This is a genomic window from Nocardiopsis alborubida (genome assembly GCF_012396365.1).
GTDB lineage: Bacteria > Actinomycetota > Actinomycetes > Streptosporangiales > Streptosporangiaceae > Nocardiopsis > Nocardiopsis alborubida.
This window is the reverse complement of sequence record NZ_JAAXPG010000028.1, coordinates 56,182-97,667: the sequence shown is the minus strand read 5'-3', so window position 1 is coordinate 97,667 and position 41,486 is coordinate 56,182. Positions and strand designations below refer to the sequence as shown.

Here is a 41,486-nt window from a genome sequence, read left to right as displayed (position 1 = left end):
GTCGGAGTAGGCGACCATCACCACCGGGGCGTCGACGGGTCCCATCGCGTGCGGGTCGGCCGGGTCCCTGCGGGCGATCTCCTCTCCGGCGGCCCGCATCTCATCGCTGACCGTGTCGGCGGCGGTCCCGCCCGGGGAGCCCGCGGCGCCGGGTTCCTCTGCGTTCACGAAGAGGGCCGCGAGCAGCAACAGCGCACAGGCCGCCCCTGCGAGCAGAAGGGCCGGGGCGGCGTTCCGTCGGGGTTGTCGCTCGGACATGGTCGGGGACCTCGCACACTGTGGTTTCCGTCGGCGGTTTCTATGGTCGATAGTTTAAATTCTATCAAGCATAGAAATAGCATCCGGCCACGGGATGGGCCCGCGCGGGCGCACCCGACCCCCGACGCCAGCCCTGGACGCGGACTCCCGTCGCCCACGGAGAGGGGTCGGTTTCTATCTGTGGTAGTAAAAATTCTATGCCTTATAGAAGAAGCGTGTCGGGTGGTGCCGCCGACGCCTCCCCGGAACCGCCGGTCCGCGCCACGGACCTCCGGGGCGCCCCGGCCCCGTCGGTGGGCCTCGCGGAGCACACGGGTCCGACGAGGGCGGACGGCGGCGCACGGCGGGACGTCGGCCCCCGAGAGCGCGACGCCCACCTGGACAACGCCAAGTTCCTGCTCATCGCACTGGTCGTGGTGGGGCACGCCGTCGAACCGCTGCGCGACCAGGGGACCGCCCAGACCCTGTACTACTGGATCTACTTCTTCCACATGCCCGCGTTCATCCTCATCAGCGGGTACCTGGCGCGGTCCTTCGACGGTTCGCCCGGGCGCGTCGAGAAGCTGGTCCTGACCGCCGCCGTGCCCTATCTGGTCTTCTGGACCATCCATCAGGGGATCTACGCGATCGAGCGCGGCGGCCTGGCCGAGTCGCTCTCACCGCTGCGACCGACCTGGACCCTGTGGTTCCTGGTCGCGTTCTTCCTGTGGCGGTTGAGCGTACCGGTGTGGAAGCGGCTCCGGCATCCTGTGCTCGTCGCCACGGCGATCTCGGTGTTCGCCGCAACGGCGCAGCTGGGGACGACGCTCTCCCTGGGCAGGGTGCTCAGCTTCCTCCCCTTCTTCGTCCTGGGCCTGTTCCTGCGGCGGGAGCACTTCGCGTACCTGGGACGCACGTGGGTGCGCGTCGCCTCACTGGTGTTCCTGGCCGCGACCGCCCTCCTGGCCGTCCCGATCTCCGAGCGGCTGAGCCGGGAGTGGCTGTTGTGGACCGACAGCCTGACCGACCGCGACATCGACCCCCTGATCCTGGGCATCGGCGTCCGCCTGGGCTTCATGGGACTGGCCCTGCTCATGTCGGCGGCGTTCCTGGCGCTGGTCCCGAGGCGTCGCACACGGTTCACCGCGGCGGGCCGCCACACGATGTACGTGTTTCTGTGGCACTCGGTCGTGCTCATCCTGCTCAAGGCCTCGCCCTGGTACGACGCCGTCGACGGCACCGGAGGGCTGGTCGCGACCGTCCTCATGGCGTTGGCCCTGGTAACGCTGTTGTCGTCTTCCTGGTTCCGGCGCTGCACGCGCTGGGCCGTGGAACCGGGAGCGAACCGGCTCCTGCGCGGACACGCGTCCCGGGACGCCCCGGCAGACCGCTCCTGAGAGGCCGCCGGAGGCGCGGGACGCCCCGGTCAGGCTGTGAGCAGATGGGGAGCCAGCAGCGCCGTCCCGGCCACTGCGGCGGCCACCGTCAGCACCACTCCGGCGAACCCCCTGCGCAGCGGCTTCGCTGGGATCTTGTTCGCGATGCGGCCGGCGGCAAGGGAGGCGGCCATGGCCGCGGCGGCGAAGACCGCGATGACGGTGTAGTCCAGGTCGGCTGCGGCTCCGGCGTGAGCGGCCAGGCCCGAGGCCGCGTTGATGGCGACGATGACCAGGGAGGTGGCGACGGCCTCGGTGGTGGTCAACCCCAGCAGCAAGGCGAGGGCGGGAACGATGACGAATCCACCGCCGACACCGAACAGCCCGGTGAGGAACCCCACGGCCGCACCGGCCGCGAGCGCCTTGGGCAGACAACTGCGCCAGTTGATCCCGCCTGCTCGGGTGCGACACGCACCCCCCTGCTCGGTTTGGCTGCGGAGCATGCGCACGGCGACGACGACCATGAGCACGGCGAAACCGAGCATGAGCCAGCGCTCGGGCAAGAGTCGGCCGACCGCGGTTCCGGCGAAGGCGGCGGGCAACCCTGCGGCGCCGAAGACCAGGGCGACGGGCCAGCGAATCACCTGCTGGCGCAGTCGTGGAATCAGGCCGGCCAGGGCGGAGGCGCCGACCACGACGAGGGAGGCGGGGATGGCCTCGTGCAACCCCATCCCCACACCGAAGACCAGCGCTGGCACGGCGAGGATGGATCCGCCCGCTCCGAGCAGGCCGAGCAGTAGCCCGATGATCAGGCCGAACAGTATCGCCATGGTCATGGTGGGAAGTCCTTCGCGTCGGATGGGCGTCACGGTTCAGGCACGCGGAACGCGTCGCCGACAGTGCGTGTTGGTGTTCGTACGGGTCGGGAGGCGGGTGCGCGCGGCGGCGTCCCGGTGGCAGAGCGCGTGTCTGGGCGTGGTCGCTGCTGGTGCGCGGCGCCGCCGGGCGTTCACGCGGACCGGTTGCCGGTGAACGCCCGAACGGTTCTGTGTCCTTGGAAAAGCCGGACGGTTATGCGGGAGTGGTGAGGGGGACGCCCTTGTCGGCCGCGGTGTCGAAGGCGTCGTCGATGACCACCACGTGGCGGCCGGCGCGGGCCAGCAGCGAGGCCGCGGCGGTGGCGCGGTAGCCGCTGCCGCAGTGGACCCACACCGCTCCCTCGGGAACCTCGTCGAGGCGGTGGGGCAGCTCGGGCAGCGGGAGGTGCACGGCGCCGACGATATGGGAGGTGTTCCACTCGTTGCCCATCCGCACATCCAGCACGACCTCGGGCGCGGGCAGGCCGTCGGGGGCTTGCCCCTCCAGCGCTGCGGACAGTGCGGCGAAGTCGGCGGTGGCCATGGTGTGGACCTGGTCGGGTTCGGCGGCGAGCTCCTCGGGCGTGCCGGTGGCCGCGGCGGCGACGCGGTCGATGCCGATGCGTACCAGCTCGCGCTGGGCCTGCGCGACCTGTTCGGTGGTCTCACCGAGCAGGGTGAGAGGGGCTCCCCAGTCGATCATCCAGCCCAGCCAGGTGGCCATCGGCCCGTCCAGGGCCAGGCTGACGGTGCCGGCCAGGTGCGCCCTCACATAGGCCTTGCGGTTGCGCAGGTCCACGACCCACTCGCCCGCCTCCAGGCGCCGGCGCAGCTGTAGCGGGTCCGCGGTGGTGGGGGCGCGCAGGTCCACCGGTTCGGGTCCGGCGAGGTTGGTCACCCCCATGTGGGCGTAGTAGGCGGGGTAGGCGTCCAGACCCGACAGGGTCTGGGTGACGAACTCCTCGGCGGCCAGGCGCAGCGCCGGGTTGAGCTCCTTCTCCCGTCCCACGGTGGAGGCGTCCCCTTCGGCCTGGGTGGCCGAGCAGAAGCTGCCAAAACCGTGGGTGGGCCATACCTGTGCCCCTTCGGGCAGCAGGTCGGCGAGTTTGTGCGCGGAGGCGTGCTGGTGGCGGGCCAGCGTTTCGGCGTGCTCGTGGCCCAGCAGGTCGGTGCGCCCGGTGGTGCCGAACAGCAGCGAACCGCCGGTGAACACCCCTTCGGCTCCCTGGGGGCCTTCCAGCGCGTAGGAGAGGTGGTGGAAGGTGTGTCCGGGGGTGGCGATGGCCCGCACCCGCATACGCGGGGAGACCTCCACCAGGTCGCCGTCGGCCAGCGGCATCCGCTGGAAAGGGACCTCGTCGGCGGCCGCCATCGCGTAGGTCGCGCCGGTCAGCCGGGACAGTTCCAGCCCACCGGAGACGTAGTCGTTGTGGACGTGGGTCTCCAGCACGTGGGTGATGCGCACTCCCAGGCGTCCTGCCAGTGCCATGATGCGGTCGATGTCGCGCTGGGGGTCGACCACCAGCGCCACCTCGCCGTCGGTGGCCAGGTAGCTGCGGTCGCCCAGTGAGGACGTCTCGATCACCTGGACGTCGATTCCGGCAGTCATCGTGATCACTCTCCTTGCTTCCCACGCGTATCCATACTTTGAGTGACTTGCCAATGCTTTCTGTAGTACACCCGGGGGGGTATAAGGCAGGTAAACGTATGCGCGGCAAGCCGACTTGCCGCGCGTTCCGATCAGGCCAAAGACAGGAAGAGCTTCTCCAGCTCCTGTTCGGTCATCGGTGGTTCCTCTCCCCGCTCGCGTGCGGCCTGGCAGTGCCGCATCCCGCTGGCCACGATCTTGAAGCCCGCCCGGTCCAGCGCACGGGAGACCGCCGCGAGTTGGGTGAGCACCGCCGCGCAGTCCTCGCCCTCCTCGATCATCGAGATCACACCGATCAGCTGACCCTGGGCACGGCGCAGTCGGGTGAGGGCATCGCCCACCAACTCCGGGGACACGTCCATGTTCCACCGCCTTTCACCGCTTCCAACGTACCCCCTCCCGTATGTGTTCCCTGCCGTGGAACCGGCCTTCGGCCCGGGTCCACTGGTGCAGGCGGCGGCCCGACGATGTGATGCGGCCCAGGCACACACCGGGCACGAAGAAGGTGGGGCAATCGCGGCAGGGCCCAGACCAGGGCCGCGGACCCACGACGGTCGCATGCTCCCGGAGTACACGACCGGGCCCCAGGGTCCGCGCCACGGCCTCGAACGTCAGGGCGGTCAGGGCTTCAACGAGTCCAGAGCGGCCTGGATGCGGACATCGGCCTCCTCGGCGATGGGTCGCAGTTCATCGCGTTCGGGCACACGTACCATCACCTGCGGGTCCAACGCTTGGACGAGAGTGCCGCGCTCCTGAGCGCGCACTACCACGTTGCAGGGCAGCAGCAGCCCGATCTCCCGATCGACCTCCAGGGCCCGGTGCGCGAGATCGGGGTTGCAGGCGCCCAGGATCGTGTAGGGCTCCATCTCCAGGTCCAGCTTCTCCTTCAACGTCGCCTGCACGTCGATCTCGGTCAACGTGCCGAACCCCTGGGCCTTGAAGGCCTCCTTCACCCTTGGCACGGCTTCCTGATAGGGCACGTCCAGGGTGATCGTACGGGCATAGTCCACGGCTCATTCCTTCCTCAGCTGGTCCGTCTCGTTCCAGGATTGTTGTCGCGCCGGTCATAGCGGCGGCTTCCGTGGCGGGCAGCCAGTCCGGTGAGGGCCAAGGTCCCGGTGCTACCAGGCCGATCGATCCTCGCCTCGGAGGACCTGCGGACGTAAGAACGCGCACCCCGGCCTGTGGCGGTAACGCCGTCCCACATTCGCGACCGGTGTATCGGCCCGAAAACACGGGACTCCTGGGTGCGCCCTCTCCCTCTCCGATCCACATCAAGCGCGGAGACCGCTACCCGGCGGCCAAGGACGCAAACACCAGCCTCCTGCCAACGAAGCAAGCGGGCCTGGCGCGGCCGGAGCACTCCCCGCGTGGCATCCTCCACTCGTTGGCCCGGGCCTGTCCCCGGTGAACCGTGCGGGCAGAAGGAACATCTGGAGGGATAGCGCCCCTGCACGTGCCGAGCGAGCCCACGGTCGGGAATAGGTACGCCGGGGGGTATGTTGTGGCGGAGCGAGGCGATGACGAGTGGAAACGTCGGCCTCACGTGAGCGTTAAGGCTGTGGCCTGGGTCCTGCAGGCGCAGAGTCAACTGGACGATGACGGCTCGATGGCCGCGCAGCTGGGAAAACCTTCCCGCACACTCGAATGACCCACTCGAAAGGCTCCCCGCCCCGATTCCGGGGCGCAGGGGACTCTGTTTTCGCCGTACACGCCGGGGTATCTAGACTCTCTGGGTACCCCCGGGGGTGTCCTAGACAAGGAGCGAACCGTGATCTTCACCCAGTACTACCTCGACTGCCTCTCCCAGGCCTCCTACCTGGTCGCCGACGAGAGCACCGGCAAGGCCGTGATCATCGACCCGCGCATCGACGTCGACGAGTACCTCGACGACGTGCGCGACCGGGGCCTGACGGTCGAGGGGGTCATCAACACCCACCTGCACGCCGACTTCATCTCCGGGCACTTCGAGATCGCCGAGCGCACCGGCGCCTGGATCGGCTACGGCGACACGGCCGAGACCCAGTTCCCCATCCGCCGTCTGGCCGAGGGAGAACGCATCAGCCTGGGCGAGGTCACCCTGGAGATCATGCACACCCCCGGCCACACCCCGGAGTCCATCAGTGTGCTCGTCTACGAAAAGCCCGACCACACGGTCCCCTACGGTGTCCTGACCGGCGACGCGCTCTTCATCGGTGACGTGGGCCGCCCCGACCTGGCCGCCTCCTTCGGGCACACCCCGGACAAGCTCGCCCCGATGCTCTACGACTCGGTGCACAACAAGCTCATGGCCCTGCCCGACCCCACCCGCCTCTTCCCGGGCCACGGTGCGGGGTCGGCCTGCGGCAAGAACATCTCGACCGAGACGCAGTCCACCATCGGTGAGCAGCGCCGCGACAACTACGCGTGCCAGCCGATGAGCGAGGAGGCCTTCGTCGAACTGGTCCGTGAGGGCCAGGAGGCCATCCCGAACTACTTCTCCTACGACGCGGCCCGTAACAGGCAACAGCGCGACCCCGTCGACATCGACGCCCTGGTCCGGCCGCTGGAACTGGACACGTTCATGGTCCTGCGCGCCCAGGGCGCGGTCGTGGTCGACGCCCGTGACCAGCAGGCCTTCAGCGCCGGACACCTGCGCGGCGCCCTCAACATCGGCACCGAGGGCCGCTTCGCCGAGACCGCCGGAATGATGGTCGAACCCGGCAGCTCGATCCTGGTCGTCACCGACCCCGGCAGGGAACGTGAGACGGTCACCCGTCTGGCCCGGGTGGGACTGGACGACATCGCCGGCTTCCTGCCCCGGCCCGAGTCGGCCATGGCCCAGGTTCCCCAGGAGACCGTCCGGGCCCCGCGCGTCAGCGTCGGCGAGCTGAACAACGCCCTGCGGGACGACCGGGCGGCCCCGGTCGTGGTGGACGTACGGGGCAGCGCCGAACGCGAAGGCGGCGCCATCAAGGGAGCGGTGCACATCCCGCTGGCCAACCTGCCCGAGCGGATGGAGGAACTGGCCACCGACCGTCCCGTGGTCGTGCACTGCGCCGGTGGTTACCGTTCCAGTGTCGCGGCGAGCTACCTGCGCGCCCGCGGCTTCCAGGAGGTGTCCGACCTGGTCGGCGGCTACAACGCCTACCAGCTCGCCTCCGCTTAACCTGAAGGGTTCCTTCCCCCCTCCCGCAAGGCCCTGTCCACAGGGTTTCCCTGGGGGTGCCAGCCCGGCAGCAGGCTGGCACCCCCGCACCCACCAGACCCACGAGGAGTCACCCATGCCGCCGAAGGCCATCGATGCCGCCGCTGTCCGTGCTCTGATCGAGACCAACCCCGACACTCTGCTCGTGGATGTGCGTACACCCGCTGAGTATGAGAGCTCGCACATCGACGGAGCGATCAACCTGCCCCTGGGACAGGTGGACCGCCACCTGGAGCGCATCACCCAGGACGCCGGAGGGCAGATGGTGCTCATCTGCCAGTCCGGCAACCGCGCCGAACAGTGCCAGGGCAAGCTCACCAGGGCCGGACTGGAGGACACCGCGGTGATGACAGGCGGCATGAACGCCTGGACCACCGCCGGCGCACCAGTGATCACAGGCCCCGAGCGCTGGGCTCTGGAGCGACAGGTACGCCTGGTCGCCGGAAGCATCGTCCTGTTGTCGGTGATCGCGAGCATCTGGTGGCCGCCCGCGGTGTGGATCGCCGGATTCATCGGCGCCGGACTGACCTTCGCCGCGATCACCAACACCTGCGCCATGGGCATGGCCCTGACCAAGCTGCCCTACAACCAGCCCCGGAACAAGGTGGACGTCGAGGCCTCCCTGGACAGGATCAGCCGCAACGCCAACCAGCGGTGAGCGCCAGGGCCGGGTGTCCCGGAACGGGATACCCGTGCCAGGGGTGAGCCGAGGGTGCCGGTGTGCTCCCGTCACCGGATGGGAGCACACCGGCCGCCGCCCGAACGAAGCCGCAGGCTCCTACACTCACACGGCTCTGGCCGCCGAACACCACATCCAACACAGACCCATGCTCCAGACCCTGAGCACCGGCGCCGCCACCGAAGCATCGCTGGCCCACCTGCCCCAGCCCTACCACGGTTGACTCCCGGAAGCCGCGATGTCCCTTTCCCTGACCAGGCCGGTAGATAGAACGGCACGGTCTCCGATCACCGACCGAGCCCCAGGGCGAATACCGCAGCCTGCCAACACTGCACCTGCCTGGGCCGTACCGGCCCCACGCGGCCGTGAACGGTCTCACGCGCACGATCCGCAGACGTACTTTGGAAATATTCGATTGCCCGCCCGTAGGGAAATTCCATTGGCGTCGAATGAGGACCACTCGCGTGATCAATTGAACATTGATCGCATTTGCCTCAGCTCCAACCGAAGCAGCTGACGGGGATTCCCATTCGTGTTGCAACTGCACACACAGGGGCAGAGGCACCCCGATTTCCGGCATCAGTGGAATTGATTCGAGGGAAGTTCTTGACCAGTAGCGGACCATCTATCCCGGCGCGGCCATGACCAGAGTCCGCCAATCTACCTGTTTTTTTTCGCCGACCGGCCCGGACCCGACTCGTCTCAGCCAGGAAGAAACGGAGCTGGCGTTGGTGGAGAAGACGTCCGGTCGGGGATGGCCGATCCGCCGCCCGACTTCGAGAAGGAAGTCACGCTGATCCGGTCGTGGACGGTGGGTCGTGCGCGTGGTGAACGGTCGGCTGGTCGCCTGCACCCAGTACTGGGAACAGATCATCTCGGTCAGCGCCACGATCTCGGGAAAGCGAAGCGTGAGGGATGGATCCCGCACCACCCAGCCCCAGGCGTTCTCGCGCCGCTGCCAGATTCGTTGGACGACGTCCGAGCGGTGCGGATGCGCCCCGTAGCGGTACTGCTCCCAGAGTCGGTAAGCGGCGAAAGCCGCCTTGTCCGCACGCTCGGCGTCCTTGCGCCTTAGGCGCAGGAATCGGTGCGCCGCCGCCTTCAGAGCGGGATACTCATCCAGCTTGAGCGGACGGTCTTGAGGTTGGTCCGCCAGCCAGAACCCATGGCGCGAACACACCAGCCGCCCCGGTGCGAGGACGATCTGCGGGCGTGTGGTGAGCCCGCGGGCCGCGGAACACCTCGGGCAGGCGGCCACCACATTCCAGGGAGGGGTCAGCGCCCTCTTCAGGAGGTGGCCCTGCGCGATGGGCACGTCCCGGCGATGCTTGGAGTGCACCCACAGATCCCGAAACGACAGAGTCCGATGGAGCGTGTCGAGCAGGTAGCCGCTGACCGCGGCCAGACGCTGGGCGGCCAGGGGGTTGAGTGCGAAGTCGTAGTGGTGCCACCCGTTGGTACGGATGGATTCATACGTGCCGCACAGGGCGATGTGGGTCAGGGCCAGGTACTTGTCCATGCCGTTCATCTCGGCCAGCCGGCCGATGTAGGAGGAGGTGGTCTCGGCGGCGACCGGGGGTGTGGTGAAGGGGTAGGTCACCGTCGCAGGGACCTCCCACATGGCCCTCACGGTCGGCTCTCCGCACGGGCGGAGGTTCCTCGCAGGGCAGGCCGGGTGTGCTCTTGGTGTTCGGCGGCGTGGTCCAGCCGCACCCGCCCCAGTGAGGCCTTGGTGATGGTCTCGGTGCCGTCCAGGATCGCTTCGACCGCGGCCTCGCGGATCAGGTGCGCGAGACTGCCGATCATCCCGCCGCTGCGTTGATGCAGGTAGTCAGCGTGGCGCAGGAGTCTTCCCTCCGGGAGGCGGTGCAGGCACAGCGCTTGTTCGAGCGTGGCCACCAGCGCACCCCACTCCTGGCGTTGGATGGTGGTGCCGTTGGCGAAGGGACGTGTCTCGATGCTCGCGAAGCGCCCGGCGATCTGGCGCCCGCGGGTCCCGGAGAACAACCCCTTGGCCTCGACGTCGATCCCGGCGTAGACGAAGGTCGCCGAGATCCGCTCGGCCAGGTACTTGAGCTGGTCGGAGGCGTCAGCGCCCGCGCGGGTCTCCAGGGAGATGTTGTGGATCTCGTCCACCAGGACCAGGTCGGTGCCCAGCCGGTCGAGCACGTCGCACAGGCTGTTGGTGATGTCGACCTGGCTGGCCCGGTTCTTGATGGGCAGGCCCACGAATCGGGCCAGCTCCCCGGCGAGGGTCTTGGGCGTCGCCGCCGGCGGGACGGTGATGTAGACCACGGGCAGGTAGGGGCCCTGCACGGCCCCCCGCCGTCGCCGTGAGCGGATCTCGTGGTGCTTGCCCAACTGGGTGATCGCGGTAGACTTGCCGGTGCCGGCCTGGCCGGAGACGACCAGTCCGCGGCGGGCCGAGAACTGGTCGCGGTTGAGCAGGACCAGGCGCCGCCCCAGGCGGCTGATCTCGTTGACCAGGGGCGTGGCGACCGTGACCAGGCGTGCGTGATGGCGCAGCCGCAGCTCGTCGTAGTCCTCTCTGGCCGCCTCGGAGAGCTGCCGCCACTGCTGTGGGGGCAGCAGGTCGGGAGGGGTCGGGGTGTCGGCGACGAACCGCGCCCAGTTCGACTTGACCGTCAACGACCCGGCCATCTCGCGGGCCGGGTCGGAAACCGTGCTCACCGGTAGGGCTCCTCCGCGGTGGGGTCGAACACTCCGAACGGGATGATCTGAGCGAGTTCCTGCTCCTCATCGGGGCCAGACTCCGACGGCTCGGGCGCGGCAGTGTGCGGCAGGTGGGAGGGGGCCGAGTGGGTCCGGGCCGCGGTGCGGCGCTGGCGGGCGGGGCCTTCGCCGGCGCGGGTCAGGAGTCGCTCCAGCGCGGCGGCGATGGCCGCCTGGTCGGTGTCGTCGCCGCCGCGTTGGGCCACGATCTGCCGGGCCGCGCGCCAGGTGAAGTCGGCGAAGGGCTGGCGGGCCAGGTGGTGCAAGGTCCAGGGGACGGTGATCCAGCCGCCCGCGCGGGTGTCGCGGACCCAAACCCGGGACAGGTCGTAGGGGTCGTAGTGCACGGCCCAGCGGCCGTCCTTGGCCGTGATACCGGAGTCCTGGCGGCGCAGGGGGTTGAGGTCGGAGCAGTCGTAGGTGCGGTGGTCCAGGTGGATGCCGTCGGCGTTGATCCGCCGCCACTGCACGGGCAGCAGCTCCAGGTAGTCCTCGCCCACCAGCGGGATCGGAACGTACCCGGCTGCGGTGATCAGGGCCGCGTACATCTCGTTGGGGGACAGGACCGTGGCGGGCAGGTGGGGATCGCGCAGTCCCTCGTGCGGGCGAACCTGCCATCCGGCCAGCACCCACTCGTCGAACAGCTCCTGCATCTGCTCCACCGTCCATGCGGTGCGCGCCTGCACATCCTGGCCCCGGTGGGTGGTCGAGGGGCCGGTGTACCCGGCTACGTGTTGGCAGAACAGGGTGTTGATGGATCCGAAGGTGCGCTCCACGATCGCCTTGTCGGTCGGGGTGCGCGGATGGGCGGGCAGCACCGAGATCCCCAATCGGTCGCACGCCCGCACGAACGTCTCGGAGATGAACACCCGGCCGCGGTCGATCACTACCGCCTCCGGGGCGATGACCGGCCGGGCCGCCGCCTGCTCCAAGCGCGCGTCCAGCTCCAGCAGCCGGGGGTGGGGGATACGGGAATGGGCCATCGACAGTGCCTGCGACCAGCCCGGACGCATCGGCTCGGGGACCAGCATCCGCGCCAGGAGCAGGGAAGCGTCCACCGCCTTGGTGGCCCGCGGGCGCACGATGGCCGCGCAGATCGTGCGGGTGGCCACGTCCAAGGCGATGGTCAGCTCCACCCGCCCGGTCACACCGCCATCGAACACCGCCAGCACGTCCAACGGGGTCGTGTCGATCTGCACCAGCTCGCCCGGCCGGTTCGCCACCGTGCGGGTGAAGGCCCCTTCCGGGCGCTGGGCCAGGGAGCGCCGCGTGGTCGCCGACCCGAAGATGTGCTGCCCGGTGGAGAGCGCATCGACCAGCCGATCGAACGTGCGCGCAGACGGCAGCGGAACCGCCCCCTCGCCGAACCGGGCGATCACCGCCTCCTGGACCTGGCGTCGTAGCCGTGACTTCGTCCCCGTCGACTGCACGGCCTGCGCGGCGATCGCTTCGCGGGCGGCTTGTACGACACGTTCGTCCACCCGCCCATAGGGGCTGGAGGGCCGGGTGTGCCGGTGGTCGACCAGACCCCACAGCCCCTGGGTGCGGTAGCGCAGTCGGCGCCGTTTGACCGTGACCGCGCTCGTCCGCCTGCCCGCGGCCGTGAGCTCGGCGGCCTTGGCCTCCTCGCGCTGCTCCAGCGTTGTGCTCTGGGGGTCGAAGCCCGCACGCGGCTGCTGGGCCCCGGGTAGCAGGCCCGTCTGGACCTCCAGGACGTGCCGCTCCCATGCCCGGGCCTCCTCGACCACCGCGGTGGGCAAGGCCTCCAGCAACCCGGCCGGCTCCAACCGGGGCGCCACCGGGGTCGGCGCGCCTGAGAGCAGCTCAAAGCCCGTAGACGACAGCAGATACGACAACAGGACCACCTGCGAGGTACCCGTCCCATCGACCAGACGCACCGCCTCACCCACCGCCGTCACGGTCCACTCCGCGTCATCGAAAAGAATCCGGTCACCCGGCCGCAGGACGCGCCCTGCCATGGCCGCCTCCTTCCGGGGCCGCCCGTACTGAGCCCTGGGCGCCGTGTGCCGTGCTAGCTACCACATTTCGGGCTGCGACCAGCGAGTTCTCCGTCAACGGCACGGACAGGTTCGTCTCCAGCTCTGTGTGCCAGAGCAGGTGGAACACGACAGGCAGGGTGCCCAGCGGATCACCCAAGGTTGCCGCCAGCTCCCACACCGGCACAGGATCGGCGGCGAGCCCTACAGCGGTCCGGGCAAGATCCCCACGCCCGCACCGGGGGTGCCGGTAGCCGGACAACCAGCGCAGATTCGCCGTGCGCACAGGGTCGGGAGCGTGGAGAACCTCGAAGCGCCAGCCCAACCAGGAGCACGCGCGAGCGGCCATGGCGAACACCGCCTCATCGCGTGCTCCGATCCGGTCGGCCGGGCGGCAGTCGATGACCGAACCGGTTCCGCATCCGTGGCGGAGAAAGAAGTCGGGCGCGTGGCGGCGTTCTCGTCCGTCCTCGTGCCACAGCAGCCAAAAGGGCTGGGAGGCGATGCCCGTGACGGTCGGGTCGAAGTCGAAGCCGATCAGCAGGTCCCGTTCCAGCCATGACTCGAACCCCACGTGGGAGCCGGTCGTCGCGGTCCACCACCAGCCCGTGTTGTTGCGCTGGCCTCGGAACGACGGGAAGGAACGGACCGGTGGCACGCGCTCGAAGGGGTATCGGGCCGCTTGCTCCAGAGGCAGACGTTCCTTGGTGCCGTCAGGGGCGAGGAAGACGACCTCGAACCTCACCGGCGCCCCGGTCTCCTGCACCCCATGCCCAGGCTGCATCCATACCGCTTTCAAACGCTCACTGTCAGTGTGGAGCAACCCTACTGGCGCAAGCCCGGCCTGGGGAGCAAAACGACTGACGCAGCAGATCAACTGCCTGCCGACGGATCAAGTCCACTGACGCTGGACATCCGTCGCCGTTCCGGCGTGGGCGGTCCATCCCCGCGTGCGCGGGGCTCACCCGCCTCTCCCATCTGGGAGGGGCGGGGCGTTCGGTCCATCCCCGCGTGCGCGGGGCTCACTGGGGCGTGTTTTCCCAGCTGACGGGGAAGTCCGGTCCATCCCCGCGTGCGCGGGGCTCACGTTGAGTTCGGCTGTGAGTTTGCGCTGCTGTTCGGTCCATCCCCGCGTGCGCGGGGCTCACTCCACAGCCCGCCGCCTGAAGTCCCCGTACCGCGGTCCATCCCCGCGTGCGCGGGGCTCACGCTTAATGACCTGCAACAACGCGGGGCGTTATCTCCGCGAGACCTACTGGCCAGTTCAGAAATGGCCGATCTCGGCCATCCCCTCAAAAACCCCGCGAAAAGTCCTGCCCCGGCGCTAACTTCACGTCACACCATGCTCTCATGACCGCTGGAGCACACCAGGATGACCGCTGATCCCCCCGACCTTCCCGATCCTGCCGAGAACTCGACCCACATCGACCTCTGCCTCTGGGCCAAAGAACGCCACCTCCGCGGTCACCGGTATCCCTACGTCCTCCACGCCCTCGACGCCACCGCGGCCGCCCTCGTCCTGTGGGACATCGTGCTCTCCAGCGGGTTGCAGCACCGAATTGCTGCGGGCCTGGGCACGGACGAACACCACGCCCGCGCGCTGGTCGCTTTCTGGGCCGGCTGCCACGACATCGGCAAGCTCGTCCGCGAGTTCCAGGAACAGGCCCCCCTCGACCTGTCGGCCTACCCCGATGACCCTCATCCCGGGGACAAAGCCGGCCACTCCTTCGTCACCCACCAGTGGCTCGTCACCGCGCTCGGCTCCCTCGGCTACAGCGACGAGGACGGGTACACCGCGCACCTGGTGGCCCAACTCCTCGGAGGCCACCACGGGGTCTATCCAGAGCCCCTCGACGAGTACACGACACCGCGGTTCCAGGACGGCCCCTGGCAGGAACAGCGCGAACGTTCGACCCGGCTCGTCCACGAGGCGGCTGGCTTTCCCGAGCCTCCCGCCCGGTTCAAGGCCGCGGTCGCCCACCTGATCTGCGGACTGGTCATCCTCGCCGACTGGCTGGTCAGCCAGGAGCACTTCCTGCTCAACCAGCTCAGGACCCCTCCAGCCGACGGCGGCCGCACGGCGCTCCTTGCGCACTTCCAGGCCTCGGCTCCCAGGATCATCGCCCTGGTACAGGAGGCCGGTCTGCGCCGCCTCACCACCAACCCCGCCTCGTTCGCCGAGTCCTTCCCCGAGTTCACCCCCAACGGGCTCCAGGACTCGCTCGCCCGCCACCTCCCCGGCCTGTGCGCGGAAGGCGGTCTGGTGCTGGTCACCGCGCCGCCCGGCGAAGGCAAGACCGAGGCCGCCCTGCACGCCGCGGACCTCCTGGGTAACGCCACCGGCCACGACGGGCGTTTCCTCGCCCTGCCGACCATGGCGACGGCGGACCAGATGTACGGCCGGTTGAAGAAGTACGCGCAGCACCGTTCCGAGGTCGGATCCCCCCTGACCCTGCTTCACTCCATGGCCTGGCTGAACCCCGAGTACGCACCCACGGACCAGGAGCTGACCCGCAGCGACGACCTCGCACCCACGAGCTGGCTCATGAAGGCCAAACGGGGCCTGCTCGCCTCCTGGTCGACCGGCACCATCGACCAGGCACTCATGGCCGTCCTGCCCTCCCGGCACAACGCCGTGCGCATGTTCGGTCTGGCCGGAAAGGTCGTGGTCGTGGACGAAGTGCACGCGGTCGACCCTTATATGCAGATCCTCCTGGAGCGCCTCCTGCACTGGCTCGGCGTCTACCGGGTCCCGGTCGTGCTGTTGTCCGCGACCCTGCACCACTCAGTGGCGAACTCGCTGGTGAAGGCCTACGTCACCGGCTCCAAGGGCAAGGTGAAGCGGTCCGCGCCGCCGTTCGTGGAGAAGATCTCCTACCCCGGCTGGTTGCACGTTCATCCCGGCAGCGGCGAGGTCACCGCCAACCCCGAACCGTTCGGCACCACGAAGCGGGACCCGTTGAAGGTCGACCTGGTCCCCATACCACTCAAGGACAAGCGCCCCAACCGGGAACAGGCCCTGCGCGACCTGTTGTCACCCTTGGTCGCCGAAAGCGGGTGCGCGGCCGTCATCTGCACCACCGTCGCCGAGGCCCAGCAGACCCGGAACCTGCTGGCCTCGTGGTTCGCCACTCTGGAGGACCCTCCGGAGCTGTTCCTGCTGCACGCGCGCTTCCCCCAGGACCAGAGGACCCGCATCACCGCAGAACTCACCCGGAGGTTGGGCAAGGAGGGCGCCGGGAACGGCGACCGCCCCACACGGGCCGTCATCGTGGCCACCCAGGTGGTCGAACAGTCCCTGGACCTCGACCTGGACCTGCTCGTCACCGACCTGGCCCCCGTCGGCCTGCTGCTGCAACGCGCGGGCCGCTGCTGGCGACACGAGCACCTGGGAGTCGTCACACGCCCCACCTGGGCGTCAGAGCCGCGGATGGCGGTGCTGGTCCCGCAGGAGGAACAGAGCAGAGGACATGTGCCCCGTTCCTGGCAGTACGTCTACACCCCCTCCCTACTGATGCGCACCCACACGCTGCTGGCCCGCAGGGCCGGCGCGCACGTGAGAATCCCGGAGGACATTCAGGAGTTGGTGGACGACCTCTACGACGACCCGACCCTCATCGAGGACGTCACCGCGGACATCAAGCGGATGGGCGAGGAGTTGGCCCTGCGCACCCACGGGCGCAACACGGTCATCCCCACCAGCCGGGAGGTCTACGGAGACCTGGCCCCGCTCACCAAGGCCGACTTCGAGATCGGCGAGCACTTCCTGGCCACACGTTTCGGCGCGGACTCGGTGCGGGTTCTGTGCTGCTACCGCGACGCACACGGAGATCTGTGGCTGGACGAGGCCCTGACCCGACGCCTTCCCGCCGCCGACTCCGAGGGCCGGATGTCCGGGGAGGACCTGCGCGCGGTCATCTCCCGCACCATCCCCCTGCGAGCCGACCGGAACACGCAACCGCCCCTGGCGGAGGCCAACCGGGCCCCGAAGGAGTGGGAGAAGAACTTCCACCTGCACGACCTGGTGCTCCTGGTCCATCCGGTCGGCGACGGCACGACCGGTGAGGCCGTCCTCGGTGACAGGCGCCTGTACCTGCACCCCGACAACGGTCTCGAAGAACACACCTGATCCCGACCCGCCCCGGACTCCCCTGTCCGACCAACCCTGCACGGAGCGATGGTGACCCCTGCCTCGTACGACCTGGCCGAACGGCCCTGGCTGCCGGTGCACGCGGCCGACGGCACACCCGCGCCCTCGGTCGGACTCAGCGAACTGCTGTGCCGCGCCCACGAGTTCTCCGACATCGAACTGCCGATCCCCCCGGCCTCCGCCCAGTTGTGGCGGGTGCTGACCCTGCTGGCCGCCCGTGTCACCGGTCTGGACTTCACCGCCGAGGCCGGCGACTGGTACCGGGCGCGCCGCAAGGTCCTGGACGTGGACACGTTCGACCGGAGCCGGGTGGAGGCCTACTTCGCCTCCCTCCCGGGCCGCTTCGACCTGTTCCACCCCGAGCGCCTCTGGTCGCAGGATCCACGCCTACGCGAACAGTGCGCCAAGACCTCCGGGGTCAACAAACTCGCCTGGGGCCGCACCGCCGGACAGAACCAGGTGTGGCTGGGCGGCCACCACCACGACCTGGCTCCGGTGCCCCTGCCTCCTGACGAGGCCGCCTGGCACCTGCTCGCGACTCTCGGCTACGGCCCCTCCGGGCGCTGCACCTCGCGCACGGTCGACGGCCGCTCCGAGGCCAACAGCACCGCCGGCCCCCTGCGCGGGACAGTGTCCTTCCACCCGCTGGGGCGGACCCTTTTCGAGAGCCTGGTCCTCAACATCCCCTTCGACGGCGACAGCGACGACGAGCCCGGCGACGTCGAACCCGCGCCCTGGGAGCGTGAGACACTGCCCGACCCGCTGGGGGCACCGCAGGAGTCCACCGGTCTGGCCGGAACCCTGCTGAACCAGGCCTCACACGCGGTCCTGCTGGTCCCCGACCCTGGGGGCGACAAGGTCGTCGACGCCTACGTCACCTGGGCACGACGGGACCGGCCGGTTCCTCCCACCGACCCCTACCTCATCCACCTGACGAGCAAGGAGGGCCGCCGGTACGCCCGCCCCGCCGACGCCACGCGTGCGGTCTGGCGCGACCTGGACTCGCTGCTGTCGGAGGACTCCCAGGACCGGTTCCGTCCCGCACTGCTCGGTGACCTCACCATCACCACCCATCTCCCCGATGAACTGCGACGGGCACTGCGACTGCGCGCCTTCGGCTTCGACCAGGACGGCCAGACCCGTGACCGCCAGTGGTTCACCGCGAACACCCCGGCGGTCCTGCGCTGGCTGGAGGACTCCGACGCTCCCTCCGAGGAGGCCGTCGCGGCACGCACCCGGATCCGGCTCGCCCGCCGTTCGGCCGAGTCCCTGGGGCTGCGCCTCAAGGACGCCCTGACCGACGCCTGGAAGGAGGGCAACAGCCCTTCGGGCGGTTCCGGGCGCACCGACACCGGAACCGGACCCTGGCTGCGGCGCGGCCTGTCCCGGTACTGGTCCGAGGCCGAGTCGGAGTTCTGGAGGATCGCCATGGACACCGAAGCCAAAGGCCCCGGCATCGCCTTCTCCCGCCTGGCACTGGCCGCCTATGACGAGGTGACCGGCCCCTATTGTTCCCGCCCCCGCGTCGCCGCCGTGGTGGAACGTCACCGGCAACTGCTGTTCCTGCGGCGGCCCACCCGCCGCACCGACCGAGAAGAGACGACATGAGCAAGGCGAGGGAGGTCCTTCGCGCCGCTGACCGGATGGCGGAGGACCTCGAAGACCGGGTGCGCGACGAGCCCGCCGTGCGGGCCGTCCTGCGCAGGGCGAGCGGCAAAAGGGTCGAGGACCCGGCGGTCCTGCCGGTCCACGGGTTCGTCGCGCGCTACCTGGACCGGCTGCTCACCTCCATCGAGTCCGACGGCAAAGCCCGATGGTGGTTCCCGGAGAGGGACGTGGAGCGCGCCTTCTACGGAGTGGCCGCGATGATCGCCGCCCAGCCCCGCCAGGCCCGCGACCGAGTCAGCGCGGAGGACGACGAGAACTCTCCCGAGCAGGCTCCACAGGACGCCTCCCCAGCCGATCGGGAAACCCCCGGTGAGGAGGGCGCGGAGCAGAGGGACACCGACCCGCTGAGGAGGCACGCCAACCTCGGCACCACCCTCGGCAAGGCCGTTACCAAGGGCCAGCTCAAGGCGGACACCACCGAGGAGCGCCTGCACCTGCTGTGCCGCCAGTCCGCCGACGGGGTGCACGCGCAACTCCCCCGCTTGATCCTGCACGCCCGCGACAAGGACGTCCGCATCGACTGGGGGCGCCTGACCCTGGACCTGTCCCGCTGGGGAGCCGACCGCGACTCCGTGGCCAAGGAGTGGGTGCAGGGCTACCACCGCACCATCGAGACCGAGAGGGCCAGGCGCGAAGAAGCCCGGGCCCAGCACACCAGCACCGACGACACCAAGGACCACGCAGCATGAGCACCCCCACGTTCCTGGACATCCACGTCCTGCACACCCTCCCCTACTCCAACGTCAACCGTGACGACCTGGGCTCTCCCAAGACCGTCGTCTACGGCGGCACCGAGCGCACCCGCGTCTCCAGCCAGAGCTGGAAGCGCACCGTGCGTCACCGGGTCGAGGAGCGCCTGGGCGACCCGGCGGTGCGCACGCGGCGCATCGTCGGGGAGATCGCCGGTCGCCTCACCGCCCTGGGCTGGGACCCGTCCCTGGCCGAGCAGGGCGGCCAGCAGATCGTCCTGTCCGCGGCCAAGGGCGGAATCAAGCTGGAGAAGGAGAAGGAGGGGGAGTCACGGGCGACCTCCGTGCTCTTCTACCTTCCCGTCTCCGCGGTCGACGCCCTGGCCGCCATCGCCCACGAGCACCGTGAGGCCGTGGCCAAGGAGTCCGCCAAGAAGACCCCCAAGGGGATTCTCCCCGCCGACGACATCGTGGCGGTGCTGCGTTCGCGCAACGCCACCGTCAACCTGTTCGGCCGGATGCTCGCCGAACTGCCCTCCACCGAGGTGGACGGAACCGTGCAGTTCGCGCACGCCTTCACCACCCACGGCACCAGCGTGGAGGTGGACTTCTTCACCGCGGTCGACGACGTCCCCAAGGAGAACGACCGAGGCAGCGGCCACATGAACGTCGGCCAGTTCAGCACCGGCACGTTCTACCGCTACGCCAACATCGACCTGGCCGGGCTGCTGCGCAACCTGGACGGGGACACCGCGGCCGCCCGTGAGCTGGTGTCGGAGTTCCTGCGGGCGTTCCTGGGCACCGTCCCCTCGGGCAAGCAGAACGCGACCGCGGCGATGACCCTGCCCGACCTGGCCCACGTGGTGGTGCGGTCGGACCGGCCGATGTCGTACGCGCCCGCCTTCGAGGCGGCGGTACGCGGCACGGAGGGGTTCGCTCCTGCCTCGGTGTCCCGGCTCAGCGACTACGCCGGGAAGCTCGGCCAGCTCTGGTGGCCCGACACCGTCCTGTCCTCCGCCCACGCTGGAATCGACGACAAACCGGTCGAGCATCTCGGCGAGCGCCTGACGGGCTACCCGAAGCTGGTCGAAACCGCCGTGGCCGCCGCCTACCCCGGGGACGGGTCGTGAGCGGTCTGCTGTTGCGCCTGGCCGGACCGATGCAGAGCTGGGGGGAGCACAGTGCGTTCGGGGAACGCGACACCCTGGCCTTCCCCAGCCGGTCCGGTCTGGTGGGCATGTTCGCCGCCGCCCAGGGCGTGGGCCGGGACGAGGGCCTGGAACGCTACGACGAGCTGAGGCTGCTCGTGCGCGTCGACGCGCACGGCGTCCGCATGACCGACTTCCACACGGTCGGCGGCGGCCTGCCCCGCGAGCGAACGGTGCCCACCGCCGAGGGCAAGCGGCGCCCGGAGGGCGCCACCACCATCGTCACCCGGCGGGCCTACCTGGCCGACGCGGTGTTCACCGTGGCCGTCACCGGCCCCGGGAGCGAGGACATCGGGCGCTCTCTGCTGTCTCCCCGCTGGCAAACCTACCTGGGGCGGCGCTCGTTCGTCCCCGATCCCCTGCTGGTGCTGAGGGTCCAGGCCCCCGACCCCGAACACGAGCTGCGCACCGCGGTGCCGCTACCGCGCCGCCGTGTCCCGGAAGGGCAGGAGACCGTCGAGGTTGAGCTGGTCTCCGAGCAGGTCTCGTCCGGTGACACCACCGCCGACGGCAGGACCGTCCTCAACGACGTCCCCCGCTCCTTCGCCTCGGCCCACCGCCGGTACACGAGCCGGGAGGTCCGGGTGGAGAGGACCGCGCTGTCCGCGAAGCTGGTCTCGGACAGCATCCGGCAGTACCAGGAACGCCTGTTGGCCTACGTCAAGGAGCACCGTTGACCTGGCTCACGAAGATCACCCCCGACCTGTCCTCGCGACGGGCCCGCGCAGCCTTCGCCAACGCCGGGGAAGTACACCGGTTGCTCATCAGCCTGGTCTCACCCCACCTGGGCGAAGGGCACATGCCCTCACCCCGCCAGCACACCGGCCTGCTCTTTCGGGTGGACGAGGGCCGCACCGGGCCAGTCCTGCTCGTCCAGAGCCACGATCGGCTCGACCTGGCTCAGCTCGCTGGCGGAATCGGCGAGGCCGCCGAGCGCGACCTGACGCCCTTCCTCGACGGGCTGGAGAAGGGGAAGGAGGTGCGCTACCGCCTGGCGGCCACCCCGAGCAAGAGGCTCGGCAAGTCGGAGAAGAACGCCGAGCGCCTCGGCGACCGCGCCCGCCCGGGAGTGAACGCCTACACGCGGCCGCTGTACGGCGCCGACGCCGACCAGTGGTGGCGCGACCGCGCCGAACGCCACGGGTTGGAGTTGCACGAGGTGCTGAGCACCGGTCTGGGCCCGGCCCTGGACCCGGGCAGGAACGGAAAACGCAGGGTGCGCCTGCACATGACCCGGTTCGACGGCCACGCGGTGGTCAACGACCCGGAAGCGGTGCGCAAGGCCGTGGTCGAGGGCGTGGGCCGGGGCAAGTCGTTCGGCTGCGGAATGCTCAGCCTCGCCTCGGCGGAGTGGTGAGGCCGGTGACGGAGACGAACGGGTCACAGGCGCGCAAGGCGCTGGCCCGACCGACCCTGGCGATGCTGCCGAAGGTGTCGGACAACCTGTCGTTCCTGTACGCGGACATCTGCCGGATCGTGCAGACCGACACCGGGGTATGCGCCGAGGTCGCCGCCGGAGCGGGCACCGTGCACCGGGTACAGATCCCAACGGCCTCCCTGGCCTGCCTACTGCTCGGACCGGGCACCTCCATCACCTCGCCCGCGCTGGCGACGTTCATGCGGCACGGCACGACGGTGGTCTGCTGCGGGTCGGGCGGCATCCTGCACTACGGAAGCCTGGTCCCCGAGAGCCGCACCACCGCGTGGCTGGACCGGCAGGCGCGGGCCTACGCCGACGACACGGCGCGGTTGGCCGTGGCCCGGCGCATGTACGAAATGCGGTTCGGGGAGGAGGTGGAGGAGGGCATCGGCATCGAGCGCCTGCGGGCCCTGGAGGGGCAGCGCATGAAGGCGCTGTACCGGAGTCTGGCGACCAAGCACCGGGTGAAGCCGTTCAAGCGCAACTACGACCCGGCCGACTGGGACGGGCAGAACCCGGTGAACAAGGCCCTGTCGGCGGGGAACGCGGCCCTGTACGGGGTGGTGCACTCGGTCATCGCCCATCTGGGCTGCTCCCCCGCTCTGGGTTTCGTGCACTCCGGGAAGCAGCAGTCGTTCGTCTACGACATCGCCGACCTCTACAAGGCGCAGACCACGATCCCGCTGGCGTTCTCCCTGCACCAGGCGGAGAATCCCGAGGGGCGGGCCCGGACGCTGTTGCGGACCGAACTGCAGCTCTACAGGATGATCCCGCGTATGGTGCGGGACATCCAGGCCCTGCTCGACCCGGACATCGAGGACGAGGACGAAGACGAGGGCGCGGAGGCGACGCCGCTGCGGTGGCGGGTGGTCGACCTGTGGGACCCCACCGCCGGCGCGGTCTCGGGCGGAGTCAACTACGCGGTGGAGGGGCGCTGATGGGGTCGATGGTGGTGATCGCCACGACCGCGGTCCCGGACCGGGTGCGCGGTGCCCTGTCCCGGTGGATGACCGAACCTGACGCGGGCCTGTACGTGGGCACGATGAACGCTCGGGTGCGCCAGGAGTTGTGGTCCGCCGTGAGCGCGTCGGTGGGGGACGGCGCCGCGGTGTGCCTGCACACCGCCGACAACGAGCAGGGATATGTCGTGCTCACGGCGGGCGAGCGGCGACGGCAAGTGCTGGACTTCGACGGCCTCCAGCTGATCCGGCTGACGGCGCAAGTCAATGAGGAGGAGGACCCAGAGTGGCTGCCCGAGGCTCCGGAGCGCCAGGTCGGGGACGAGACGCCCGTATCTGAGGAGGATCCCTTCCAGGGACTGTGAAGGAGACGGCCCTGCCTGCCGGGTGGGGCCGTCCGCGTCTGTCCGGATGGCTGGTCGGTGATGGCACCCCTGACAGGGGATGCCTCACCGGAGGTGAAGCCGACGACGACATCTGGGTTCGGAACGGGCGTGGGTCTCACTCCCAGGCACACCGCCACCATGACAGCCGGTTCGGCCCATCCCCGCGTGCGCAGGGCTCACTTGAGGGAACGCTTCCGAACACGGGTGGTCGGTTTAGGCGGTAGGTGCGAGCGGCGTGCATGCCAGGAGCAGGCGGGACTCTTCAGCCAACCTGGACGCGACCACGTCGTCATCGATCTCGCCAATCATGTTGAGGAACGGCGGCCTGGCGTTTAATCTCAAGTCGTGATTGAATAGTCAATGATATATTTTCATTTAGCACACAACCCTAGAGAAAGAATCTTGCACAAAAACTCAACCCCAGCAGCGTCGAATAACATCCATGGAACAGTCAAAGGAGTTAGCATACAGGCTCACACAATTAGTAACGCATACTTCAACGCGCCCGAACCAAAGGAGCGACAAGAGAACCCCTTTAGAGTAAGAGAAATCGAGACATACGAGCCAACGCATAACGGTATTTTCTTCATCTCTCTTGAAAGCAAGTTCACAACTGCAGTATTCATTCGAGGACTTCGCCCGGTAGTCATCTCCAGGACACTCGGCGAGCCCAGTCCAGGCCACCAATCTAACGGCGTGTCCTACGGCCTTCATCCACGCTTCCACCTGAGACTTGATCCAGGAAATGAGCGACTTGAGCACATACCCTGGACAAACGGGTTCCCCATCGAAGTCGGAGAATTCGAACTCCTGGAGCTTTCAACCCCGAACCCCCCACTGGAAGTCGTCAGGTGGGAGCTTGAAATAGAATGGTTCGCCTCAGGAATGACTGGCATAACTCGACTCGGGAACTCAGGAGAACCATTCATATCAAAACCCTTGAGCCACTCATGCGCAAAAATGGGTTGCCCTCATTTCTGAATGAGAGACTGATAACTGGTCGGTGCAAGCGGGATGTAGCGCAGGATCAGGCGGGACTCCTCCACCAGCCCCGACGCGACCACGTCCACCGTGTTCTCCCCCGGCGGGAGCGGCCACAGTGTGGAACCCAGATGGGCGAGATGCTGATATGCGCGCACCCCGTTCAACCGCACCGAGTGACCATCACCGAGCATGCGTCCCTTGGCCTGGTGGATGGGGATCCCTGGGCGCTGGCCGGACGGCTCGTCACACCATGAACATCTGGGCGGACATCATTGCGGTGGGTGCGGCAATCACGAAAAAGAGCATCACTGCGCACCCACCTCTGGCTGCAGCTGCTTTTGCTTGGTTATTGCGGACACAACTCTTACATATATAGTTTGGCCCCCAGGGGTCTCCAGATTCGGAGTGCATCCTCCGCATCAGCTGCATTCTTCCATGCCATATTTTCCCCACGGGGATCCTTTCTGTCAATCGACCGGTTTCCGCCTCCCCTGAACACAACCGCGCCGAAGAGAGACGATGAGGTTCGGCGACATGTAGTGCAAACCCACTGAGGTTTTCTCGGAGGCTAAGTTCGACGTCTCTGCGGACCAGGCGTGGAGCGGACCACTCCGAGTACGCGCGGACTTCACCGGCAGGGAGTCACGCCGGGTCTGGCAGGTCCATGAGCGCGAGTTTGGCCGGGTCGACCACAGCGGTCATCTCCATGATGTGGCCGTCGGCGACGGTGAAGACGAGGAGGGAAAGCGGGGTGCCGTCCTCGCTCCAGGAGATGACGCCGGGGCGGCCGTTGATGCTTGCCGCATGTCCTCGTGCCGCTCTGCCGGCCACTCGCGCGCGCGTGGCGACTTCGGTGGCGCCGAGCGTGACGAACGTGCCGTTCGGGGTGTGGACGGTGAACCTCACTTCGGGGTGGAGAACCTGCAGCAGCTGCTCGAACCGGCCATCCCGGGCGGCGGCCAGGAAGGCCTGGACCACCTCGCGTTGTTGTCGTCCGGCGCTTGCTGGCTGCTGGGCGGCTTGTACCTTCCTGCGGGCGCGGCTGGCGAGCATTTTGGTCGCGTCGGCGGATTTGCCGAGGATGGTACTGATCTCGCCGAAGGGCACGGCGAACACGTCGTGCAGCACGAACGCCAGTCGTTCGTCAGGGCGCAGCGAGTCGAGGACTGTGAGAAGCGCGAGGCCGACGGAGTCCCCGAGTGCCACGAGGTCTTCCGGAGCAGGAGCGTCGTCGAGTGTCACGGTGAATTCGGACAGCCGGTCGTCGAAGGAGACCTCTGGGCGCGTCCGGCCCGACCGCAGGACGTCGAGGCTGATGCGGCCGACCACGGTGGTCAGCCAGCCGCCGAGGTTGTCGATGGTGTCGGTGTCCTGGCGGGAGAGCCGCAGCCACGCCTCTTGGACCACGTCTTCCGCATCGGCATGTGATCCGAGCACGCGGTAGGCGACGGCGCGCAGCCGGTCACGGTGGGACTCGAAGGCATCGACGATCGAGTCCGTGGGATGGGTGTCGGCCATGGTGTTACCTCCCTGGAAGCTGCTCCGTCATAGGGATGACGCGCACAGGCGCCGCAACGTAACCCGATGAAGGAGAGCACTCCCCCATGGAAAACCGGCTCAAGGACAAGAACACCAACAACCCCGATATGTGGACCGCGATCCAGCACCTCCAGAAGGCGATCACCGCCGGGGGCGTCGACCCGAAGCTGCTCTCGCTGGTCCACCTGAGCGCCAGCCAGATCAACGGCTGCTCGGCATGTGTCTACGCCAGTGTCTCCGGAGGGAAGAAGGCCGGTGACACCGAGGAGAGGCTGCACAACGTCGCAGCGTGGCGCGAGGCGCCGTTCTACACCGACGCGGAACGCTCGGCACTGGCGCTGGCCGAGGCCGCCACCCGGCTGCAGGACGGTGCGCCGGGTGTCACCGACGAGATCTGGGAAGAGGTCAACGCCCACTTCACCGAGGAGCAGATCGGCGCGATCAACCTGGAGATCGCGCTGACCAACTTCTTCAACCGGATCAACCGCACCATCAAGGAACCGGCCGGCAAGACCTGGGGCTGAGTCCAGCGCGGCTCTTACCCACTGAGGCTTCGCCAGTGGGTAAGAGCCACGAGGCCGGGCAGGCGTGAAGCCCTGGTAGGACCGCTCTGCCAAGAGCATGTCCGCTCGGACCAGAGGCTTCACCTTGGTCACTTATGCTTCCGCGCTCGACGTACCACGCCCCGTCGTCGAGTTCCTCGCCCGGCTGCTGGCCGCCCACCGGCGCAGGATCGGCACGCCGAAGCGCTCTCGCGCCCTGGGCCCGTTCCGCCAGGCGGTACTGGTGCTGCGCTGGTTCCGAGAACACGGCTGTGTGCACTGCCTGGCCCGGGATGCCGGGATCTCGCAGGCCACCGGCTACCGCTACCTCCATGAGGGCATCGGCGTGCTGGCCGCCCAAGCTCCTGGTCTGCACGAGGTGTTGTACCTCTGCCTCGCCGAGGGGATGACAGTGCTGTCGGGAATGCTGACAGCGGGAGCGACAGGCTCTGTCAGCACCCGTCCTGACCGAACCGTGACCGAATTTCTGGGGGCGGCGAATGGGCGATGCACTGACACGAACACGTCGCCCTCGCTCTGGCTGGTGTCGCGTAGCCGCATCGCCGTTCTCGAACCAATTCGCCTGCGCGTGTGCGGAAGCTCAGTCCCAGCAGGGCGACACTCATGCGATTCAAGTGCGTTCACCCGCACGTTGGTCTCCTGCGCCTGCTTCCACTCGCCGGGCCGCGACGGTGTCCCGCTATCGTCGTCGCGGACATACAACGCGTAGCGACCAGATAGGGCACCCCCATGCAGAGCGAGGCCGCACCCAGGCCTGCACACCAGCCGTCGGACCCGTTCAACGAACGCCTCCACTGGAGCCTCTACCCCCTGGTGGCGAGCGCCTTCCTCCTTCCTGCGCTGCCGGTGGCGTTGGCGGCGGCCGTGCTGGTGCCCTGGTTCGTCTCGGACCACGGCCTGGTCGTCAACGGCCAGCCCTGGCTGTACGCCCCGCTGCCGGACCTGGTGCCCTTCTGGGTCCTTGGGGCAGCCGGGGTCGCGCTCGTGTTCGTCGTCGCGGTGTCGTGGGGCATCGCCGTGCACCTGATCCACCAGGCGCTGCGCGGACGATCCGTCCCACCGGCGAGGGCCCTGGTGCGCTCCGTGAAGCGGTCGCCGTGGACGCTGGCCGCAGGCGCGGCGGTCGCGGGCGCGGTACTCGCAGCGGACACAGCCCTGCTCCAGGTCTACGAGCAGGCCCATCCGTCGCTGCGTTTCGGCATCGGCGCCGTCTTGTTCGCGTCCTTGACCCCGCTCTGGCGGCCCCTGGCCGGGGTCCACGTGCACGAGCGCCCCGGGGACGCGTGGAAGGGACTGCGCGGACGGGGCCTGCTCACCGCCCGCGGCCAGTGGGGGCCGGTCTCCGTCGCGGTCGCCTGCGCGGCCGTCGTCTCCTACCTGGCGTGGACGACCATGACCTCGGACACCGTCGTGCTGGCGGTGATCGCCGCTCTGGCGGGACTCACGGTGGCGGCGGTGGCGCTCACCCTGGCCGCCACCGGCCAGGGCCCGGCTCCGCAGGAGCAGGCCGCGCGCCCGTACCTGGCCGTGGGGATGGTCGTGGCGGTGACCGTCGGGCTCGCCGTGCCGCTCCAGCTCTACCAGACCCTGCTCACCGACGGCCCGTGGCCGACACTGCGCTACGACATCTCCTCGGTGGAGCCGTGGGAGCGGCGCGAAGCCACCCCCCAGCCGCTGATCCTGCCCGAGGACGGGGCCTCGGTGGTGCTGGGCACCCGAGAGCAGCTGTGTGAGGAGGCAGCGGCCTGCCGGGACCTGGATCAGCCCCTGGACGGGGCGGGCCCGGTGCTGGCGACCACCGGCATGGCGGGGGGCGCGGTGCGCACCGTCCGCGCCTCCCTGGATCCGCTCCTGGCGCAGGGGAGCATCGTGGTGCACGACCAGTGCGTGCGCCCCGACCAGTGCCGCGACCACACGTGGGAGCTGGAGCCGCAGGTGGAGCCCGAGGGGCAGTGGGACGCCCCGGAGGACGATCCCGCCAACCAGGTCACCACCCGGGGCCTGCCCGACAAGATCGCGGCCTGGGGAGGGGCCGGCGGTGGCCGCCACATGGTCGTGACCGCGACCCCTTCCGTGGGGTTCGGCGAGACCCTGCTGACCCTGTTCAGCTGCGGCGCCGACCAGTGCACGTCCCCCGCCTCCACCCTGCTGGTCCGCGAACCCGGCTCCACGCTGGCCTCCACCGCCCACCCCCGCCACGACTACCCGGCCCTGGTCAGCGTCACCGCCACCGACCAGGGCGTGCCGCAGGTGAGCGTGCACCACCCCGACAGCGGCGCGCTGACGCTGTACGCCTGCCACGACGTGCCGTGCACCGACTTCACCACCACCGAGCTGGTCCCGCCGACCGGTGTGCTGCGGATGCAGGAGTGGAACAACGCCCACTACACCGGCGCCATCATGCGGATGAGGCCGGACCGCACACCGGTGATCGTCTACCTCGATACCCGGGACGGCTCCGTGCGGCTCATCGACTGCGCCGACCAGAGGTGCCAGGACCGCGACACCGCGCAGGTGCTGGGCCCGGGCTGGGATCGCACCTCGCCCGCCCTGGCCCTGGACTCGGCCGGGCTGCCCCAGATCGCGACGTTCGACGTCTCCACCCGCGAGGTGGTCTACCTGGCCTGCGCCGATGAGCGGTGCCAGAGCTATGACCGCACCGTGGTGGGCATCTACGACCACGCGCCGGGGTGGATCGACCTGGAGCTGGACGATGCCGACCGCCCGTACCTGGTCTGGCACCGGGTCGCCGACGAGAACGCGGGAGAGGAGCACGCCTTCGAGCTGGTGCGGTGCGCCGCCGCCCACTGCGCACCGTGAGAGCTAGTCGGTGGTCACCGCGTACAGGCGCGGCTCCAGGCAGGCCACCCCGGGCGCGTGGGGCTGCGAGCGCAGGGGCCCCAGACCGTCGGGGGCGCACGCCAGGGCCACCGCGGTGTCGCCGATCTGGTTCAGGCCGATCGTGCCAAGGCCAGCGGGCCCCAGACGGCCGCCGCTGGTCTCCACCGCGGTGGCCGGACCGTCATCGACGTCACTGACCCATACCCAGGAGGTACCGGTGCGCAGCAGGTCACCGGCCATCTCCTCCGGGTCGGCCCTGCGGAACTCCCACAGGACCTCGCCCGTGGACAGGTCCAGGGCCAGGTAGAAGCCCTCTTGCCCACCGCAGTGCTCCAGGACGGCCTCGTTGCCGTTGATGGCCACCAGGTCACCGGCGCACTCCGCGCGGGGCGCGACGCTGGACACGCTGCCGTCCGCGGCGTCGACCTGCACGAATCCGTCCTCGAAGCGCAGCACGATCCGGTCGTCGTCGGCGTGCAGTGACCGCAGCCCCGAGTGCAGGAAGTCGATGTCGGACCTCTCACGCAGATCCGTGGTCCACAGCAGTTCACCGGTGTCGGCGTCCACCATGCGCAGCAGGGCGTTCTCGGCGTAGAGCACGCCGTTCTCACCGGCGTCCACGGCCTTGAAGGGGTTGGAGGAGTCGCGTGGGCGTGCACCGGTGTCCAGGTGGTGCAGGGTGAGGCTACCGGTCAGGCGATACTCGCCTTCCAGCGGTAGTGACCAGCGCACCTGTCCCTGTTCCGTGCAGTCGGGAGCCCGCTCCCCGTCGGGGGTGCACAGCAGGTGCTCGCGCGGGCTGATGCCGGAGGTCACCGGCACGTACCCGGCCTCCTGCAGGCGCACCACGGCGTTGTCCGGGGCGGGTTCGCCAGGGCCGGGGGCCACCGTGCACGCGCTGGCCGCCACGACGACGGCAGCTGCGGCGGCGGAACGGAGAGGGATGTGCATGCACCGCAATCTAGCGAACCACCGGACTGGGCGTTCAGCGGCCCAGGCACCCTTCTTCGTGTCTGGCCACACCGGCTCCAGGCTGACTGATGCGCCGACCGCTGCGAACGCGACGGCCACCCCGACGACCCGCAGCAGGACCGCGAGCCGGGGATGGCGGTAGAGGAAGCCGTCGGGGGGCTGCCGAATTCGTCATGCTGTTCAGCCTGGGCGGCGCCTCCTTCGCCCGCATGAGCATGCGTACTAGGAACCACCAGAAGAAGGTCTAGGGCACCAGCCCGTACAGGCGGTCCTCCACGTGGGAGACCACCGCCCCGGGAACCGGAAGAACGCCGTAGTCGCCAACGCCCAGCAGGTCCGGCGCTTCGACAGGACCCTCGCCGTCCTCCAGCAGGATCTGCGTCCAGCCCTGCTGAGCGGCCTCGCCCTCCCAGGGCAGGACGGAGACGGTGAGGACCCGACGGTCGGCGTCGTCCCAGGCCAGGTGCGGCACGACCAGCACCGACTCCAGGACGCGGGCCTGGTTCACCGGTGCCCACAGGTCCGCGTCCACCTCGACCTCGCTGCGCTGGACGACCTCCCCGCTGGCGTCGGTGACCAGCAGCAGACCAGGCTCATCGCCGCCCCGGTCGCGCAGCACCACCGCGCCCCGGGTGTCCACACCCACGGCGTACTCATACATGGGGTCCGGTGCCGGAGGGAACACCTGAGCGGGAGCGCCGTCGTCCACGGCGAACGCCCCGCCCGGAGTGCGGGCCACCGCCTCACCCCCGCGCCCCTCGCGCACGGCGCCGATGATGGGCACTTGCGTGTAAGACAGATTGTCGGGTGTCCACTCCTGGCGCCACACCCGCTCACCCGTGGACACGTCCAGCGCGGTCACGCTCTCCACCGCGTCCTCGGGCACGTCCATCCTGTACAGGGTCGATTCAACATCCTCCTCAGGGAGGTGCTCCTGGTCCAGGCACAGGCGCGCCACCAGCACCCGGTCGCCGTGACCGCGGATCCCACCGTCATCAGCCCACTGGCACCAGCGTTCACCGGCCCCCTCCCGGAGTTCGACCTCCCACAGGCGCTCGGTGGAGTCGGTGGCGTAGGCCACGACCAGGGACCGCCCGTCCTCGTGGACGCGAAAGACGCGCACGTCGGGGGTGAGGTAGCGCAGCGGTGGGGACTTCTCCTGTCCCTGCCAGGTCAGGGCGGGCATGGGCGTCTCGCGCACCACCTCGCCGGTGGCGGCGTCCAGCATCACCATCGCGTGGGTCTGCGGCTCAGACTCAGGCGTGGCTTCGGTGACGTGCGACAGGTAGGCGTAGCGGTCCTGGCCCGCGAACACCCCGGCCTGCGCCTGACGGGAGAAGGGCAACCGGTAGGTCCACAACTCCTCGCCGGTGGCCCCGTCCAGGGCCACGAACCCGTCGTCGTAGAGCACCAGGGGCCCGCGCGGACCCCGCTCCACACCCAGCACCGGGTCCAGCACCGGGTGCTCGGGCTCCCAGGTCCACCCCACCCGGCTGATCGTGGCCGGGACCGGCGCCGCCTGCCCGCCGTCGGCGGCGGCCACGGTGTGCTCGACCATGAAGGCCCGGGTCAGGGCCGCGGGCACCAGCGTCCAGACCAACGTCACGACCAGGGTGCCCGCCGCCGCCCCGGTCAGCACCCGCTTCCACCGGTGCCAGGGCAGGGCCGTGGCCGCTCCCAGCGCCAGGGCCGTGCCCAGGGCCACCAGGCACACCCCGACCCACAGGGCCAGCACGTGGTCGGAGAACATCCGATAACCGTCGTTGTCCACGATCGCGGCCAGGTGACGGGTGGGGAAGGCCGCCCACACCACCGCGAGCACCACCAGGACCACGGCACCGCGGCCCAGCGCGCTGCCCAGGGTCGGGCGCGCGGCGAGCCGGTCGGGGTCGCGGGTGGCGGTCAGGGACACCCACCCCAGCACCGCGGCGGCCAGCAGCAGCGTCAGGCCGACCAGGAGCGCCGGGCCCTGGCTGCCCGGCGCGGCCCGCTCGCTGAAATTCGAGACGTGGGGCGTGGTCAGGATCAGGGCGCCCACGAGCACCGTGACCCCGCTCCAGCCGAGCACGTCCCCCACACGTCGTCGCACCGCTGTCCCACCCCTTGTCCTGTTCCGTCCGTCGTCGGCTCAGGCAGTCTAGGGACCGGTGGCCGGGGCTGGAGTTCGGCGGCGTCAGCGGGGTGCACCGGCACGGTGCGCCGGGTGCACGCCGAGATGACGAAGCCCTCCTCACGGCGGACCACGGGCCCGCGCGACTGCGCGGGCCTGGGGTCGTGCTGGTCGTCCCGCGCGACGAAGGGGCCAGGGCTCGGAGGCGGTCCCACAGTGGCCACGCGGCACGGTCGAGGGCGCCCGGCGCGTGCCTTGTCCCGATCGTGTCCGGTCAGCCCAGGGGCGTCCGGCGGCGATGATCCGCCGCGCTACTCCCCCCACCCACCCCCGCTGCACCGCCACACCCGGAATTCACACCCTCCCAAAAGACGCCAAAATAACCGAATTCGACTGTGAGTTTAGGCGAAGAAACTTGCGACGGCCTGATGCGGCCATGCCACCTCCTTTCGCGCCCGCGCCTCGTTGGTTATATTCGATGAAGGAAGAAATTCCATGAGCGAGAATTCATGGATGGCTCCCTCTGGCCACTGATGCCCAAAAGGAGAACCCCTTGTCCAGCAAGAGGCGTATGTTCGCCATCGTCGGCGCACTCGGCTCCATCACCCTGGCCGGCGTGCTCGGCACGGCCTCGACGGCCTCGGCCGCGAGCATCCCCGCCGTCGAGGCGCAGGCCACCTACATCTACCTCTACGAACACGACGACTACGCGGGCGGGTCCTTCCGGACCTCCGGACACGTCTACAACCTGCAGGGCCGCTGCTGGAGCGGCTCGGGTTGCCGCGACGTCAACGACAACGCCAGCTCCATGAAGAACCGGAAGCCCAACGACGCGTCCTTCTACGCACACGCGAATGGCGAGGGCCCGTCCTACTACGCCCAGGCGAATTCGGTCGACAGCGACCTGACCAACAACGGTTTCGACAACCGGATCAGCTCGATCCGTATCTGGTGAGCCCTCGGGCCGGGGAGATTGGGCGCAGCGGTGCACGGCCTCCCCGGCTTCGGCCCTGGGAAGTGGAGCAACCGATGAACAGACGGCGCCTTCCGGGCGCCGCGGCGGCACTGGGTCTGGTCCTCGGCCTGGCCGCCTGCGGTGCCCGCGGCGACGACGGGAACGGTTTCCTTGCCGAGGAGGAGCAGGCCCGAACCCTGTCGCTCCCCTTCGACGAGCACACGCTCTCCCCCTTCGAGATGCGCACGCTGCGCTACGCCGAGGACCTGCTCGTGCGCGAGTGCATGAGGGAGAACGGCATGGACTGGCAGGTCGTCCCCGCGCCCGAGGAGGAGGGGATCGACTCCGCGCACCGGCGTCGCTACGGCGTGATCGAGACGGGCGTGGCCGAACTGTACGGCTACCAGGCGCCGCCCGCATCCGAGCACGAGGAGAGGGTGGAGCGGGTGCGGGAGGAGCGTCAGAGCCTCCCGGTCACCGAGTACCGGGCGGCCCACGGGGACGAGAGCAGGACCGGATGCCTGCGCCAGGCGCAGCAGGAGATGTCGGCGGAGGTCCCCGCCACGGACGACAGCCTGCTGAACTCCTACATCAGCACGGGCTTCGACACCTCGTTGCGCGACCCCGCCGTGGTGGACGCGTTCGCCGCCTGGAGCGCGTGCATGGCGGACCGGGGCTTTGCCTACTCCACTCCCACCGAGGCGTCGCAGGACCCGCGCTGGCAGGACAACGTCGCCTCGGCGGAGGAGACCGCGGTGGCGAGCGCGGACGTGGCGTGCAAGGAGACGGCCTCGGTGGTCCGGGTTTGGCACGGCGCGGAGGCGGCGGCGCAGAACGATCTGATCGAGGAGCACGCCGGGGATTTCGCGCTGTTCGCCCAGGCGAAGAAGGTCAGGATGGATCGGGCGCGGGCGCTGGTCGAGCGGTTGGCGCCCTGACCCCTGGTGTCTGCGAGGCGGGGGTCGGAGAACATCGGAGCGGGGTCCGACGCGAAGGAACCGCACCTGTTCACCGGTCGGTGGTGAGCGACTCCAGGGCACGGGCACTCGGCTTCCCCGTCCTCAAGGGCTCGTCGGTACCGGGTTTCGGCTTCCTCCACTCGGTCCGACTCCTTCCGTGGCTTCGCGAGGTTGGACATCGGGAAGGGGCTTCTCTCGACCGGCCTGTCTGCCTTGCCTGTTGCCGCTGCCCGTCCAATCACCTCGCGTGCCGCCGAGCACGAGCGGCTGAAACCGAGGGCCTACGGCCACAAGACTGGGTACCGGCTGCGGATGCGCGCGCAGACCGTCCTGCAGGCCGCACGCGGACGCTCCAACACGCGCATCGCCCGGGAGACCGGCCTGCGCCTGGACACGGTCCGGTGCTGGCGCGACCGGTTCGCCGAGTGAGGGGGCCTTTCCGCTGCCTCGCTTCGAGTGCCGGGGGCGGGTCGAATGGGCAGCCCGTTGCCCTGGGCATCGGCTGTTCAGGGGCCGACGCGGTCGCTTCGGTCGGGCTTCCGGCCAGGGGGGTCGGACATGTCTCTCCTTGATGGTGGGGAGTACTCCAGCGGGCGGGTCGGTGAGTCGGAGCGCGGGAACGTGCTGCTGCGCCGTCAGGCCGCACAGGCCACGACTTCCACGGTTCAGCGACTCTGTGCCTGACCGGCGAAGACACCGTCATCAGGCATGCAAGGGCAACAGCTGCCAGGGCACCTCAGAAGAGGCCACCGCTTGCGTGGATGGTCTGGCCGTTGATCCATGCGCCTTCGTCCGAGACCAGGAACGCGACCACCGATGCGATGTCGGCCGGCTCGCCCAGGCGGCCGAGGGGCGTCTGGCTACGGATGGACGCGGCCACGTCAGCCGGCATCTGAGCTTGCAGGGCATCGGTGCGGGTAGCGCCGGGCAGCACGCTGTTCACCGTGATTCCGCGCGGTCCGAGCTCGTGTGCCGCCGTCCGGGCCAGTTGCTCAGCTGCCGCTTTACTCGCGGCGTAGAGGCCCGCGCCGGGATGCGCCACGACGGTCGAGCCGCTGGAGATCACGACGACCCGCCCACCGTGGCGCATGTGGAGTGCGGTCTCCTTCAGGGCTCTGAAGACGGGCCGGGTGTTGATGGCGAGGTGCAGCTCCAAGTCCTCGTCCGTGGCATCCGCCAAGGATGTGGGGCGCGCCATCCCCGTGTTGCTGACGAGGACATCCAGCCCGCCGTACTCCGCAACGGCCGCCTTGAACAGAGAGCTCAGTTGCGTCGCGTCGCGCACATCGGCTCGCACTGCGGTGGCCCGTCCGCCCGCACGCTCGACGGCGGCCACGGCATCTTTCGCCGCGACCGCGTCCGAGTGGTAGTTGACGATCACCCGCGCTCCATCCGCCCCCAACCGTTCGGCGACAGCGCGCCCGATCCCCCGGGACGCTCCCGTCACGACTGCGACCTTGCTGTTCATGTGTATGCCTGAGTCTCTCGAAAGGTGATGATGTAGATAGGTGAGATACTCCCCTAAATTGTCGATGAGGTCAATCATCTAGACTCTCTCTCATGACCTCGCATGCCCTTGCTGCCGCCGTAACCACGCTGCACCGCGAGGCCGCCGCCCTCTACGCGCTCCTCGGACGCGAGTTCGGCCTGACCGCTCAGCAGGCCCAGCTGCTGTGCGTCCTGACTTCCGATCGGCCGTCCTTCAGTGAACTGGCCACCACTCTCGGCTGCGACAGGACCAATGTCACCGGCATGATCGACCGGCTGGAGAGGCGAGGGCTGTTGGCGAGAGAGCGCGACAGCGAGGACCGCAGGGTGAATCGCGTAACGGCCACCCAGGAGGGCGAACAGCTGATTGTGCGCCTACGGGAGCGCTTCGCCGAATCGGTCGCCGACCGGTTCAGCCGTCTCACACCCGAGGAACATGACCGCCTCGCCGCCCTGGCAACCGCACTCACCCCCGCAACAGCACCGAACTCGAAACACTGATGGCCCTGGTCGGCGAACCGGCCGCGCCAGCACCGGACCATGTCCAGGCGCAGGCCGCTCTCCCGGGCGATGCGCGCGTTGGAGCGTCCGCGTGCGGCCTGCAGGACGATCTGCGCGCGCATCCGCAGCCGGTACGCCTACCGCTGACAAGGCGACGACCCGCTGAGGTTTGACCACCGGGTTCGTGGTCGGACCCTGGTGTGGGCCGGGAACGCCTCCACCCACCCGGAACCCGCCTGAACGTCCCAGCACCGGAGCTGGAATCCTGTCACCGGCAGCTACGTAGAACTGACAAAATGTCAGCCATGCCACTTCCCTCTCCCCCGCCACACGAGCCCGCCCGGAACGATCCCTCCGCACAGGCGGACCAGGCTCCTCAGCCCGTCCCCGGCACCCCGTTTCCGTACCCCCAGACCCCCGGCGCGCAGGCCCCCGTGCACCCCCAGGACCCGTACCCGCAAGCTCCGTATCCTCAGGCTCCGTACCCTCAGGCCCAGTTCCAGTACCCGCAGGTCCCGCCTCCACCCGTCATCGACGGGAAGGAACTGCGCCCCCGCGCACGCTGGTACTGGATCGGCGGGCTCACCATCCCGATCGGCGCGCTGGCCTCCTTCCTCGTCTTCCTCGGTCTTCTCCTCTCCGCGACCGCGGAGCCCGAGTTCATCGCCGAGTTCGAGGGCGGCAGCAGTGCCGCCTTCCAGGTAGAGGAGGGGCAGGAGGGCCACTGGGGGCTGTACGTCGAGGGCGACGCCAACCGTTTCGCCTGCGAACTCGACACGCCCGCGGGCCCCGGGTCCGGGAACGACAACCTGGACACGGCGCCGCACTCCTACAGCGGCACGGCCTACGACAGCTGGCGGCTCACCGCCGAGCTGTCCACGCCCGAACCCGGTGAGTACGTCCTTCGCTGCGACGACATCCACTCGGGTACCTACGGGATCGGCACGCTCGAACAGACCGCGTCCTCCGAGGCCAAGCTCGTTACCGGCACCCTGGTCCTGGTCGTCCTCGGCCCGTTGAGCTTCATCGCCGGGGTGGTCGTCCTCATCGTCACCGGGGTCCGGCGCGCCTCGCACCGCACCCGGCTGGTCCGGGAGCGGATGCAGACCTTCGGCGCGCCGCAGCCCGCCGGCCCCGGCCCGCAGCCGGGTCCGATCTCCTAGCCCGGAGCTCGACCCGAACCGCCGCGAAGACCCCGAACAGGCCCGTCCGCGAAGACGCCGCGGGGCTCCGTGTGGGCCCCGCCCGGTGGTGACGCCTCCGGCAGCGCACAGCGCTGACCACCCGGGCCGTTCCTGCGACAGCCGCACACGCACAGCGCCCCCGAAGGGCATGGGTGCCCTTCGGGGGCGCTGTGCGTCCGGCCCGCGTGCCCCAGGCCGCGGGCGCCGCTGGCGGCCGGTGAGGCGGCCGGTGAGGCGGCCGGTGAGGCGGCCCGGCCCGCCGTCGACGTGACCGGTTATGGTCAGAACCGACCGCATGTGTCCCCCCACCTGCGATCCTGAACCCCCCTGCGGCACTCGGAGCGCACGTGACCTCTCCTGAACCGCCCTCCCGCCCCTCCCGGTCTTCCCAGACCTTCCAACCCCTACGGCCCCGCGACCCCGGATCCGTCGGCCGGTACCGGACCGTGGGCCGCCTCGGCGCGGGCGGCATGGGCACCGTCTACGCCGGCCGGGACCCCTCCGGCGGCCTGGTGGCGATCAAGCTCGTCCACGGTGACCTCTCCGCCGACCCCGACTTCCGTGCCCGGTTCCGCCGCGAGGCCGACCTCGTCCGGCGCGTGTCCAGCCCCTGCGTGCCGCGCTTCCTGGACAGCGACACCGACGCCGCCCAACCCTGGCTGGCCACCGAGTACGTCGCCGGGCCCACCCTGCGCCAGCACGTGCGCGAACACGGCCCGCTGACCGGCACCAACCTGCGGGCCTTCGCCACGGGGGTGAGCGAGGCGCTGCGGGCGATCCACACGGCCGGGATCGTGCACCGCGACCTCAAACCCGGCAACGTGGTACTCGCGGCGGACGGCCCCAAGGTCCTCGACTTCGGCATCGCCCGCGCCCTCGCGGAGACCGCCATCACCCGCACCGGAGGGCTGTTCGGCACCCCCGGCTGGGTGGCCCCGGAGCTGCTGCGCGGCGGCCAGCCGAGCCCGGCGGCCGACGTGTTCGCCTGGGGCGCCCTGGTCGCCTTCGCCGCCACCGGAAGAAACCCGTTCGGCACCGGTTCCGCCGAGACCGTGGCCGTGCGGGTACTGGACGGCCGACCGGACCTGGCCGGGGTCCCCGATGACCTGTTGCCGCTGGTCACCGCCGCCACCGGGGGCGACCCCGCACGGCGGCCGACCGTGGAGCAGGCGCTGTCCGAGCTGCTCGGGGCGCGGCTCACGGGAACCGTCGGCGCGAGTCCGGCCGAAGAGGCGACCGCCCTGGTCACCCGGGTGCTCCGGGACGGCTGGGAGGCACCGCCGCCGCCCACCACGACCACCCCGCCCCGCTCCCTCGACCCGTCTCCGGGAACAGGTCAGCCCTCGGACCGGTCGGCCGCGCGGGAGCCGGGGAAGCGCCGCTGGACGCTGGTCGCGGCGGCGGCCGCCGCCGTGCTGCTGGTGGCCGGAGGCGGCTGGTTCGTGGGCGTCCGGTTCGGCCCGGATGGCACCGGCTCGGGCGGCACCGGCCCGGGTGCTGACAGAACCGATGCCGCCGGGGGAACGGAAGGGTCCGGCAGCGGGAGCGGCGAGAACGGGGACGGCCCCGGAGAGGGTTCGGACGAGGTCTCGAACGCTGGCGCCGGCGGCGAGATCGCGGTGGAGATCTCCGGGAACGGCCTGTTCACCGTGCACGCGGACGGCTCCGGAGGGCTCGGGATCACCCCCGGTTTCGACGGGGCCAGCCCCGCTCTGCCCGCAGATGTCGAACGCGCCGAGTACGCGGTGGCGACCGTCCGGGTGGAGACCGTCTACTCCGACACCGCCGCCCAGACCGGGATCATGGTGTTCGGCGAGGTCGAGTACGTGGCGGACGCCGGTGAGTTCACGCTGCGATCGGGCGACATCACCCTCCTTGAGGTCGGCGAGGGGCTGGACCCGCTCCCCAGGGATCCCACCGCCGACGGACGGCCCGCCCACGTCGCGGTTCCCGACGAGGTGCTGGCCACCGTCAGCCGGGAGACGCCCGGCGCGGAGTTCGAGGTGCGTTTCCCGGAGGCGCCCGAGAGCGGGCTGCTCGCCTACCTGCCCGCCCCCACGGCGCTCGGCGGGAACGCGGACACCGCGCGCGGCGCCTACGCGTGTTACATGAACTGGCACCCGTACCCGCCGGTCGACATGACCGACGAGGAGTTCGTGCCCTGCCCGGAGGAGCGCCCGAGTGAGTGAGCACCGCGGCCACGGACCGGGGCCCGGCTCGGGTTCCGGCGACGGACCGCACCCACGCGCCGGGAGACCCACCAGCTCGGGTCCGGCGCCGGGTTCGGGCCCGCGCCCGGAAACAGGACGGGCACCGGGAACGGAGCCGGAGACGGCACCCGGTTCGACACCGGGTTCGGGACCGGGCTCCCGCTCCGGGCCGGGGCCGGGAACGCGTCCCGGGTTCGCTCCGCTGCGTCCGGACGATCCCGAGACCCTGGGCGGGTTCCGCATCGTCGGCAGGGTCGGCACCGGCGGCATGGGCACCGTGTACGCGGGGTTGCGGCTGCGTCCCGGCGGACGCGCACGAAGCGGCTACGCGGCGCTCAAGGTCATCCGGGAGGAACTCACCGAGGATCCGGACTTCCGCGCCCGGTTCACCCGCGAGATCCGCCTCCTCAGCCGGGTCCGCAGCCGGTCGGTCCCGGAGTTCCTGGGCTCCGGCCAGGACGCGCACGGGCCGTGGCTGGTCACCGAGTTCGTGCCCGGGTTGTCGTTGTCCGCGCACGTCAGAGAGCACGGACCACTCCCGCCCAACCTTCTCCTCGGGCTGGCCGCCGGGGTCGCCGAGGCACTGAACGCCGTGCACACGGCCGGGATCGTGCACCGCGACCTCAAACCCGGCAACGTCATGCTCGCCCCCGAGGGCCCCAAGGTGCTGGACTTCGGTATCGCCCGCGCCGTCGACGAAACCGCGCTGACCCGCACCGGCGGTCTGGTGGGCACCCCCGGATGGATCGCCCCGGAGGTACTGCGCGGAGCACCGGCCGCGCCACCCGCCGACCTGTTCGCCTGGGGCGCTCTGGTGGCCTACGCCGCCACCGGCCGCGCGCCCTTCGGTTCGGGTTCCACGGACTCCCTCCCCTCCCAGATGCTCGACCAGCCGCCGGACCTGGCCGGAGTGCCCGGACCACTGCTGCCGCTGGTGACCGCCTCGTTGGACCCTGACCCGCGCCAGCGCCCCACGGCGGCCCAGGCCGCCCGCGCATTGGTCGCCCTGGGCCAGGGACAGGGGCGGGAACAGGGGCAGGGGTCGGGGCGGCAGAAGCAGGACGTTCCGCTGGACGGGTCAGGGCTGTCGAACGCGGTGGGGGCCCTCCTGGACCGGGAGTGGCGGGGTGTGCGTGCCGTGCGGCCGCCCGCTCCGCCTCGCCGGGTGCCCAAGGCCCTGGTGGTGGCCAGCGCCGCCGTCCTGCTGCTGGGCACGGTGGGCGGTGGGTTCCTGGCGGCCCAGGTGCTCTCGCCAGACGGCGGTGAGAGCGAGGGAACCGGTGAGGGTACAGCCGCGGAGGGGACCGAAGAGGGTTCAGGGGCGGGAGGGCCGCAGGAGGTAAGGGGTTCGGGAGAGGAAGGTACGGAGGGACCCGACACGGAATGGGTGATGCCGGAACCGACGCCCTTCGGCACCAACGCCGAATGGCTGGCGGAGGTGATCACCTCGCCGAACGGCATGCCGACCTTCCAGGCCACCCCTGACTCGTACGAGACGCTCTTCCACCTCTCCGTGAGCTCCGTGGAGGAGGTCCCCGAGGGGGTGCGCTTCACCGTGCTCGTCGGGAACCTGGTCGAGGGCCACAGCGTCTCCGTGCCTGAGCTGTTCACGGTTCCCACTCCTGAGGGCCCGATCGAGCCGGAGGAGGCCCCCGGACCGGCCTCGGTCGGCGACAGGCTCGTCCTCACCTTCCCGGGTGCTCCCGAACGGGGCCCGCTCACCTTCGGAGACCCCGACTTCGTGCCGGGTGTCTCCGGGATACCGCCGGTCAGCCAGTGCTACGACGCCGCAGCCGGAAGCGCGTCCGTGGATTACGAGTCCTGTCCCTGAAGGCCTTGGGAGGGCATCAGCCGTGCTCCCAGGGCCCATCCCCGCGTGCGCGGGGGGCACCCCTCCACATCGCTAACGCAAGCTACAGGTCGTCGTAAAACCCGCCTCGGGGAGCGACCTTGAGTACCAGGACGACATCGAGATTCTTGATGCCC

General features: G+C 69.7%; 34 protein-coding genes, 1 pseudogene and 1 CRISPR repeat array. Of the genes and pseudogenes, 21 read left to right on the top strand and 14 right to left on the bottom strand.

Translation table 11 applies throughout. The features are described 5' to 3' along the window. Positions 1-258, bottom strand: a pseudogene (locus tag HGB44_RS24970) (DsbA family protein); the annotation flags it as partial. A gap of 215 nt (positions 259-473) precedes the next feature. Here HGB44_RS24970 and HGB44_RS24965 point away from each other — a divergent pair. Continuing rightward, a complete protein-coding gene (locus HGB44_RS24965) occupies positions 474-1,634 on the top strand; it encodes an acyltransferase family protein (RefSeq protein ID WP_231972524.1) in 1,161 nt (386 codons plus the stop codon). Positions 1,635-1,663: 29 nt separating this feature from the next. On the opposite strand, the gene HGB44_RS24960 is transcribed toward HGB44_RS24965, so the two are convergent. The 4 genes from HGB44_RS24960 to HGB44_RS24945 form a co-directional block, all read right to left on the bottom strand. Further along, complete coding sequence (locus tag HGB44_RS24960; protein WP_061081834.1) at positions 1,664-2,449, bottom strand: sulfite exporter TauE/SafE family protein; 786 nt, start codon at positions 2,447-2,449, stop codon at positions 1,664-1,666. Positions 2,450-2,684: 235 nt separating this feature from the next. After that, positions 2,685-4,079 (bottom strand): MBL fold metallo-hydrolase, encoded by a 1,395-nt coding sequence (locus tag HGB44_RS24955; protein ID WP_061081835.1) that lies wholly within the window; start codon positions 4,077-4,079, stop codon positions 2,685-2,687. A 131-nt stretch (positions 4,080-4,210) separates the two neighbouring features. Beyond that, entirely contained in the window at positions 4,211-4,480 is a 270-nt protein-coding gene (locus HGB44_RS24950) for a metal-sensitive transcriptional regulator (RefSeq protein ID WP_061081836.1), read from the bottom strand. Positions 4,481-4,738: 258 nt separating this feature from the next. Continuing rightward, a complete protein-coding gene (locus tag HGB44_RS24945) occupies positions 4,739-5,080 on the bottom strand; it encodes a DUF302 domain-containing protein (protein ID WP_231972525.1) in 342 nt (113 codons plus the stop codon). A gap of 809 nt (positions 5,081-5,889) precedes the next feature. On the opposite strand from HGB44_RS24945, the gene HGB44_RS24940 reads away from it, so the two are divergent. After that, complete coding sequence (locus tag HGB44_RS24940; protein ID WP_061081838.1) at positions 5,890-7,266, top strand: MBL fold metallo-hydrolase; 1,377 nt, start codon at positions 5,890-5,892, stop codon at positions 7,264-7,266. A 115-nt stretch (positions 7,267-7,381) separates the two neighbouring features. Then, positions 7,382-7,963, top strand: a complete 582-nt coding sequence (locus HGB44_RS24935) for a rhodanese-like domain-containing protein (protein ID WP_061081839.1) — start codon at positions 7,382-7,384, stop codon at positions 7,961-7,963. Between the two features lie 646 nt (positions 7,964-8,609). Here HGB44_RS24935 and HGB44_RS24930 read toward each other — a convergent pair. The 4 genes from HGB44_RS24930 to HGB44_RS24915 are packed head-to-tail and all read right to left on the bottom strand — an operon-like array spanning position 8,610 to position 13,459. Beyond that, positions 8,610-9,584 (bottom strand): TniQ family protein, encoded by a 975-nt coding sequence (locus tag HGB44_RS24930; RefSeq protein ID WP_168444135.1) that lies wholly within the window; start codon positions 9,582-9,584, stop codon positions 8,610-8,612. Between the two features lie 26 nt (positions 9,585-9,610). Beyond that, positions 9,611-10,675 carry an ATP-binding protein gene (locus HGB44_RS24925; protein WP_082768477.1) on the bottom strand — a complete coding sequence of 355 codons (1,065 nt, stop codon included), beginning with the start codon at positions 10,673-10,675 and terminating at the stop codon, positions 9,611-9,613. Continuing rightward, positions 10,672-12,696, bottom strand: coding sequence for a Mu transposase C-terminal domain-containing protein (locus tag HGB44_RS24920; protein ID WP_061081841.1), 2,025 nt, complete (start codon positions 12,694-12,696; stop codon positions 10,672-10,674). The genes HGB44_RS24925 and HGB44_RS24920 overlap by 4 nt, the downstream gene beginning before the upstream one ends. Next, on the bottom strand, positions 12,668-13,459 hold the full coding sequence (locus HGB44_RS24915; protein WP_231972526.1) for a TnsA-like heteromeric transposase endonuclease subunit: 792 nt from the start codon (positions 13,457-13,459) through the stop codon (positions 12,668-12,670). The genes HGB44_RS24920 and HGB44_RS24915 overlap by 29 nt, the downstream gene beginning before the upstream one ends. Positions 13,460-13,650: 191 nt before the next feature. Continuing rightward, a CRISPR array of direct repeats spans positions 13,651-13,923; the repeat unit is 29 nt; unit sequence CGGTCCATCCCCGCGTGCGCGGGGCTCAC. Between the two features lie 163 nt (positions 13,924-14,086). Between HGB44_RS24915 and HGB44_RS24910 the strand changes: the two genes are divergently transcribed. The 9 genes from HGB44_RS24910 (at position 14,087) to HGB44_RS24870 (ending at position 24,175) form a co-directional block, all read left to right on the top strand. After that, positions 14,087-16,843, top strand: a complete 2,757-nt coding sequence (locus HGB44_RS24910; RefSeq protein ID WP_061081842.1) for a CRISPR-associated helicase/endonuclease Cas3 — start codon at positions 14,087-14,089, stop codon at positions 16,841-16,843. 48 nt (positions 16,844-16,891) lie between these two features. Continuing rightward, positions 16,892-18,472, top strand: a complete 1,581-nt coding sequence (gene casA / locus HGB44_RS24905; RefSeq protein ID WP_082768478.1) for a type I-E CRISPR-associated protein Cse1/CasA — start codon at positions 16,892-16,894, stop codon at positions 18,470-18,472. Then, positions 18,469-19,221, top strand: a complete 753-nt coding sequence (casB, locus tag HGB44_RS24900) for a type I-E CRISPR-associated protein Cse2/CasB (protein WP_082768479.1) — start codon at positions 18,469-18,471, stop codon at positions 19,219-19,221. The genes casA and casB overlap by 4 nt, the downstream gene beginning before the upstream one ends. Beyond that, on the top strand, positions 19,218-20,351 hold the full coding sequence (gene cas7e / locus HGB44_RS24895) for a type I-E CRISPR-associated protein Cas7/Cse4/CasC (RefSeq protein WP_061081844.1): 1,134 nt from the start codon (positions 19,218-19,220) through the stop codon (positions 20,349-20,351). Before casB ends, cas7e begins: the two co-directional genes overlap by 4 nt. Next, the gene (cas5e, locus tag HGB44_RS24890; RefSeq protein WP_061081845.1) at positions 20,348-21,106 is read left to right on the top strand and encodes a type I-E CRISPR-associated protein Cas5/CasD; all 759 of its coding nucleotides are present in this window, start codon (positions 20,348-20,350) and stop codon (positions 21,104-21,106) included. The genes cas7e and cas5e overlap by 4 nt, the downstream gene beginning before the upstream one ends. Next, on the top strand, positions 21,103-21,786 hold the full coding sequence (locus tag HGB44_RS24885) for a type I-E CRISPR-associated protein Cas6/Cse3/CasE (protein ID WP_061081846.1): 684 nt from the start codon (positions 21,103-21,105) through the stop codon (positions 21,784-21,786). The genes cas5e and HGB44_RS24885 overlap by 4 nt, the downstream gene beginning before the upstream one ends. Before the next feature lie 5 nt (positions 21,787-21,791). Beyond that, a complete protein-coding gene (gene cas1e, locus HGB44_RS24880; protein WP_231972527.1) occupies positions 21,792-22,787 on the top strand; it encodes a type I-E CRISPR-associated endonuclease Cas1e in 996 nt (331 codons plus the stop codon). Then, on the top strand, positions 22,787-23,173 hold the full coding sequence (gene cas2e / locus HGB44_RS24875) for a type I-E CRISPR-associated endoribonuclease Cas2e (protein ID WP_082768480.1): 387 nt from the start codon (positions 22,787-22,789) through the stop codon (positions 23,171-23,173). The genes cas1e and cas2e overlap by 1 nt, the downstream gene beginning before the upstream one ends. Positions 23,174-23,596: 423 nt before the next feature. Further along, positions 23,597-24,175 carry a hypothetical protein gene (locus HGB44_RS24870; protein WP_168444134.1) on the top strand — a complete coding sequence of 193 codons (579 nt, stop codon included), beginning with the start codon at positions 23,597-23,599 and terminating at the stop codon, positions 24,173-24,175. Here the strand turns inward: HGB44_RS24870 and HGB44_RS24865 are convergent. After that, entirely contained in the window at positions 24,166-24,369 is a 204-nt protein-coding gene (locus tag HGB44_RS24865) for a hypothetical protein (RefSeq protein ID WP_168444133.1), read from the bottom strand. The genes HGB44_RS24870 and HGB44_RS24865 overlap by 10 nt on opposite strands. Positions 24,370-24,820: 451 nt before the next feature. Then, a complete protein-coding gene (locus tag HGB44_RS24860) occupies positions 24,821-25,696 on the bottom strand; it encodes a sigma-70 family RNA polymerase sigma factor (protein WP_061081847.1) in 876 nt (291 codons plus the stop codon). Between the two features lie 86 nt (positions 25,697-25,782). Here HGB44_RS24860 and HGB44_RS24855 point away from each other — a divergent pair, with 86 nt between their 5' ends. Both HGB44_RS24855 and HGB44_RS24850 read left to right on the top strand, forming a co-directional pair. After that, complete coding sequence (locus tag HGB44_RS24855) at positions 25,783-26,241, top strand: carboxymuconolactone decarboxylase family protein (RefSeq protein ID WP_061081848.1); 459 nt, start codon at positions 25,783-25,785, stop codon at positions 26,239-26,241. 768 nt (positions 26,242-27,009) lie between these two features. Further along, the gene (locus tag HGB44_RS24850) at positions 27,010-29,100 is read left to right on the top strand and encodes a hypothetical protein (protein WP_061081849.1); all 2,091 of its coding nucleotides are present in this window, start codon (positions 27,010-27,012) and stop codon (positions 29,098-29,100) included. A 3-nt stretch (positions 29,101-29,103) separates the two neighbouring features. On the opposite strand, the gene HGB44_RS24845 is transcribed toward HGB44_RS24850, so the two are convergent. After that, entirely contained in the window at positions 29,104-30,072 is a 969-nt protein-coding gene (locus HGB44_RS24845; RefSeq protein ID WP_061081850.1) for an outer membrane protein assembly factor BamB family protein, read from the bottom strand. A 265-nt stretch (positions 30,073-30,337) separates the two neighbouring features. After that, positions 30,338-32,182: an outer membrane protein assembly factor BamB family protein gene (locus tag HGB44_RS24840; RefSeq protein WP_168444132.1), complete on the bottom strand. Its 1,845-nt coding sequence runs from the start codon at positions 32,180-32,182 to the stop codon at positions 30,338-30,340. 574 nt (positions 32,183-32,756) lie between these two features. On the opposite strand from HGB44_RS24840, the gene HGB44_RS24835 reads away from it, so the two are divergent. The 3 genes from HGB44_RS24835 (at position 32,757) to HGB44_RS24825 (ending at position 34,546) form a co-directional block, all read left to right on the top strand. Further along, positions 32,757-33,158, top strand: coding sequence for a peptidase inhibitor family I36 protein (locus HGB44_RS24835; RefSeq protein WP_013152350.1), 402 nt, complete (start codon positions 32,757-32,759; stop codon positions 33,156-33,158). A gap of 74 nt (positions 33,159-33,232) precedes the next feature. Beyond that, complete coding sequence (locus HGB44_RS24830) at positions 33,233-34,096, top strand: hypothetical protein (protein WP_061081852.1); 864 nt, start codon at positions 33,233-33,235, stop codon at positions 34,094-34,096. Positions 34,097-34,429: 333 nt separating this feature from the next. Beyond that, the gene (locus HGB44_RS24825) at positions 34,430-34,546 is read left to right on the top strand and encodes a helix-turn-helix domain-containing protein (RefSeq protein WP_210752120.1); all 117 of its coding nucleotides are present in this window, start codon (positions 34,430-34,432) and stop codon (positions 34,544-34,546) included. Positions 34,547-34,853: 307 nt separating this feature from the next. Here HGB44_RS24825 and HGB44_RS24820 read toward each other — a convergent pair whose 3' ends face one another. Continuing rightward, entirely contained in the window at positions 34,854-35,663 is an 810-nt protein-coding gene (locus tag HGB44_RS24820) for an SDR family oxidoreductase (protein ID WP_231972528.1), read from the bottom strand. Between the two features lie 14 nt (positions 35,664-35,677). Here HGB44_RS24820 and HGB44_RS24815 point away from each other — a divergent pair, with 14 nt between their 5' ends. From HGB44_RS24815 to HGB44_RS24800, 4 genes are all read left to right on the top strand, one after another. Then, positions 35,678-36,106, top strand: a complete 429-nt coding sequence (locus HGB44_RS24815; RefSeq protein ID WP_061081853.1) for a MarR family transcriptional regulator — start codon at positions 35,678-35,680, stop codon at positions 36,104-36,106. A gap of 305 nt (positions 36,107-36,411) precedes the next feature. Then, complete coding sequence (locus HGB44_RS24810; protein WP_061081854.1) at positions 36,412-37,269, top strand: hypothetical protein; 858 nt, start codon at positions 36,412-36,414, stop codon at positions 37,267-37,269. Positions 37,270-37,637: 368 nt separating this feature from the next. Then, complete coding sequence (locus HGB44_RS24805; RefSeq protein WP_061081855.1) at positions 37,638-39,479, top strand: serine/threonine-protein kinase; 1,842 nt, start codon at positions 37,638-37,640, stop codon at positions 39,477-39,479. Between the two features lie 223 nt (positions 39,480-39,702). Beyond that, on the top strand, positions 39,703-41,331 hold the full coding sequence (locus HGB44_RS24800; protein ID WP_082768482.1) for a serine/threonine-protein kinase: 1,629 nt from the start codon (positions 39,703-39,705) through the stop codon (positions 41,329-41,331). Positions 41,332-41,486: the final 155 nt, after the last annotated feature.

Coding starts and splice junctions, on each gene's coding strand:
- HGB44_RS24960 (WP_061081834.1), bottom strand. CDS start 2,449: ATGACCATGGCGATACTGTTCGGCCTGATCATCGGGCTACTGCTCGGC.
- HGB44_RS24955 (WP_061081835.1), bottom strand. CDS start 4,079: ATGACTGCCGGAATCGACGTCCAGGTGATCGAGACGTCCTCACTGGGC.
- HGB44_RS24950 (WP_061081836.1), bottom strand. CDS start 4,480: ATGGACGTGTCCCCGGAGTTGGTGGGCGATGCCCTCACCCGACTGCGC.
- HGB44_RS24935 (WP_061081839.1), top strand. CDS start 7,382: ATGCCGCCGAAGGCCATCGATGCCGCCGCTGTCCGTGCTCTGATCGAG.
- HGB44_RS24920 (WP_061081841.1), bottom strand. CDS start 12,696: ATGGCAGGGCGCGTCCTGCGGCCGGGTGACCGGATTCTTTTCGATGAC.
- HGB44_RS24910 (WP_061081842.1), top strand. CDS start 14,087: ATGACCGCTGATCCCCCCGACCTTCCCGATCCTGCCGAGAACTCGACC.
- casA (WP_082768478.1), top strand. CDS start 16,892: ATGGTGACCCCTGCCTCGTACGACCTGGCCGAACGGCCCTGGCTGCCG.
- casB (WP_082768479.1), top strand. CDS start 18,469: ATGAGCAAGGCGAGGGAGGTCCTTCGCGCCGCTGACCGGATGGCGGAG.
- cas7e (WP_061081844.1), top strand. CDS start 19,218: ATGAGCACCCCCACGTTCCTGGACATCCACGTCCTGCACACCCTCCCC.
- cas2e (WP_082768480.1), top strand. CDS start 22,787: ATGGGGTCGATGGTGGTGATCGCCACGACCGCGGTCCCGGACCGGGTG.
- HGB44_RS24865 (WP_168444133.1), bottom strand. CDS start 24,369: ATGCTCGGTGATGGTCACTCGGTGCGGTTGAACGGGGTGCGCGCATAT.
- HGB44_RS24860 (WP_061081847.1), bottom strand. CDS start 25,696: ATGGCCGACACCCATCCCACGGACTCGATCGTCGATGCCTTCGAGTCC.
- HGB44_RS24855 (WP_061081848.1), top strand. CDS start 25,783: ATGGAAAACCGGCTCAAGGACAAGAACACCAACAACCCCGATATGTGG.
- HGB44_RS24850 (WP_061081849.1), top strand. CDS start 27,010: ATGCAGAGCGAGGCCGCACCCAGGCCTGCACACCAGCCGTCGGACCCG.
- HGB44_RS24845 (WP_061081850.1), bottom strand. CDS start 30,072: ATGCACATCCCTCTCCGTTCCGCCGCCGCAGCTGCCGTCGTCGTGGCG.
- HGB44_RS24830 (WP_061081852.1), top strand. CDS start 33,233: ATGAACAGACGGCGCCTTCCGGGCGCCGCGGCGGCACTGGGTCTGGTC.
- HGB44_RS24825 (WP_210752120.1), top strand. CDS start 34,430: ATGCGCGCGCAGACCGTCCTGCAGGCCGCACGCGGACGCTCCAACACG.
- HGB44_RS24820 (WP_231972528.1), bottom strand. CDS start 35,663: ATGATTGACCTCATCGACAATTTAGGGGAGTATCTCACCTATCTACAT.
- HGB44_RS24815 (WP_061081853.1), top strand. CDS start 35,678: ATGACCTCGCATGCCCTTGCTGCCGCCGTAACCACGCTGCACCGCGAG.
- HGB44_RS24810 (WP_061081854.1), top strand. CDS start 36,412: ATGCCACTTCCCTCTCCCCCGCCACACGAGCCCGCCCGGAACGATCCC.